The organism is Acinetobacter junii, from assembly GCF_018336855.1.
Taxonomy (GTDB): domain Bacteria; phylum Pseudomonadota; class Gammaproteobacteria; order Pseudomonadales; family Moraxellaceae; genus Acinetobacter; species Acinetobacter junii.
This window is the reverse complement of record NZ_CP059558.1, coordinates 115,344-173,014: the sequence shown is the minus strand read 5'-3', so window position 1 is coordinate 173,014 and position 57,671 is coordinate 115,344. Positions and strand designations below refer to the sequence as shown.

Annotated in this window: 56 protein-coding genes, 1 pseudogene and 1 riboswitch (2 of these 58 cut by a window edge); of the genes and pseudogenes, 16 read left to right on the top strand and 41 right to left on the bottom strand. The window is 40.1% G+C overall.

Annotated elements, in window-relative coordinates:
* From H2677_RS00805 to prfB, 4 genes are all read right to left on the bottom strand, one after another.
* A protein-coding gene (locus tag H2677_RS00805; protein ID WP_212638953.1) for a 3-deoxy-D-manno-octulosonic acid transferase crosses the window boundary here: on the bottom strand, positions 1 to 873 show its 5' portion. It extends 447 nt beyond the left edge of the window; only the first 873 of its 1,320 coding nucleotides appear in the window; it begins with the start codon at positions 871 to 873; the stop codon falls past the left edge of the window.
* A 101-nt stretch (positions 874 to 974) separates the two neighbouring features.
* Entirely contained in the window at positions 975 to 2,039 is a 1,065-nt protein-coding gene (locus tag H2677_RS00800; protein WP_005403395.1) for an alkene reductase, read from the bottom strand.
* Positions 2,040 to 2,065: 26 nt separating this feature from the next.
* On the bottom strand, positions 2,066 to 2,368 hold the full coding sequence (locus H2677_RS00795) for an ArsR/SmtB family transcription factor (protein WP_005403396.1): 303 nt from the start codon (positions 2,366 to 2,368) through the stop codon (positions 2,066 to 2,068).
* 161 nt (positions 2,369 to 2,529) lie between these two features.
* Positions 2,530 to 3,625 (bottom strand): peptide chain release factor 2 gene (gene prfB, locus H2677_RS00790; RefSeq protein WP_099947891.1). Its coding sequence is split into 2 segments (ribosomal slippage): positions 2,530 to 3,552 and positions 3,554 to 3,625, totalling 1,095 coding nucleotides; the frame shifts between segments, so codons are not numbered across the junction.
* Between the two features lie 406 nt (positions 3,626 to 4,031).
* Here prfB and H2677_RS00785 point away from each other — a divergent pair.
* The gene (locus H2677_RS00785) at positions 4,032 to 4,799 is read left to right on the top strand and encodes a putative porin (RefSeq protein WP_004951331.1); all 768 of its coding nucleotides are present in this window, start codon (positions 4,032 to 4,034) and stop codon (positions 4,797 to 4,799) included.
* Between the two features lie 253 nt (positions 4,800 to 5,052).
* Positions 5,053 to 5,976 carry a putative porin gene (locus H2677_RS00780; protein ID WP_212638952.1) on the top strand — a complete coding sequence of 308 codons (924 nt, stop codon included), beginning with the start codon at positions 5,053 to 5,055 and terminating at the stop codon, positions 5,974 to 5,976.
* 34 nt (positions 5,977 to 6,010) lie between these two features.
* Here H2677_RS00780 and recJ read toward each other — a convergent pair whose 3' ends face one another.
* The 6 genes from recJ to H2677_RS00750 all read right to left on the bottom strand — a co-directional run bounded on the left by recJ (position 6,011) and on the right by H2677_RS00750 (position 12,752).
* On the bottom strand, positions 6,011 to 7,711 hold the full coding sequence (gene recJ, locus H2677_RS00775; protein WP_212638951.1) for a single-stranded-DNA-specific exonuclease RecJ: 1,701 nt from the start codon (positions 7,709 to 7,711) through the stop codon (positions 6,011 to 6,013).
* Positions 7,712 to 8,368 carry a pyridoxamine 5'-phosphate oxidase gene (pdxH, locus tag H2677_RS00770; RefSeq protein WP_004909891.1) on the bottom strand — a complete coding sequence of 219 codons (657 nt, stop codon included), beginning with the start codon at positions 8,366 to 8,368 and terminating at the stop codon, positions 7,712 to 7,714.
* Positions 8,369 to 8,380: 12 nt separating this feature from the next.
* Complete coding sequence (glmM, locus tag H2677_RS00765; protein ID WP_004951321.1) at positions 8,381 to 9,718, bottom strand: phosphoglucosamine mutase; 1,338 nt, start codon at positions 9,716 to 9,718, stop codon at positions 8,381 to 8,383.
* 126 nt (positions 9,719 to 9,844) lie between these two features.
* Positions 9,845 to 11,311, bottom strand: coding sequence for an IMP dehydrogenase (gene guaB / locus H2677_RS00760; protein WP_212638950.1), 1,467 nt, complete (start codon positions 11,309 to 11,311; stop codon positions 9,845 to 9,847).
* 139 nt (positions 11,312 to 11,450) lie between these two features.
* Positions 11,451 to 11,816 carry a YkgJ family cysteine cluster protein gene (locus H2677_RS00755; RefSeq protein WP_004909895.1) on the bottom strand — a complete coding sequence of 122 codons (366 nt, stop codon included), beginning with the start codon at positions 11,814 to 11,816 and terminating at the stop codon, positions 11,451 to 11,453.
* A 135-nt stretch (positions 11,817 to 11,951) separates the two neighbouring features.
* Positions 11,952 to 12,752 carry an oxygen-binding di-iron domain-containing protein gene (locus H2677_RS00750; protein WP_212638949.1) on the bottom strand — a complete coding sequence of 267 codons (801 nt, stop codon included), beginning with the start codon at positions 12,750 to 12,752 and terminating at the stop codon, positions 11,952 to 11,954.
* Between the two features lie 214 nt (positions 12,753 to 12,966).
* Between H2677_RS00750 and H2677_RS00745 the strand changes: the two genes are divergently transcribed.
* Positions 12,967 to 15,096: a TonB-dependent siderophore receptor gene (locus H2677_RS00745; protein WP_212638948.1), complete on the top strand. Its 2,130-nt coding sequence runs from the start codon at positions 12,967 to 12,969 to the stop codon at positions 15,094 to 15,096.
* A gap of 57 nt (positions 15,097 to 15,153) precedes the next feature.
* Here the strand turns inward: H2677_RS00745 and H2677_RS00740 are convergent, their stop codons facing one another.
* From H2677_RS00740 to H2677_RS00720, 5 genes are all read right to left on the bottom strand, one after another.
* Entirely contained in the window at positions 15,154 to 15,732 is a 579-nt protein-coding gene (locus H2677_RS00740; protein WP_004951316.1) for a TMEM165/GDT1 family protein, read from the bottom strand.
* An 83-nt stretch (positions 15,733 to 15,815) separates the two neighbouring features.
* Positions 15,816 to 15,957, bottom strand: a riboswitch (yybP-ykoY riboswitch).
* A 34-nt stretch (positions 15,958 to 15,991) separates the two neighbouring features.
* Positions 15,992 to 16,279 (bottom strand): hypothetical protein, encoded by a 288-nt coding sequence (locus H2677_RS00735; protein ID WP_087539940.1) that lies wholly within the window; start codon positions 16,277 to 16,279, stop codon positions 15,992 to 15,994.
* Positions 16,280 to 16,412: 133 nt separating this feature from the next.
* Positions 16,413 to 18,377, bottom strand: coding sequence for a 2-oxo acid dehydrogenase subunit E2 (locus H2677_RS00730; RefSeq protein WP_125299042.1), 1,965 nt, complete (start codon positions 18,375 to 18,377; stop codon positions 16,413 to 16,415).
* Between the two features lie 2 nt (positions 18,378 to 18,379).
* On the bottom strand, positions 18,380 to 21,097 hold the full coding sequence (aceE, locus tag H2677_RS00725) for a pyruvate dehydrogenase (acetyl-transferring), homodimeric type (RefSeq protein WP_004964934.1): 2,718 nt from the start codon (positions 21,095 to 21,097) through the stop codon (positions 18,380 to 18,382).
* Between the two features lie 203 nt (positions 21,098 to 21,300).
* The gene (locus H2677_RS00720) at positions 21,301 to 22,008 is read right to left on the bottom strand and encodes a M23 family metallopeptidase (protein ID WP_004909910.1); all 708 of its coding nucleotides are present in this window, start codon (positions 22,006 to 22,008) and stop codon (positions 21,301 to 21,303) included.
* Positions 22,009 to 22,115: 107 nt separating this feature from the next.
* Here H2677_RS00720 and H2677_RS00715 point away from each other — a divergent pair, with 107 nt between their 5' ends.
* Entirely contained in the window at positions 22,116 to 22,556 is a 441-nt protein-coding gene (locus H2677_RS00715; RefSeq protein ID WP_004951302.1) for a DUF721 domain-containing protein, read from the top strand.
* 98 nt (positions 22,557 to 22,654) lie between these two features.
* On the opposite strand, the gene lpxC is transcribed toward H2677_RS00715, so the two are convergent.
* The 9 genes from lpxC to H2677_RS00670 form a co-directional block, all read right to left on the bottom strand.
* The gene (gene lpxC, locus H2677_RS00710) at positions 22,655 to 23,557 is read right to left on the bottom strand and encodes a UDP-3-O-acyl-N-acetylglucosamine deacetylase (protein ID WP_004909915.1); all 903 of its coding nucleotides are present in this window, start codon (positions 23,555 to 23,557) and stop codon (positions 22,655 to 22,657) included.
* A 111-nt stretch (positions 23,558 to 23,668) separates the two neighbouring features.
* Positions 23,669 to 24,850, bottom strand: coding sequence for a cell division protein FtsZ (ftsZ, locus tag H2677_RS00705; RefSeq protein WP_004909919.1), 1,182 nt, complete (start codon positions 24,848 to 24,850; stop codon positions 23,669 to 23,671).
* A 166-nt stretch (positions 24,851 to 25,016) separates the two neighbouring features.
* A complete protein-coding gene (gene ftsA, locus H2677_RS00700) occupies positions 25,017 to 26,279 on the bottom strand; it encodes a cell division protein FtsA (protein ID WP_004909921.1) in 1,263 nt (420 codons plus the stop codon).
* Between the two features lie 65 nt (positions 26,280 to 26,344).
* On the bottom strand, positions 26,345 to 27,202 hold the full coding sequence (locus tag H2677_RS00695) for a cell division protein FtsQ/DivIB (protein ID WP_212638947.1): 858 nt from the start codon (positions 27,200 to 27,202) through the stop codon (positions 26,345 to 26,347).
* A gap of 6 nt (positions 27,203 to 27,208) precedes the next feature.
* The gene (locus H2677_RS00690; RefSeq protein WP_004909930.1) at positions 27,209 to 28,135 is read right to left on the bottom strand and encodes a D-alanine--D-alanine ligase; all 927 of its coding nucleotides are present in this window, start codon (positions 28,133 to 28,135) and stop codon (positions 27,209 to 27,211) included.
* A gap of 110 nt (positions 28,136 to 28,245) precedes the next feature.
* The gene (murC, locus tag H2677_RS00685) at positions 28,246 to 29,691 is read right to left on the bottom strand and encodes a UDP-N-acetylmuramate--L-alanine ligase (protein WP_004951289.1); all 1,446 of its coding nucleotides are present in this window, start codon (positions 29,689 to 29,691) and stop codon (positions 28,246 to 28,248) included.
* Between the two features lie 13 nt (positions 29,692 to 29,704).
* Positions 29,705 to 30,802 (bottom strand): undecaprenyldiphospho-muramoylpentapeptide beta-N-acetylglucosaminyltransferase, encoded by a 1,098-nt coding sequence (gene murG, locus H2677_RS00680; protein ID WP_212638946.1) that lies wholly within the window; start codon positions 30,800 to 30,802, stop codon positions 29,705 to 29,707.
* A gap of 229 nt (positions 30,803 to 31,031) precedes the next feature.
* Complete coding sequence (gshB, locus tag H2677_RS00675; protein WP_099947880.1) at positions 31,032 to 31,976, bottom strand: glutathione synthase; 945 nt, start codon at positions 31,974 to 31,976, stop codon at positions 31,032 to 31,034.
* A 223-nt stretch (positions 31,977 to 32,199) separates the two neighbouring features.
* On the bottom strand, positions 32,200 to 32,682 hold the full coding sequence (locus tag H2677_RS00670; RefSeq protein ID WP_212638945.1) for a glutathione peroxidase: 483 nt from the start codon (positions 32,680 to 32,682) through the stop codon (positions 32,200 to 32,202).
* A gap of 179 nt (positions 32,683 to 32,861) precedes the next feature.
* Here H2677_RS00670 and H2677_RS00665 point away from each other — a divergent pair, with 179 nt between their 5' ends.
* The 5 genes from H2677_RS00665 to H2677_RS00645 all read left to right on the top strand — a co-directional run bounded on the left by H2677_RS00665 (position 32,862) and on the right by H2677_RS00645 (position 34,751).
* Complete coding sequence (locus tag H2677_RS00665) at positions 32,862 to 33,314, top strand: MarR family winged helix-turn-helix transcriptional regulator (protein WP_050041168.1); 453 nt, start codon at positions 32,862 to 32,864, stop codon at positions 33,312 to 33,314.
* A complete protein-coding gene (locus H2677_RS00660; RefSeq protein ID WP_168154617.1) occupies positions 33,315 to 33,512 on the top strand; it encodes a DUF3565 domain-containing protein in 198 nt (65 codons plus the stop codon).
* Between the two features lie 454 nt (positions 33,513 to 33,966).
* Complete coding sequence (locus H2677_RS00655; RefSeq protein WP_004951274.1) at positions 33,967 to 34,182, top strand: cold-shock protein; 216 nt, start codon at positions 33,967 to 33,969, stop codon at positions 34,180 to 34,182.
* An 87-nt stretch (positions 34,183 to 34,269) separates the two neighbouring features.
* Positions 34,270 to 34,497: a hypothetical protein gene (locus H2677_RS00650; RefSeq protein ID WP_004951266.1), complete on the top strand. Its 228-nt coding sequence runs from the start codon at positions 34,270 to 34,272 to the stop codon at positions 34,495 to 34,497.
* A gap of 56 nt (positions 34,498 to 34,553) precedes the next feature.
* On the top strand, positions 34,554 to 34,751 hold the full coding sequence (locus H2677_RS00645) for a hypothetical protein (protein WP_004951253.1): 198 nt from the start codon (positions 34,554 to 34,556) through the stop codon (positions 34,749 to 34,751).
* A gap of 125 nt (positions 34,752 to 34,876) precedes the next feature.
* Here H2677_RS00645 and pyrE read toward each other — a convergent pair whose 3' ends face one another.
* Positions 34,877 to 35,527, bottom strand: coding sequence for an orotate phosphoribosyltransferase (gene pyrE, locus H2677_RS00640; RefSeq protein ID WP_004951249.1), 651 nt, complete (start codon positions 35,525 to 35,527; stop codon positions 34,877 to 34,879).
* 39 nt (positions 35,528 to 35,566) lie between these two features.
* Here pyrE and H2677_RS00635 point away from each other — a divergent pair, with 39 nt between their 5' ends.
* Together H2677_RS00635 and H2677_RS00630 are read left to right on the top strand one after the other, a co-directional pair.
* Positions 35,567 to 36,391 carry an exodeoxyribonuclease III gene (locus H2677_RS00635; RefSeq protein WP_004909961.1) on the top strand — a complete coding sequence of 275 codons (825 nt, stop codon included), beginning with the start codon at positions 35,567 to 35,569 and terminating at the stop codon, positions 36,389 to 36,391.
* Between the two features lie 437 nt (positions 36,392 to 36,828).
* The gene (locus H2677_RS00630) at positions 36,829 to 37,179 is read left to right on the top strand and encodes an arsenate reductase (RefSeq protein ID WP_212638944.1); all 351 of its coding nucleotides are present in this window, start codon (positions 36,829 to 36,831) and stop codon (positions 37,177 to 37,179) included.
* A 61-nt stretch (positions 37,180 to 37,240) separates the two neighbouring features.
* Here H2677_RS00630 and H2677_RS00625 read toward each other — a convergent pair whose 3' ends face one another.
* Entirely contained in the window at positions 37,241 to 37,678 is a 438-nt protein-coding gene (locus H2677_RS00625; RefSeq protein ID WP_004909965.1) for a DUF2147 domain-containing protein, read from the bottom strand.
* 151 nt (positions 37,679 to 37,829) lie between these two features.
* On the opposite strand from H2677_RS00625, the gene H2677_RS00620 reads away from it, so the two are divergent.
* Positions 37,830 to 38,741 (top strand): alpha/beta hydrolase, encoded by a 912-nt coding sequence (locus H2677_RS00620; RefSeq protein ID WP_199955451.1) that lies wholly within the window; start codon positions 37,830 to 37,832, stop codon positions 38,739 to 38,741.
* A gap of 281 nt (positions 38,742 to 39,022) precedes the next feature.
* On the top strand, positions 39,023 to 40,207 hold the full coding sequence (locus H2677_RS00615) for a GGDEF domain-containing protein (RefSeq protein ID WP_004909968.1): 1,185 nt from the start codon (positions 39,023 to 39,025) through the stop codon (positions 40,205 to 40,207).
* A 37-nt stretch (positions 40,208 to 40,244) separates the two neighbouring features.
* Here the strand turns inward: H2677_RS00615 and H2677_RS00610 are convergent, their stop codons facing one another.
* From H2677_RS00610 to H2677_RS00590, 5 genes are all read right to left on the bottom strand, one after another.
* The gene (locus H2677_RS00610; RefSeq protein ID WP_212638943.1) at positions 40,245 to 40,943 is read right to left on the bottom strand and encodes a glutathione S-transferase family protein; all 699 of its coding nucleotides are present in this window, start codon (positions 40,941 to 40,943) and stop codon (positions 40,245 to 40,247) included.
* Positions 40,940 to 42,784 carry a protein-disulfide reductase DsbD gene (gene dsbD, locus H2677_RS00605; RefSeq protein WP_212638942.1) on the bottom strand — a complete coding sequence of 615 codons (1,845 nt, stop codon included), beginning with the start codon at positions 42,782 to 42,784 and terminating at the stop codon, positions 40,940 to 40,942. The genes H2677_RS00610 and dsbD overlap by 4 nt, the downstream gene beginning before the upstream one ends.
* Before the next feature lie 76 nt (positions 42,785 to 42,860).
* Entirely contained in the window at positions 42,861 to 43,628 is a 768-nt protein-coding gene (locus H2677_RS00600) for a transporter (RefSeq protein WP_212638941.1), read from the bottom strand.
* 31 nt (positions 43,629 to 43,659) lie between these two features.
* Entirely contained in the window at positions 43,660 to 44,205 is a 546-nt protein-coding gene (locus H2677_RS00595; protein ID WP_004951235.1) for an ankyrin repeat domain-containing protein, read from the bottom strand.
* A 140-nt stretch (positions 44,206 to 44,345) separates the two neighbouring features.
* Positions 44,346 to 44,720, bottom strand: coding sequence for an HPF/RaiA family ribosome-associated protein (locus tag H2677_RS00590; RefSeq protein ID WP_004951232.1), 375 nt, complete (start codon positions 44,718 to 44,720; stop codon positions 44,346 to 44,348).
* 373 nt (positions 44,721 to 45,093) lie between these two features.
* Between H2677_RS00590 and H2677_RS00585 the strand changes: the two genes are divergently transcribed.
* The 3 genes from H2677_RS00585 (at position 45,094) to H2677_RS00575 (ending at position 47,275) form a co-directional block, all read left to right on the top strand.
* The gene (locus H2677_RS00585; protein ID WP_004909979.1) at positions 45,094 to 45,819 is read left to right on the top strand and encodes an outer membrane protein OmpK; all 726 of its coding nucleotides are present in this window, start codon (positions 45,094 to 45,096) and stop codon (positions 45,817 to 45,819) included.
* A gap of 92 nt (positions 45,820 to 45,911) precedes the next feature.
* The gene (locus H2677_RS00580) at positions 45,912 to 46,460 is read left to right on the top strand and encodes a GNAT family N-acetyltransferase (RefSeq protein ID WP_212638940.1); all 549 of its coding nucleotides are present in this window, start codon (positions 45,912 to 45,914) and stop codon (positions 46,458 to 46,460) included.
* Positions 46,461 to 46,537: 77 nt separating this feature from the next.
* Positions 46,538 to 47,275 carry a hypothetical protein gene (locus H2677_RS00575; protein ID WP_004909982.1) on the top strand — a complete coding sequence of 246 codons (738 nt, stop codon included), beginning with the start codon at positions 46,538 to 46,540 and terminating at the stop codon, positions 47,273 to 47,275.
* 243 nt (positions 47,276 to 47,518) lie between these two features.
* On the opposite strand, the gene urtE is transcribed toward H2677_RS00575, so the two are convergent.
* The 10 genes and pseudogenes from urtE to H2677_RS00530 all read right to left on the bottom strand — a co-directional run.
* On the bottom strand, positions 47,519 to 48,217 hold the full coding sequence (gene urtE, locus H2677_RS00570) for an urea ABC transporter ATP-binding subunit UrtE (RefSeq protein ID WP_212638939.1): 699 nt from the start codon (positions 48,215 to 48,217) through the stop codon (positions 47,519 to 47,521).
* Positions 48,218 to 48,226: 9 nt separating this feature from the next.
* Positions 48,227 to 49,054: an urea ABC transporter ATP-binding protein UrtD gene (gene urtD, locus H2677_RS00565; RefSeq protein ID WP_004951221.1), complete on the bottom strand. Its 828-nt coding sequence runs from the start codon at positions 49,052 to 49,054 to the stop codon at positions 48,227 to 48,229.
* The gene (gene urtC / locus H2677_RS00560; RefSeq protein WP_212638938.1) at positions 49,055 to 50,125 is read right to left on the bottom strand and encodes an urea ABC transporter permease subunit UrtC; all 1,071 of its coding nucleotides are present in this window, start codon (positions 50,123 to 50,125) and stop codon (positions 49,055 to 49,057) included.
* A 4-nt stretch (positions 50,126 to 50,129) separates the two neighbouring features.
* The gene (gene urtB, locus H2677_RS00555; protein WP_212638937.1) at positions 50,130 to 51,752 is read right to left on the bottom strand and encodes an urea ABC transporter permease subunit UrtB; all 1,623 of its coding nucleotides are present in this window, start codon (positions 51,750 to 51,752) and stop codon (positions 50,130 to 50,132) included.
* 91 nt (positions 51,753 to 51,843) lie between these two features.
* Positions 51,844 to 53,124: an urea ABC transporter substrate-binding protein gene (gene urtA / locus H2677_RS00550; RefSeq protein ID WP_099947871.1), complete on the bottom strand. Its 1,281-nt coding sequence runs from the start codon at positions 53,122 to 53,124 to the stop codon at positions 51,844 to 51,846.
* 259 nt (positions 53,125 to 53,383) lie between these two features.
* The gene (locus H2677_RS00545) at positions 53,384 to 54,724 is read right to left on the bottom strand and encodes an MATE family efflux transporter (protein ID WP_212638936.1); all 1,341 of its coding nucleotides are present in this window, start codon (positions 54,722 to 54,724) and stop codon (positions 53,384 to 53,386) included.
* Positions 54,725 to 54,948: 224 nt separating this feature from the next.
* Positions 54,949 to 55,041, bottom strand: a pseudogene (locus H2677_RS16185) (hypothetical protein); the annotation flags it as partial.
* A 71-nt stretch (positions 55,042 to 55,112) separates the two neighbouring features.
* Positions 55,113 to 55,676, bottom strand: a complete 564-nt coding sequence (locus tag H2677_RS00540; protein ID WP_004951204.1) for a DUF6714 family protein — start codon at positions 55,674 to 55,676, stop codon at positions 55,113 to 55,115.
* Entirely contained in the window at positions 55,676 to 57,559 is a 1,884-nt protein-coding gene (parE, locus tag H2677_RS00535; protein ID WP_212638935.1) for a DNA topoisomerase IV subunit B, read from the bottom strand. The genes H2677_RS00540 and parE overlap by 1 nt, the downstream gene beginning before the upstream one ends.
* 17 nt (positions 57,560 to 57,576) lie before the next feature.
* A protein-coding gene (locus tag H2677_RS00530) for a YqiA/YcfP family alpha/beta fold hydrolase (protein ID WP_004951198.1) crosses the window boundary here: on the bottom strand, positions 57,577 to 57,671 show its final stretch. 493 nt of this gene lie beyond the right edge of the window; the window shows 95 of its 588 coding nt (coding positions 494–588); its start codon lies off the right edge, out of view; its stop codon occupies positions 57,577 to 57,579.

Below are 57,671 nucleotides of genomic sequence, written 5' to 3'. Positions count from 1 at the left end.
CTTATGTACCTCATCAAAACGCTCTGGATGACGTGGTACAACGATACACAACAAATGAGGGTTTGAATTTAAATGTGGCTGTAACTGTTTAAGTAACTGTTCTTCTTCAGGTGCATGTGTGCTGGCTAAAGTAATTATTTGGCGTTTCTCTAACTGCCATTCCTGTTTTAACTGTTCAGCTTGCTCAATAAAGGAGGTTGGAGCACTAATATCAAATTTAATATTTCCAACAACCTGACTTTTGGCTTTCTCTAATCCTAAATCCACATAGCGTTGCTGTGTCGCTTGATCTTGCGCCAACATCCAGGTTAATTGTTGCAACATGGCTTGGGTAAGTCGACTCACCTTGGCATAGCCTTTGGCGGATTTTTCGGAAAGACGTGCATTAAGCAAAATACATGGAATCTGTTGCTGTTTCGCTTGGGCAATTAAATTTGGCCAAATCTCAGTTTCAACTAAAGCGAGTAGCTTCGGCTGATACAAATCAAAAAATTGCTTGAGTAATGGTTTTTGATCAACAGGCAAATATACAGCTTGAAATAACGCTAAGTAGGGTGCTTTAAGAAAAAGTGATTTGGCACGGGCTTGTCCCGTTTTTGTGGTATTGGTCACTAAGACAGGATGACCTAATTTTAAATAATGCTCGATAAGAGGTTGTGCAGCATTGGTTTCACCTACAGAAACCACATGGAACCAGATCGTATGCAGGTTTTTTGGCGTTTGAAATGGTCCAAAACGCTCAAGGCATTCTTGTTGAAAGAGCTCTTCGCTTTCAGCACGTTGTTTTATTTTCCAGCGGTATAAAGGCTTGAGACAAGCCAATAAAATGTTATACCAAAATGGTGTTTGTTGTGCTGCGATTTCCTGCGCCATCCTAGACCATATATTTCGATTTGATTTCAGCACATTATGCGGAATTTCAAAAAAAAACTCATGCCATTTTGGTAAATGACATGAGTAATTCTAAAAACAACTTAAGCTTCGAGTTGTTCAAAAACAGGATAATCCGTATAACCTTCGGCACTCGGACCATACAAGGTATCGAATTGAACCTGATTAAGCGGTAGATCATTTTCCAAACGCTCGAATAAATCAGGATTTGCGATATATGCTAAACCAAATGCAACTGCATCCGCTTGTTCAGTCGCTAAAATACGTTTGGCTGAATCTGGCGTTAATTTTTCGTTGGCAATCCAAGCACCTTTGAATTTAGGACGCAACTTTGGTTGTAAACTATCTTCAGCTTCATACTCGCGAGTAAAGATAAACGCAACATTACGCTGATCCAATTGCTCAACGACATAACCAAAAGTTGCTAATGGATTATCATCACCCATATCATGAGAATCAGCACGTGGCGCTAAATGTACACCGACACGACCTGCACCCCATACTTCAATAAATGCATCAACGACTTGCAACAACAAACGTGCACGGTTCTCAATTGAACCACCGTATTCATCTTCACGAGTATTGGTTTTACTTTGCAAGAATTGATCGATTAGATATCCATTGGCAGCATGCAGCTCAACACCATCAAAACCTGCAGCCTTTGCAAGTTCAGCAGCGTGTTTATACTCAGCTACAATTTCTTGAATTTCTTCGTGCGATAAAGCTCTAGGTGTCACAAACGGGCGTTTCGGACGAAGTAAACTCACTTCCCCTGCTGGCTGGATTGCACTTGGTGCGACAGGTGTATCACCATCCAATAAGTCTGGATGTGAAATACGTCCTACATGCCATAACTGAACGACAATTTTTGAACCTTGCGCATGCACGGCTTTTACGATTTTATTCCAAGCTTGCGCTTGTTCTTGTGACCATAAACCTGGGGTATTGGCATAACCTACCGCTTTCGGGCTAATCACAGTCGCTTCAGTAATAATCAGACCTGCATTAGCACGTTGTTGGTAATATTCAACCATCAGATCATTTGGGATACGTTGTTCACCGCTACGTGCTCTTGTTAACGGTGCTAAAACCAAACGGTTCTTGATTGTAAAGTCACCGACTTGCAATGCAGAATTTAACTCAGCCATAATCGCCTCAACTTACACTTGTTACTTTAAAGTGTTTGTTTTAAATGTTCGATGTATTGCTGAATCAAAGCTTCATTACGCGTAAAATATGACCATTGCCCATATTTCTCAACCTTAATCAAACCTGCTTGCTGTAATACAGACAGATGATTTGACATGGTCGATTGAGCAACCTTTCCTAAACGTTCGATGTGTCCTGCACATACGCCGCGTTCAAAACTGCCACCACATTCTTGTACAGGTAAAAATTGCTCAGGCTCTTTTAGCCATTGCAAAATCTGTCGACGCAACGGATTGGCTAAGGCTTTGCTTATAACATCAATATCCATAGACTCACCACGTTTCTCAACAGGCAAAGCTTTGTTCAGCATCTCAACCCAGTATATCGAATTTTATAAATATTAATATCTATTTTTTTCGATATTAATATCATATTTTTTCGATTAAGGGTCGAGAGCTGAACGAGATTGCCGTTTTTATTGGATAAAACTTACAGACCTTGTTTTAAACTCGCTTCAATAAACTTGTCTAAATCCCCATCAAGCACTGCTTTTGTATTGGAGTTTTCGACACCTGTGCGCAAGTCTTTAATACGTGAGTCATCAAGTACATAAGAGCGAATCTGACTTCCCCAGCCAATATCCGATTTAGAATCTTCGAGCGCCTGAGCTGCTTCGTTGCGCTTGCTCATTTCTAACTCATAGAGTTTGGCACGTAGTTGTTTCCACGCATGGTCACGGTTGGCATGTTGTGAACGTTGGTTCTGACATGCAACCACAATACCTGTTGGCGCGTGAGTCAGACGAACAGCTGAGTCAGTTTTGTTAATATGCTGACCACCCGCGCCTGATGCACGATAGGTATCCGTACGGACATCTGATGGATTGATATCAATTTCGATATTGTCATCAATCTCTGGTGAAACGAATACGGCAGAGAATGAAGTGTGACGGTTATTATTACTATCGAATGGAGATTTACGAACTAAACGGTGTACACCACTTTCTGTACGTAACCAACCATAAGCAAATTCACCATCAACTCGAATCGTCGCTGATTTAATACCCGCCACGTCACCATCAGAAACTTCCATCAGTTCTGCTTTGAAACCATGACGCTCGATCCAACGCATATACATACGTAATAACATCGAAGCCCAGTCTTGTGCCTCTGTACCACCCGAACCAGATTGGATTTCAAGGAAGCATGGGTTTGGATCCATCGGATTACTAAACATACGACGGAATTCGAGGTTCCCAAGAGCTTGTTCAGCGCTATCCAATTCTGCTTGCACATCTTCAAGTAAGCTTTCATCATCGGCTTCAACAGCCAGATCAAGCATCGCTTTTGCATCATCTAGCTGTTCTGCAAGACGATCAAATACACCTAAAGTATTTTCTAAACTGCCCTTTTCTTTTGCAATTGCTTGCGCACGACTTTGGTCATTCCAAATCGCAGGGTCTTCTAATTCTCTTAAAACTTCTTCTAAACGCTCTGCTTTTAGATCGTAGTCAAAGATACCCCCGTAGTGTTTGGCTACGATCAGATAAATCTTTCAATTGGATTAAATACGGATTGATTTCCACGCGTCTGTTCTCACAAATTTTCACCTAACCTAATATTTTAACATAAGTGCTTTATGCGACACAGCCATAACCTTTTAAAGTGTTTTTCTTATAGATTTACTACTTTTTTATCAGAAATACTGAAACAAAATAATCGTACTTTGAAACATCTAGCGACAAGATTGTCGCTTAAATACACGAAAATTACCTAAACACACAATCTCTCCTAAGTTTTAATAAATCAAAACATTATTAAATATTAAATATAAATCAATATCTTATATTTTAAATTTTACACAAAAATTACATTCGTACAGTTTGATTACTTTCCTTTGATTGACCCGCTAAAGTTTTTAACTAGACTGAGAGTTGTAACAAAACATGTAATTAACATTCAATTGGTTCATTATCTCAAAGGGGAGTAGCCATGAAAAAATTAGCAATTGCATCAGCACTTTTATCTGCTTTGGCAGTAACAGGTACTGCACATGCGTATCAAGCTGAAGTCGGTGGTTCATATACTTATACAGATTGGGATCAGTTCGATAGTACACATAGTTTTGGTGTAGATGGGACTTATTACTTTAATCCAGTCCAAACACGTAATGCACCCCTTGCTGAAGCAGCGTTCTTGAACCGCTCTAGTAATGTAAATGCAAAAGTGAATTATGCCGACAATGACGGTGTGAAGAACTCACAATACGGTGTTGGTGTTGAATACTTCGTTCCGAACAGTGACTTTTACTTAAGCGGTAATTTAGGTCGTGACGAACTTGAAGTAGACAACCTGCCAATCGATCAAAAAGTAACAACTTATAGTGCTGAGGTAGGTTATTTACCAGCACCAGGTTTATTACTTGCACTTGGTGTTAAAGGATACGATGAGAAAGATGGTAAAGATGGCGCTGACCCAACAGTTCGTGCTAAATACGTCACTCAGGTTGGAGCGAATGACGTTAACCTAGAAGCTTATGGTGCATTTGGTGATTTAGACGAGTACGGTGTTAAAGGTGACTTCTATCTCGACAAAACCTTAAGTGTCGGTGCAGATTATTACAACAATGACCTCACAAAACGTGATGAATGGGGTATTTCTGCGAAGAAATTCCTAAATCAACAAGTAAGTTTAGAAGGTCGTGTTGGTTTTGGTGATGACTACAATACCTATGGTATCCGTGGTGCATATCGCTTCTAAATAAGAAAGTGACTAAACATCACTTCATACGAAAATACAAAAGCCCTGCTCTTTAAGATCAGGGCTTTTTTTAATTTCTTAGATAAAAGTACATAGAAAAAGAATTAAGTCTCAAACCAATGGGCCGAAAAAAATATCAATAAAATTTTACTGTTCATTTAAGCATTATTGACGTGTTTTCAAATATCACTACACTACATCGCGCAATAACTTATTAATAGCACGTATTATTTTAACAAGGGGTCAGGTTTTTATGAAAAAATTAAGTCTTATTACTGCACTATTAACATCTTGCATCGGTGTAAATGCAAATGCATACCAAACTCAGCTCATGGGTGCTTATGAATATACATATATTAAAGACAGCGAAATGGATAGCCATCGCGTTAACACCGCAAGTGTAAACGGTAAATATTATTTTAACCCAGTTCAAACACGTAATGCTCCACTAGCGGAAGCGGCATTCTTAGATAAAACATCAAACATTGGCTTAGGTTATACCTATGCAGAAGAATCAGGTATTTATTCTTTTGTGAATTTTGGCGGAATACCGCAAATAAACGTAGATTTCAAACAAGAGTTCAACTCTATCGGTCTTAATGGTGAATTTTATATTCCCAACACGCAATTCTATATCTCAGGAAGTCTGCATAGAACCGACATAGAAGCGATTGCAAAGAGCTATAACGAGTCTTACAAATTTGCGAGTGATGATGGCAATGGTTATTCGGCTGAACTAGGCTTTCTTCCAACACATGGGATGCTACTTGCCGTAGGTGTCGCAGATTTATCGAAAAGTTTTGATCCTATTCAAGCTGCTCAATATGGCTTTATCACAACTTATTCAAATGCAGTCGCTATCACAGGCGAAGAAGATGAAGACACCGCGATTACGCTTCGTGCTAAGTATGTTTCACCTATTGCAGGTTATTACACCAATTTTGAAGCTCAGAGCTATATAGGTGATGAGACAACATATCGTTTAGCTGCTGATCTCTATCTAGACCCAACACTCAGTGTCGGAATTGCATTTGCAGATTCAACCGCTGAAGATGCAGATACCATTTTCAGCATTCGTGCGCAAAAATTCTTTACCCCAACATTTGCTGTGGGTATTGGTTATACAGGGATCGACGGCGCGAACTCGTATGGAATTAACGGCACATTCCGCTACTAATCTTTCTAAAAACCGCTCAAGTTTGAGCGGTTTTTTATTGTTTTAAATGCACAACCTGTAATTGTAGACTGACATTTCCATTAAAAACATTACGCTCCAAGGTATAGACCAAATCAACAAAACCCTGCATTGGATTAAACTCAAAACGGTCAACCGCATTAAATGCAATTGCATCAATCGACTGTGTACCAAGTGAAAGTTTTAACTTGAGATGCTGATCTTTCAACCAGCGATAATCAATGACTTTGAATGTTCCTTGAAATTGTGGAAATGGAAATTTTTGTCCCCATGGCCCCATTTGTTCAATCCAATCCACTGTAGATAGATCTAAAGCGTTCTCAGGCAACTCACCATCTGTCCAAATCGTTGCATGAAACAATTCAGCATCCATTTCAGCAATTGTCTGAATAAATAGCTGTTTGAACTCATTAAAATGTGCTTTTTTGAGCGTCAAACCCGCTGCCGCTGCATGCCCACCAAAATGGGTCACAAGATGCGGATATTGCTCTGCGACATGTTCAATCATATCGCGGATATGAATCCCATCAATAGAACGTGCAGATCCCTTAATATGAATACCATCTTCATCGGGAGCAAAAACTAAACTCGGACGATGAAACTGCTCCTTTAAACGTCCAGCGACAATCCCAATTACACCTTGATGCCACTGTTCGTCATACATCACAATAGCGGGCGGAATTTGATCTGTTTCAAGTTGAACGTTTTGCAAAGCAATTAATGCTTGTTGCTTCATTTCAGTTTCAACTTGGCGTCGCTCAACATTTAACTGATTGAGTTGCTGTGCCAGTGGATAAGCTGTTGCCATATCCTCCGCGAGTAAGCATTCGATCCCAATTCTCATACTTTCCATACGACCAGCAGCATTGATTCTCGGTCCTAAGACGAAACCCAAATCTTGTGCTCGCAAAGTTGAAGCCTCTCGACCTGCGACGTCAAGTAGCGCGAGAATACCTGCCCGACATTGGTTTTGCTGAATACGTTTTAGACCTGCATCAATCAAAATACGATTGTTATAATCCAAACTTGCAACATCTGCATAAGTACCTAAAGCAACCAAATCTAAGTATTGAGCCACTTTGCTAGTACTTTTATTTTGCTGACTACGGTGACTTGCCAATTTTGCTAAGACATAGAAAGCAACACCAACTCCCGCCAGTGACTTACTCGAAAAGTCACAATTCAACTGATTAGGATTAACCACAGCTTCCGCACTAGGTGTTGGCTTAGTGGTCAGGTGATGATCTGTAATGATCACCTGCATCCCAAGTGCTTGAGCGACCTCAACACCTGCATGGCTTGAAATGCCATTATCAACGGTAATCAATAAATCTGGGCGATAAGTCTGGGCTGCTAACTCTGCAATCTTAGGTGTTAAACCATAACCATATTTAAATCGATCAGGAACAAGATACTCAACTTTTGCTCCCATCTCTCGAAGTACGAGAACCATCAAAGCCGTACTGGTTGCACCATCAGCATCATAATCTCCCACAATCACGATTTGTAATTGATGGTCAATTGCTTGATCAATGATTTCTACAGCTCGATCCAAATCTTTTAGATTGGGTGCAAGCAGATGTTTAAGCTTCAGTTCTAACTCTTGCTCTGAGGCAACACCACGTCGTGCCAAAATCTCGGCAATAAACGTTGGCACGCCCTGAAACTGTTCAGGGCGTGTGAGTAATGGTCTTTCTAAAATTTGAATTTTTGTCATTTATGGCATCAAACGTTGAACTACCCAAACCTGATCAGTTCTTTCATAACTCAAACGATCATGTAAACGATTTGGTCGACCTTGCCAAAACTCATAATAATCTGCTTCTAAACGATAACCGCCCCAAAATACAGGTTTAGCAAGCTCTTCTTGATCGCCCACTTGCTGCTGCAAGTCCTCAAAACGAGACTGTAATGCTTCACGATCAGCAATCACACCACTTTGAGGTGTACTGATATGTGCTGCAATCTGACTGTCACGTGGGCGTTTATGGTAATAGTCGGTTGACTCCTGTTCAGAAATCTTAGTCACCTTTCCACTAATCCGCACTTGTCGTTCCAAACTCGGCCAATAAAACAATAACTCAGCGTATGGATTTTCCGCGAGATCCAAACCTTTTTGACTATCGTAATTGGTGTAGAAATCGTATCCGTTTTCAGTCGCTCCACGGAGTAAAACCGTACGAACATGTGGTCGACCTAGTCGATTAGCTGTTGCTAACGACATTGCATACGGTTCATGCAAATTTGCAGCTAAGGCATGATTAAACCAGTTTAAAAATTGAAGATGAGGATCATGACTGATTTGAGACTCATGCAACTCACCTTGCTCATAGCTTAAACGTAGTTCACTCAAATCTTTAATAACATCGTTCATTCTTGTCACCTTTTAAGCAGCTTGTGCTTGAGCTCGGACCGCTTCTGCTAAGTGATTTGCCAAGGCTTCAACTTCTTCCAATTGATCACCTTCCACCATGACACGAATCACAGGCTCTGTACCTGATTTACGAATCAAAATACGTCCACGACCTTCAAGTTGTTTTTCGGCTTTATCAAATTCAGCGACTAAGGCTGGGATAGAATATGGGTCGAGCATTTGCTGCAAACGAACATTCACCAACACTTGAGGGAATAAAACAAAATCTTCAACCAATTCATGCAAAGCTTTACTTTGCTCTACCATGACAGTGAGCACTTGCAATGCAGCAATAATGGCATCGCCTGTCGTACTCTTATCAAGGGTCAAGATATGACCAGATGGCTCACCACCAATCACCCAATTATTTTCTTCAAGTGCCTGTAATACATAACGGTCACCGACTTTAGCTCGTACAAAATTGACATTTGCTTTTGCTAAAGCCAACTCAAGTGCCATATTACTCATCACTGTACCCACAATACCTGCAGGTTTATGACTTGCTTGAGTCGCCAGAATATACAGGATATGGTCACCATCAACCAATTGACCGTGTTTATCAACCATCACGACACGATCTGCATCACCATCAAAAGCAATACCTAGATCTGCTTGTTGCTCTACAACGGCTTTCTGCAATAGTTCAGGATGCGTTGAGCCACAGTTTTCATTGATGTTTAAACCATCTGGCTCATTAAATAATGGAATCACCTTCGCACCCAACTCACGGAATACAGAAGGTCCAACGCTGTAGGCTGCACCATTTGCACAATCGACAACAATTTTTAGATTTCGTAAGTCGAAATGATATGGGAAAGTTGATTTACAGAACTCGATATAACGACCATTGGCATCTTTGACACGAACGCTTTTACCTAAATTAGCCGTATCTTCAATGATCAAATCTTTTTCTAATTCTTGATTGATTTCTTCTTGCAAAGAATCTGGTAACTTTTTGCCCTCACTTGAAAAGAATTTAATTCCATTATCAAAATAAGGATTATGTGAAGCAGAGATCACAATACCCGCATGGGCATGGAGTGCACGTGTTAAATGCGCAATCGCAGGTGTAGGCAATGGACCTAGTAAGTGAACATACACTCCTGCTGCATTCAAACCTGCTTGCAAAGCGGCTTCCAAAATATAGCCCGATAATCGCGTATCTTTCCCCAATACAACAATCGGTTTATTTTTGGGACTGTTTCGTTTCAACACCTTGCCCGCAGCAAAACCTAATTTTAATGCAAACTCAGGAGTAATGGGCATTTGTCCAAACTTGCCACGAATTCCATCAGTTCCAAAATAGCTCATCTTCTACTCACTTTCTTATCTTTTATATGACCTTTGGTCATAGCTTTTTTACCCGTTTCACTTTACACCAAAACGAAAAAACCGTCAGCGAACTGACGGTTTTTCTATCGGTAAAATTACGAAAAATCAACCAACACGATAGTTCGGCGCTTCTTTTGTAATCGTAACGTCATGCACATGTGATTCAGACATACCTGCTGAAGTAATTTTCACAAATTTTGCATTTTGGCGAAGATCTTCAATTATAGATGAACCTGTATAACCCATAGAAGAACGTAAACCGCCCATCATTTGGTGTACGATGTTACCCATAGGACCTTTATAAGGAACACGACCTTCAATACCTTCTGGTACTAATTTTTCTGCACCCGCTTTAGAGTCTTGGAAATAACGGTCAGCAGAGCCAGTTGCTCCAGCCATTGCACCCAATGAACCCATACCGCGATAAGCTTTGTAGTAACGACCTTGGAAGAATTCAACCTCACCAGGTGCTTCTTCAGTACCCGCAAGTAGTGAACCAACCATAATTGTGCTTGCGCCTGCACCAATTGCTTTTGCCATATCGCCAGAGAAACGAATACCACCATCCGCAATTAATGGAATTTGGTCTTTCAATGCACTTGCAACACTGTCAATTGCAGAGATCTGCGGCATACCAATACCAGCAACGATACGTGTTGTACAGATCGAACCTGGACCAATACCAACTTTAACAGCATCAGCACCCGCATCAAGTAACGCCAATGCAGCATCACCTGTTGCAATATTTCCACCAATCACTTGAACTTGTGGATAGTTTGCTTTAACCCAACGTACACGCTCAATCACACCAGCTGAGTGACCATGTGCAGTATCAACGACGATCGCATCAACACCCGCATCAACTAAAGCTTCAACACGGCTAGGTGTTTCAGCACCTGTACCAACTGCTGCACCAACGCGTAAACGACCAAGGTCATCTTTACAACTGTTTGGATAGCTTTCCGCTTTACGGAAGTCAGTCACCGTAATTAAGCCTTTGAGTTCATTGTTTTCGCCAACAGCTAAGACTTTTTCAATACGGTGCTTTTGCAACAAAGCTTGGATATTTTCTTTCGACTCACCTTCACGAACAGTCACTAGACGGTCTTGACCCGTCATGATGTTGCTCACTGGTTGTTCAAGATTGGTTTCAAAACGAGTATCACGACCTGTGACGATACCCACAACTTTGCCATCTTTTACAACAGGTACACCGCTAATATTATTGGCTTGAGTAATTGCAATAAGTTCACGAACTGTCGTTTCAGGAGTTACTGTGATTGGGTCTTTCACCATTCCAGCTTCGAATTTTTTTACACGGCGTACTTCCGCAGCTTGTGCGGCAATATCCATGTTTTTATGCAAAATACCGATACCGCCATTTTGCGCCATCGCAATCGCCATACGTGATTCAGTCACGGTATCCATTGCAGCAGAAACAAGAGGGATATTAAGTTGAATTCCGCGAGTTAAACGTGTCTTTAAGGAGACATCTTTTGGGAGAACAGTTGAGTAGGCAGGAAGTAATAAGACATCATCGAAGGTTAACGCTTCTTGAACGATGGTCAGCATAACAATCTCACTGGTAAATTCCGTGAGCTATTATAAACAAATTTCAGGGTGATTTTCATTTTCTATGATGAAAATTATTTGAGAAAAGCAGTTGATCGATATATCAACTGCTTCAAAAACTCAATTTAAGCTATCGCAATCAACAGACTTGATCATAATCTTCATTATTTTCTGAGTCTTGTTGTTCAATATCTATCAATGGAATCAGATTGTATTTCAGCCGTGCTTTATTACATTGTTCATCCGCAATTTTCACTTCTTTACAAGTTGTGCTTCGAGCATGATATATCGAACAACTCACACGCGTTCCAACCTCACCTTCAAGAGCAATGCATTTAGGCTGTGATTGGTTGGTTCCCTTCATACAAGAATAAATAGCTGTGAGTGGCTCAACCATTGTTTCAGGGATATATTCAGCTTCAGCCCAATAAAATGAAACTCGGTAATTCGCGCAGCATGCACCACAAGTCATGCATGCATCTGGCGTTGCAATTTGAGACAACATTTTTTTAAAATTCTCGTTATCAAAACCAATTCCTTTGCAACGAGAATCCTAAAAAAAGTCATTCTGAAAAACAATATTGCCTATAATTTTTTTATGCAATCATGCGTCGATTTTGCTAAATCACCTACATCCAAATTAGGTTGTTGGGCAGCTAAATACGTATTCGTTCATCAGATCAACACCGCATTCAAGTGTTTCAATCCAATCAAGAAATTGATTGATCATTGCTTTACCGACAAATGCCGTACCATGCTGTGGAACGATCATATCAATATCCATTTGACGAACCATATTGACCCATAAACGTATCACTTTGTTGGAACACATATAGCGTTGGTGAAAGCCTTTCATTTTTTTAATATGCGCTTCAAAGTCAACAATCGGCAGACTGGCATCTTCAACAATTGATGCGCCCATATCACCTGAGAAAAGAATCTTTGCAGTTGGGTCATAAAACTGAAAATTCCCGACGGAATGTAAGAAATGCGCAGGAACTGCAATAATCGCCGACTTTCCTAAAGGAATAACTTGACCTGTATCAGGGAGTTCAATCAAACGCTCTTCCCAATTACCTTTCATTCGATCACTCATAAAAGCAGAATTGAGATGGGGTAAGAAACGTGCCCATAGCTTAGATGCAACGACTTTAGCATCGGTATAGACCAACCAACGTGGCATCGAAGTGATAATGTCAGGATCTTGATGCGAAGCCATCACATAATCTAGATTCTTCAATTTGGTATAGCGATTAAGCTCCATCGTGAGCGGGACATAAGTCAAATCACCACCTGGATCTAAGACGGCTGCACGATCATGATCAATAATTAAAAACTGGTTGGCTTGAATTCCCTCACCTTTTACCAAACTGGTAAAACTAATACATTTATGCTGACCATTATCGAATAATATCTGTGATGTTGTCCTTTCAAAGCTCATAGCAACCCCAAAAAAAAATCTTTAAATATGAATTATTTTAATTCCATAATAAAATAATGGGATTAAGTTCATGTTTCAATCGAATGTTGGATATTTATCGTAATTTTTAAAAAATTCTTTTTCGATTTATTTATTGGATTTAGCACGCCCAAGCTATAAAATATAATAATTCTCATTAGCATCTTTATTGATCTACCCTTTCTTGGAACTTTCTATGCTCTTTACGCGCCCCACTTTACTTGCAACCTTTATTTTGAGCCATATAACAAGCGCTGCTTATGCAACTGAAGATCAAAGCAATATCCTTCCAACAATTTCCATCAAAGCTCAACAAGATAAAAACAATGATTATGTGGCGACACAAGCAACATCCACTTTGAAATCAAATGCCCCATTATTTAAAACAGCACAGTCTGTTACGGTGATTACCCAAGAACAATTACAACAAAAACAAGCTCAAACTTTGGCTGAAGCCCTAAATGGTGTTGCAGGGGTCGTCTCAGGGCAACTCGGAAGACGGGGTTGGGATGATTTTATTATTCGTGGGCAAACTTCGTCTGATCAGGTCTTTATTGATGGGTTACGTCAAGGTCAAAGTACCTTTGTTGCTACTGAAGTTTCAGGTATGGATCAAGTTCAAATTTTAAAAGGACCTGCATCGGTTAACTTTGGTTTAGTTCAACCCGGTGGCATGGTGAACATGGTCACCAAACGCCCACAAGCCGAGAGCTTTTACCGCAGCGCTTTCACCTACGGCTCTCATCAACTCAAGCAAGCAACATTCGATATCAACTACAGTCCAAATGAAAGTGAGAAAGGTGCTTTTCGCTTAAATGGTCGCATCTCTGATCAAAATGATCCGACTGACTTTGTTTATTTTAAAAACTACTATATCTCACCTTCTTATAATTTTGATTTAGGCGATAAAACCGATTTATCAGTAATTGCCAGCTATCAACATCGTGAATATCTACGACAACAAGGTTTACCAGTCTTAGGTACATTATTAAATAATCCAAATGGCACATTGAATTCCAAACTATTGATTAGTGAACCATCACATGGCGCTTATGAGGCCGATGTCTATCGTGTAGGTTATAATTTCGTGCATCGTTTTGAAAATGACTGGCAATTTAAACAAAACTTTGCAGTACAAAAAACAGAAATGCTTGGACTCGCAGTATTTGCTGCAACAGGTAAAAACTTTTGGGCAAAAAATGAAGAAGGTAAAATTGATTACACCACGATCCAACGACAAGGGCGTTATCAAGATGTCGATAACTTAAATTTTTCTATCGATAATCAGCTGCAAAAAACATTAAATTTCGGCAATACCTCACACGAAATCACAGTGGGAGTTGATGCCATACAAGAAAAAAGTGATTACATCAATAATCGTTGTACAGTGGGTAATTTGAATCTCTATAAACCTGAATACAATACCAAGGTGACTTGCCCAGATATACCGACCAACCATGATATCAATCGCCTCCGATATACAGGATTATATCTTCGTGATCGAATCGAATTGAATGATCAGCTGGTTTTGAATCTCGCGGGGCGACATGACTGGACTGAAACAACCACTCAAAATTTAGTTAAAAATACCGAAACAACCCAATCTGAGAATGCATTTACAGGTAATGCCTCTTTGCTTTACAGCATCAATGAAATCGCTGCACCTTATGTGAGTTATGCAACCTCATTCTTACCTGTAAGTGGTACGGATTTCTATGACAATGCCTTTAAACCCGAGAAAGGCAAGCAAATTGAAGTAGGTCTAAAACTACAAAGTCCAGATCAACGCATTCAAGGCAGTATCGCTTGGTTTAATTTACGTCGCCAAAATGTTTCCGTGACTGATCCAATCAACACAGGTTTTAAAGTACAACGTGGCGAACAGCTGACACGTGGAATCGAAACGGAGCTTGCAGCTCATTTATTTGATCAACTCAAAATTACTGCTGCTTATACCTACACGCCGGATGCAGAAATAAGTAAAGATACTCAGGCTGAGAATATCGGATTGACGATAGATAATGTTCCAGAGCACAGTTATAGCTTGTCTACACGCTATCGTTTTGAACCTAGTTCAAATTTAGGTTGGTATGTAGGCGCTGGCGTTCGCGGTGAAAGTAAAAAAAGTGTCAATGGTTTAACGGTCGATCTTCCAAGCTATACCTTGTTTGATACTGAGGCAGGTTATGATGCCGAACACTGGGGTGCTCAACTGGCAATCCGCAATATGTTTGATAAAGATTATTATGCTGGTGCGCTCAACGAGAACTTGGTTACTTTAGGCAATCCACGCCAAATTAATTTTACAGTGAAGTTTAATTATTAATTTTCTCTCGACATAAAAAATGCACCTGCTCAACAACAGGTGCATGTTTGAATAAGATTAAGCAAAATAATAATGCTGAACTAAGGTTGAAATACCTACCACCAAGAAAATCGCTGCACCGATTTTATGGATTAAAGAGATTGGTAATTTATCAGCCAACTTATTACCAATAAATACTGCTGGGGCATTTGCAAGCATCATCCCAACAGTGGTACCACACATGACCCAAAATACGCTGTCAAAACGTGCAGCTAATGCAACAGTTGCAATTTGGGTTTTATCACCGATTTCGGCCAAGAAAAATAGAATAAAGGTCGCGCCAAATACTCCAAATCTCTGCCATTTATTGATGCTTTCTGTTTCATCACCAAGTTCATCAGGGATCAACATCCAGATCGCCATCCCGATAAAACCAAGTGCAAGTATCCAAATCAAAATTTCAGGACTGAGAACTGTAGTAATCCATTGACCAAAAACAGCAGAAATACCGTGGTTAATCGTGGTTGCTAATAAAATTGCGATGAGGATTGGAACAGGTTTTCGGAAACGTGCTGCTAACAATAAAGCGAGCAATTGTGTCTTATCACCCATTTCAGCAAGGGCAACGATCGAAGTAGAGATGAGAAATTCATACATAATTGAATGCTCTGGCTAGCAATATATACCGATGATCTACCCCTCCTGCTAGCCAAAATCAATTAGATTGATGCAGAGTGATAAATCAAAGGTCTTGCCAACAAAAGCACAGCTAAATAGCTGTTCTTGGTTCTTTGCTATGATGACCATGTTCTGTTGAACAATTATGTTGATCATCACCTCTTTACTTTGCGTAAAGAGCGGCTACTCCCCAATGAAGTGTATTTATTCTATCAAAGAACTTTATTGTTTTGAATCTTTAAGTCCAAAATTTTTGGTAACTCCACATTAACAATCGAACCAGACCTAATAGCAGAGCTAAATAAACACTTATACCAAGAAAACCAAAACCACCCCAGCCACTGCTCGTATTTAAATTTTGTGCCTGATATTCCATCGCCATCACAATGGTTGCGACTAATAATTCAATCCCCATCACAATATAAAGCACCCACTCTGATGGAAAATGCAGAAAGCTCACCCATAATCCCATAAGCACAGAAACTACCAGCAATAATGGCAACATGACTCTATAAATCGCAAACATTTCTCCACCTCAAATTCAGTGCTTGATTCCCTCATTGCTCATTTTCAAATTGATAGCAAATAAAGTAGCTTTTTTCTATATTCAATAAAAAGAAAACCCCGCCTGAGCGAGGTATTCTTAAATCAATTATTCGTTAGAGCAATAAACTACGAATATCTTTTAATAGCTTGGTCAATTTATTGGTAAAGCGTGCCGCATCAGCCCCATTAATAACTCGATGATCATATGACAACGATAATGGCAACATTAAACGTGGATCAAAATCTTTACCATTCCATACAGGTTGCATGGTTGCTGGAGAGATACCCAAAATTGCGACTTGAGGCCAATTCACTAAAGGCGTAAATGCAGTTCCACCGATACTACCTAAACTCGTAATGGTAAAGTTGGCACCTTGCAAATCTTTCGGTGATAACTTACGATCACGGGCTTTTTGACTGAGTTCAGCCAGTTCCATCGCGATTTGCTTAATGGATTTTTGGTCAGGATTACGTAGCACAGGAACTGTTAAACCATCAGGTGTAGCGACTGCGATACCCATATGAATTTCGTTACGCAACAACACTGACTTTTGATCATCTGCCAAATGACCCGCGAAATAAGGTTCTTCTTTTAACAAGTGAGCAACCGCTTTCGCGATGAACGCTAAAATAGTTAAACTAATTCCTTGTTTTTTGAACCCATCTTTCAGTTCGCCACGCCATGCTTCAAGCTCTGTAATATCAGCCAAGTCAAACTGCGTTACTTGTGGGATGAAGTTATTCAATGACAATTGCGGAACAGAGACCTGTTGCAAACGTGTCATTGCTTTTACTTCGCCACCACCGAAGGCAGTGAAATCAGGTAATGATGGCAAGCCTGAAGCGACAGGTGCAGCCTGTGTACTAGGAGCAGCTTGTGGTGCAGTTAAACGCGTTTTTACATAAGCAAAAACATCGTCTTTCATCACACGACCGTGTTCGCCAGAGGCTTTCACTTGACCAAGGACTACTCCGAGTTCACGCGCCAATTTACGTACCGCTGGACCCGCATAAACTTTGGCATTGTCAGCTTCTTGCTCTTTGGTCAGCTTCTCAGCTTGCGCTGGCGCACTCGTTGCTGCTGTCGCTACCGCCTGTGGTTTTGTTGGTGCAGCTTCAGTAGCAGTTGGTTGCTTTGCAGCTGGTTGAGTTTTTGGTGCTACTTGAGCAGCGGCCTGACCACTCACCTCTATCGTTGCCAAAGCCATGCCTTGACGAACTTCTTGATTGGCTGACACATGGATTGCTCTCACAATCCCCGCAACCGAGCTTGGAACTTCAACAGATGCCTTATCTGACTCAACCACGCATAAGCTTTGTTGAGCTTCAACGTGATCACCAACATTGACCAAAATTTCTGAAACAAGTGCTTTTTCTACACCTAGATCAGGTACTTCAATTTCAACATTACCTGTTGAGCTATTAGTTGCAGCTGAGGCTTCTGTAGTTGCTACTGTTTGAGCTGGAGCTACTTGCGGTTCAGATGGTACTACAGCACTCGCGGTCTTGACCTGAATCAATACCACTCCTTCCTTAATGCTGTCGCCTTCTTTGATTTGAATCGCTTCAACTACGCCTGCAACTGAACTCGGAACTTCGACCGTTGCCTTATCTGACTCAACAACGACAATACTTTGTTCAGCTTCAATTTCATCGCCAACTTTTACAAGAACTTCGGCAACCAAAGCTTTTTCAACACCAATATCTGGAACTTTTACATCCACAACTTGCGTCGAAGTTGCAGATTGGTTAACGACAGGTGCAGATGGAGTTTCAATCTGTTCAGATTGAGTTTCTACCTTCGGAGTTTCAACTTGAGCTGTTTCAACAACACGACTCTCAGTTGCTTGAGATTCCGCTTCCAGTTCAACTAAAGCAACACCTTCAGTAACTTCATCACCTTGCTTAACCAAAATACTTTTCACGATCCCTGCAGCAGTACTTGGAACTTCTACTGTCGCTTTATCAGACTCTAGAACTAGAAGGCTATCTTCTACAGCGACTCGATCACCTACTTTTACCAAAATTTCGGCGACCAAAGCTTTATCAACGCCAATATCAGGTGCTTGGATTTGCATGATTAGTTCCCCTCACCTGTTTGGTTTTCGTGATATTCAGCCACAGCTTGCACTTGCGGGTGCGCCTGTGGTGCCCATGCAACTGGACGATCTGTATCCAACTCAAATGATGAGATTGCGTCTTTTACTAAACGGTTTTCCACTTCACCTTCATCGGCTAATTTTTTCAAAGTCGCAACCACGATATGTGCCGCATCAACTCCGAAATAGCTACGCAAATTAGCACGAGTATCTGAGCGACCATAACCATCTGTCCCCAAAGTGACATATGGGCGATTGTCTGGTAAATATGCTCGGATTTGCTCACTATAAACGCGCATGTGATCCGTAGCTGAAACTACAATACCGTCAGTATCACGTAATTGCTGAGATACCCAAGATTCTTTTGCTGTCTCAGTCAATGGATGTAAACGATTATATTCGTCACATGCCATACCATCACGTGCTAGCTCGTTGAAACTCGTCACACTCCAGACATTTGAATGAATCTGATATTCATCACGAAGGATTTTTGCTGCTTTGATCACTTCACGTAAAATGACACCTGAGCCTAATAGTTGAACCGTTGCTTGCTCATCTTTCTGCAACAAATACATACCACGCTTAATGCCTTCTTCTGCACCTTCGGGCATTTCAGGATGCTCGTAGTTTTCGTTCATCACTGTTAAATAATAGAACACACGCTCTTGATCTTGATACATGCGTTTCAAGCCGTCATGCACAATCACCGCAAGTTCATAACCAAAACAAGGATCATAAGAAACACAGTTTGGAATCGTACCTGCCAAGATATGAGAATGACCATCTTGGTGTTGTAGACCTTCACCATTTAAGGTGGTACGTCCAGCAGTTGCACCCAACAAGAAGCCTTGCGCTTGTGCATCACCTGCCGCCCATGCAATATCCCCAATACGTTGGAAACCAAACATTGAGTAATACATGTACATCGGAATCATTGGTAAGTTATTGGTTGAATAACTAGTCCCTAACGCAGCCCAAGCACTCATCGCACCAGCTTCGTTAATCCCTTCTTGCAACATATGACCATCTTTCGCTTCACGATAATTCATGAGCTGCTCATTGTCTTCAGGGGTATATTTTTGTCCGTGTGCGGCATAAATCCCGAGTTGACGGAACATACCTTCCAAGCCGAATGTACGAGCTTCATCTGGAACGATTGGGACAACATGATCTTTGATAGCTTTTTCTTTTAACAAAGCTGAGATCAAACGTACCATCAACATCGTCGTTGATTGCTCTTTTCCACCGCTGCCTTTTAATACGGCATCAAAAACTGACAGTTCAGGTATTGGCAAAGAAGTACTTTCCTTACGACGTGCAGGTAGGTAACCACCTAACGCTTCACGACGTGCTTTCATGTACTTCATTTCTGGAGAGTTTTCACTTGGACGGTAGAATGGAAGCTCTTCTAACTTATCATCTGTAAATGGCAAGTTAAAACGGTCACGCACATATTTCAAAGAGTCGATCTGCATTTTTTTGATTTGGTGAGTTTTGTTCACCGCTTCAATTTCTTCAGACAAGCCATAACCTTTAACCGTTTTTGCAAGAATAACGGTTGGTTGACCTTTGGCTTTCATTGCTTCTGCGTAAGCAGCAAAAACTTTGTATGGGTCATGACCACCACGGTTCAGATTATCGATATCTTCATCGCTTAAGTCTTTTACCAGCTCTGCAGCTTCTGGGTACTTGCCAAAGAATTTCTCACGCGTATACGCACCACCTTTCACTTGATAGCGTTGGTACTCACCATCAACTGTTTCTTCCATGACCGCTTTTAAAGCGCCTGAAGTATCTTGAGCAAGTAGTGGATCCCAATGACGACCCCAAACTACTTTAATGACACGCCAGCCTGCACCACGGAATAAAGATTCTAATTCTTGAATAATTTTCCCGTTACCACGTACAGGACCATCGAGGCGCTGTAAATTACAATTCACGACCCAAATCAGGTTATCAAGCTTTTCACGCCCCGCAAGTGAAATTGCACCAGTACTTTCTGGCTCATCCATCTCACCATCGCCAAGATATGCCCAGACTTTACGATTCTCTTCTTTGATCAAACCACGATTCATCAAGTACTTTTGAATATGAGCTTGATAAATTGACATGATTGGACCAAGACCCATCGATACGGTAGGGAATTGCCAATAGTCAGGCATCAAATATGGATGAGGGTAACTTGGGAGACCATTACCACCCACTTCACGACGGAAATTATTAAGTTGCTCTTCATTCAAACGTCCTTCCAAGAAAGAACGCGCATAAATACCAGGTGCACAGTGACCTTGGTAGTAAATCATGTCGCCACCAAAATTATCAGAGGCAGCGCGGAAGAAATGGTTAAAACCAACATCATATAACGTCGCAGAAGATGCGAAACTTGCAAGGTGACCACCTAAGTCATCACCTGTTTTGTTTGCACGTAAAACCATTGCAAGTGCATTCCAACGAATCAAGGCACGAATACGTCGCTCCATGTCTTGATCGCCTGGCATTGCTGGTTGTTCTTCAACTGAGATCGTGTTGAGATAAGGTGTATTTAAGCGTTGGATCGGCACATGTTTTGCAATCGCACGTTGATATAGTTTTTCTAGTAAGAAAGCAGCACGTTCTGTGCCCATGTGTTGTAATACTGAATCAAATGCTTCTTGCCATTCCTGGGTTTCTTGCGCGTCAGAGTCGCCATAAAACGCCATACAATTCACCTTTTCCCTTAAGTTATTTTGACGTTCTATTTTTATCATGTTTTGGCTTCATAAAGGTATCGCCCCAAATGAATACAAAATGCCTTAATATTTTCTCACTAAATAGTCATTGACCTAAATAAAACAAAAGACATAAAAAATCGCCAATAATGGCGATTTTCTCAGAATTAATATACAAATGTTATACAAATGACTTAAGGCAGCATCGCTAAGTATGTTGATGGATTTTTACGCTGACCATCTTTAACAACTTCAAAATGTAAATGCGGACCAGTACAACGACCAGTACAACCTACATTTGCAATGTGTTCACCTGCACTCACTCGATCACCAGCATTTACGATTAAACGCGAAGCATGAGCGTAGCGTGTGATATATCCATTGCCATGATCAATTTCAACGTATTGACCATAACCTGAACCCCAACCAGATTTTGTTACAACGCCAGGACCGGTTGCATAAATCGGAGTTCCAGATGGTGCTGAAAGATCAATACCTGAATGGTGACGAGTAGAACCGAGTAAAGTACGAGTTCCCCAAGATGAACTTACACGCCCTTCTTCCAACGGATGGCTCACTAACCAAGAATAACCCGTATTTGATGAAAATGATGATGTAGATTTTTCTTTTGGAGTAGAAATTGCCGAACGGCCATATTTCTTTTCAATCATTGCGTTGTTTAGTTCAATCGTCTTTTCACGCAACTGAACAGATACATTTGAAACTGCTGGTAGATCTATATCATCTGGATGATTATAAGAACCTTGAGCAAGTGTTTTTGATAATTCTTCTAAACGGTCATCACCCGTAGTTTGAGTGATATTTTGATAATCTGCAAAGGCAACCGATGCTGCAGAAGCAGCTAATGAAAATGCGAGTAAAATACGACGCGTATGATGCATAAAAAACCTCTTGAAACCGTCCTTACTAAAGTTCCTTTATCATCTCTTCCTTGAAATCAGCTGAAGTGAACGCTTAAGATGAACATCTAACCTCGTGGGAAGTTAAAATGTCTGAACCTACAAACGTCTTTCAACAGAAAGGACAACACATAAAAACAGGAAACTTAACGTTTCTGACTACGCAAGTCACACAATGGAAACAACTTACGAAAATTATTCAACCATTATTGCCCCAACCAGAACAATGGCAGGTTGTTTGTTATCAACATGGCGTTTTGACCATAACAGGTGAAAATCAAGCAATGATTAGTCAGCTCAGTTATTTACAAAGTCACTATGTTGCGCAGTTAGCTCAGCTTGAAGGTCTCAGAGATTTAAGAAAAATCCAAGTCCGTTTAAGAAATAAGACCGTGGTTTCTCAACAAGTCTCTCCCCCGCCTCAAGCACTTTCTTCAGAGACAAAGGAGCTATTACGCAGTGCCGCTGAATATGTGAGCGACCCTAAGCTTAGCCAAGCTTTACTACGTTTGGCAAGCAATAAAAAGTAAAGTACCGATATTGACGATCGAAACACTCAATATAACAATGAGAATCACATCACAATTTTAATTGTTATAATATAACGTACACAATATAAGACAATGACTTAAGTCACACTTACATACGGAATAGGACATTCATTCTCGTTAATAAATGTTACAATTTCATAGCTGCTTGGATCGTTTTGAACATTGCGAAGAAGCTGATTATTCAGAGCGTGTCCTGACTTATAGCCATCAAATTTCGCAATAATTTGATGCCCTAATAGATATAAATCACCTACTGCGTCTAAAATCTTATGGCGAACAAACTCATCGGCGAAGCGCAGCCCTTCTTCATTGACCACACCTGTATCATCAACACCAATCGCATTTTCCAAACTTGCACCTAATGCAAGATTGTTGGCTTTTAAATAATCCAAATCTTTCATGAAACCAAAAGTTCGGGCTTCGCTAACTTCATAGACAAAGGTTTCTGTAGAGAAGTCGATACTGACAGATTGATATTCTTTTGCGAAGGCGGGATGGTCAAAATCGATCGTAAAATTAAGTTGAAAACCTGAATGAGGGGTGAAAATAGCACGCTTATCTTCAAGCAATGCTTCTACAGGTTTTAAAATTCGGATAAATTTCTTCGGTGCATTTTGCTCTGCGAGCTCACCTTGCATAAGAAGATAGATAAATGGACCAGCACTACCGTCCATGATTGGCACTTCGGATGCAGACACTTCAACGATGAGGTTATCAATCCCCAATCCTGCAATCGCACTCATCACATGCTCAATCGTTCCGACTTTAATGTCTTCTCGAACGAGATTGGAGCACATAAAGGCTTCTTGGATAAGTAAAGCATTTGCTGGAATATCAACTGGCGGATTTAAATCAATACGGCGAAAGACAATACCTCCATCAATATGGTGTGGAACAAAATTAATCAGCACCTTTTGACCACTGTGCAGACCAATACCGCTCGCTTTCACCACACGTTTCAAAGTACGTTGTTTCACCATGCCACGCCAACTTCATTTGCAAAAACCGATATAACTTAGCATATTTTGCCATTTTAAAAAAATAAAAAAGGGGACAATTACTGTCCCCCTTTAGCTAAACATATGATTTTGTTATTTACGCTGTTGATTTTTCAGATAGTCCTGAATGCTCATCGGCGAAGAACGCGGGGTTGAACTTGGTGCGTTCGCTACTGGTGATTCAGCATTTGTACGCTTACTAATTGCAGGTACATCATCTTCATCAACTGATTGTTGGGCTGTATGTGCTGTGGCATGATGCGTTGTCGTAACGCGCTTCTTCGCCTCAACTTCGCTCGCATTACGAGTCAGACCAGTTGCAATTACAGTCACACGAAGTTCATCACGTGCATCAGGATCAAATACCGTACCGTAGAAGATTTCACCTTCGTCCAAATCAACAATTTGATTGACCACATCGGTAATAATTTCTGTTTCACGTAACGTAATATCATCACCACCAGTAATATTGATCAATACACCTTTGGCGTTAATAATATTCACGTTATCGAGTAATGGGCTACGGATTGCTTGTTCAGCTGCTTGGCGAGCACGGTCTTCACCACGCCCCAAACCAGCACCCATCATTGCATAACCACGTGTGCTCATCGCAGTTTTTAAGTCAGCAAAGTCTAGGTTAATGTGACCACGATTTACCACTAAGTCAAAAATACTGCGAACAGCATTTAACAATACATCGTCTGCCTTTTTATAGGCATCTTTCATTGAGATGTCACCATACACGCTGAGTAAGCGTTGATTTGGGATAATAATCAACGAATCTACATGTGCTTCAAGTGCATCAATACCTTTTTCAGCTGATTTTTGACGACGACGACCTTCAAAATTAAAAGGGGTTGTCACAACACCAACGGTCAAAATACCCATTTCTTTAGCTACTTCGGCAACCACAGGTGCTGCACCTGTACCTGTACCACCGCCCATACCTGCGGTGACAAAAACCATGTCCGTGCCTTCGAGATGTTGACGAATCACTTCACGGCTTTCTTCAGCAGCAATCTGACCAACCTCTGGATTTGCACCTGCACCTAAACCACGAGTACTTTGCTCACCCAGCTGGATCTTGAATGGAGCATTCATGCTATCTAGGGCTTGTTTATCCGTGTTTGCACAAACAAACTTTACGCCTTTGATGTCTGACTGCACCATGTGTTGAACAGCGTTACCGCCACCACCACCCACGCCAAATACTGTGAAACGGGCTTGACCGTTGCCATCGTCTAGTTCATCTTCTATAAATTCAAATGAGGCCATGACCTTTAGATTTCCTAATATATAAATGGCAGTTACTTCAGCCCGTTACTGCCTTGATTTTTAAAACTACTGATGCCTAGGATGCTGTTCAATATTACTCAGCTTGTCAAGTCCAGTGACTTACTATTACAACTTCCTAACAATTTTTCCCCAAAATACCTACAAGTTAGAAAATCGCCTTAAGCTTGCTATTGAGTGCATTCCAACCATTTGCGACACGATCCATAAAACTCCGATCATTCGCTTCTTCAGGTTCTTCAACAGCATCTTGTAAGTCACTTTGGCTAAACATCAACAACCCTGCCGCTGTCGCATACATTGAACGACGCAATGCAGGTAAGTGCTGATCTTCAGCATAAACTTGCAAAGGCGGATTACCCAAGTGTGCAGATACACCAAGCATACGACGTGCCAAATTCACCATTCCTTCAATTTGACAAGCATCACCTGTGAGTACAACACCATGATATAAACCATGTATTGCACCACTATGCTCTAACTCTTCACGGATAGATGTAAAGATTTCTTCGTAACGTGCAATTACAATTTCTGCAAGCTCAATACGACTGATGGTTTGCGTACCATCAATACCTTGAACTTGAATCATATGGTCTGGTTTGACCACACTGATATCGACACAACCATGTAAAATTTTGATGCGTTCGGCTTCTTCAGTTGTAGTCTGTAAAACTGCTGCAATATCACGTGTCACATTTTCACCGCCACGCGGTAAAGTACGTGCTAATGCCAAACGTCCATCCAAATAAACTGCAATATTGGTAATACCTGCACCAATATCAACTAAACAAACACCATATTCTTTTTCATCTTTCAGCAAGCTCGATTCAGCTGTTGCAAGGCAAGATACCACCATTTTCTCAACACCAATGTTCGCACCTTTCATCGCGCGATCAAGGTTTTGCATGGTGCTGATCGGCATCATCATCAACTGATAGTGTCCTGTCATGCTATGTGCTGACATATTCACAGGATTTTGTACCCATTCAGCAGAGTCACCTAACTCAAAGCCTAAAGGCACAGCACTTGCCAAATAATAATCAGGGGTCACATGGCTCGCTTTAGCCAACTCTAACGCTCTAACTACTTCATTTGTCGTAATAATATGATCATGATTTGCGACAGGAGTGCGACCTGAAGCATAAAAACTTTGTAATTCAGTACTTGGTATCGACACCCACGCGCTATGAATACGACATTCCGCCATATCTTCTGCTTCGGATACTGCATTTTTAATGGCAGCAATCACCTTGTCTAAGCTGACAATCTTGCCTTTAACCATACCTCGGTTGCGAGCAGTTGCCATGCCAATCACTTGGATTTTATCCGGTGCATGGATCTTACCAATCAAAACTGAGACTTTATGAGTCCCAATATCAATCGCAACAACTGAGGGAACAGCTTCACTCATTACTTCAATACCATATCTTTTGTTGTTTATACGGGCAAAACTGCCTGTTATTTTCAAGCCACGTATTATGGCTTTGCCTGAATTGCACCCGCAAGGTTTGTGTCATCAATCGTTACAACTAATTGACCATTGACAATCTTTGGCGGCATTGCATTTTTCCACTGAATGGCCAAGCCATTTCGGTAACGTAAATCAATCGCCGAGATTTTTGACCATACAGGTTTTAAATCCGTTTGTGCCAATTGGCTCAAGCGTTGTAACTTATTCATGGTTTGATCTTGGTCAACAATAATACGTAAACCTGAATCAAACTGCATGAACCATGTCATACGCTCAGTTAAATAAAGCTCTTTTAACCGCAAATTTGCAGGATAAAACAACTGATTAATTTCATTATAGCGACGCATCATCATTTTGGATTGGCTGACTGGACCATGCAAAAGCGGCAAGTTTGGATGTACCTTTGGTACAGCTTCGCTAAAGACATCACCATTATCACTGAGCAAGCGCCCTGTTCCCCAACGTGCAATCGCATGTCGCGGCATCACCCGCACACGAATTGCATTTGGCCAAGCTCGTGATACTACCACCCGATCAACCCATGTGACTTGTAACGCCTGATCACGAATTAATTCTAAATCTGAAGTGAAATAATTATCTTTAATTATAGGATTGAGATGTTGAACCAACTGTTGGTTCTCAACTTCTGATTGAGTACCCACCACCTGCAATTGTGCAACAGTTGCATCTGTCATAACTTTATATAAGCCATAAAGACCAACTGCAAGCACGGCAAATGCAACAACAAGAAGCAGCCAACCACCCGCGTTCACCATTTTTTGTTTAGGCGAAGGCGGTTTCTCATGAATAGAGCTGATGGCAGGTCGTGTTTTACGACGCATTGATGCAGGAAGTTGAGCCATGAATAATTAAGCCGACTTTGCTAAAGTTTGCTCTAAAATTGCTAGGCAAAGCTCATCAAAACTATAACCGACCGCTTGTGCAGCTTTAGGTACAAGCGAGTGGCTGGTCATACCAGGTACAGTATTTACCTCTAACAACCAGAAATTACCTTGCTCATCTTGCATCGCATCAATACGTCCCCAACCTTCTGCACCTACTGCTTGAAATGCACGTAAGCATAGAGCTTGCAAAGACTTTTCTTCAGTTTCACTCAAACCACACGGAATGCCATATTGCACATCATTGCGTTGGTACTTCGCTTCGTAGTCATAAAATGCGACATCAGCTGGGGGTTGCAAACGAATAACTGGCAACGGTTGACCATTCAGGAAAGAAATCGTGAATTCACGACCCGTAATCCATTTTTCAGCCATGACCACTGCATCATGTTGAGTCGCTTTCTCGATTGCCGCAGCAAAATCTTCTGCTTTTTCAACTTTACTCATCCCGACACTCGAACCTTCATGTACAGGCTTGATGATCACAGGCAAACCTAGATCTGCTATAACTGAGTTCAAATCAGAATCTTTTGTGATAATGCGATATGGAGCTGTTGGCAAATCACTTCCTTGCCAAATTTGCTTAGTTTTTACTTTATCCATACCAATCGCAGAGCCTTGAACGCCCGTTCCTGTATATGGAATATTTAACCACTCAAGCACACCTTGAATTTGTCCGTCTTCACCACCACGACCGTGCAATACAATAAATGCACGATCATAGGCAACAAGCTCAGTTACGCTTTTTTCTTGTGGATCAAATGCTTCTGCTTGTACACCTGAACGCAATAAAGCCTCTAATACAGCTTGACCACTGTCTAATGACACAGCACGCTCAGCCGACTTCCCACCAAATAACACAGCAACTTTGCCGAATTTTGCAGCATTTGACACGTTTATATCCTTAAAACTTTTCTAAATTCTCTAAATCTTCCCGCCCTCTCTTTATGAAAGAGGGAAACTTCGCTCTTTGTTAAAAGAAGGTTGGGAGGAATTTTCTAAAACTATTGGGCATACAAGCGATGCTGAGCCAATTCTACCGAAATTGCACCGACGTTACCCGCACCTTGTGTTAATAACAGGTCATTCGCTTGTAACACTTTTTGCAAAACGTTTGGTAAATTTCCTTCAACAGGATCAACTAAAATCGGCTCAACCTGACCGCGCAAACGAATACTACGCGCAAGAGCACGGCTGTCTGCACCCACAATCGGCTTTTCACCCGCTGGATAAACTTCTAACAATAAAAGTTGATCAACTTGCGAAAGAACATCCACGAAGTCATCAAAGCAATCACGAGTACGACTAAAACGATGTGGTTGGAACATCATGACTAAACGGCGATCTGGATGACTGGCACGCGCTGCTTTAATCGTTGCTTCAACTTCTTTTGGATGATGACCATAATCATCAACGAGTTTAACAGTGCCTTCACCAACTTCAAATTCACCTTGAACTTGGAAACGACGACCAACACCGCTAAAGCCTTCTAAAGCTCGACAAATCGCACCATCAGAAACACCTTCATCTGTCGCAACACCAATCGCCGCAAGTGCATTTAGGACATTGTGTAAACCTGGTTGGTTAATCGTGACACGTAATGGCTCACGATCTTTACGCAATACAGTGAAATGTGAGCGCATACCATCTTGTTCAACGTCAACGGCACGTACATCATTATCTTCATTAAAACCATAGGTCAGTACTGGACGCCCAACACGCGGTAAAATTTCGCGAATATTGGCATCATCACCACATACCACAGCCAAGCCATAGAACGGCAAGTTATGTAGGAATTGAATAAAGGTATCTTTTAATTTATCGAAACTACCTTCATAAGTGTCCATATGATCGGCATCGATGTTGGTCACAATCGCGGCCATTGGCTGCAAATATAAGAATGAAGCATCTGACTCATCCGCTTCTGCCACGATAAAACGGCTTTCACCCAGTGCCGCATTTACCCCTGTACTATTCAGCAATCCACCAATCACATATGTCGGGTCAAGATTTTCTTCCGCCAACATCGTTGTTAATAAACTAGTCGTTGTGGTTTTACCATGAGTACCTGCAACTGCAATACCATGACGATAACGCATCAACTCACCAAGCATTTCAGCACGACGTACAATCGGTGTACGTTGTTCAATCGCGGCTTTAATCTCTGGATTTTCAGGATCAATCGCTGTTGAAACAACAAGAACGTTGGCATTTTTAATATTGTCAGCGCTATGTCCAATAAAGACTTTAACGCCATTCGCTTCGAGTTGCGCTGTAGTTTTTGAGGCTTTAATGTCTGAACCCGAAATTTTATAACCTTGGTTGGCTAATACCTCTGCGATACCGCACATCCCCGCACCACCAATACCAACAAAGTGGATGTTTTTAATACGGCGCATTTCAGGCACTTTGATTAGCTTTTTGGCTTGGTTTGGATTTGTAGGTGACATAGATGGACTCGAATTACAATTTTTTAATCAGATCAACCACATGCTGTGTAGCATTTGGTTGTGCTTGTTGACGTGCTTTAACTGCCATTTCAGAAAGTAACTGACGATTGATCAAGCTACTTAGCAGTTTATCCAACACATCAGGTGTCATTTCTGCTTGCTGACAAATCTTAGCCGCACCAACATTTGCTAAAAACTTCGCATTTGCAGTTTGGTGATCATCTACAGCGATCGGTAGTGGAACAAAAACAGCAGCAACTCCTGCTGTCGCAACCTCTGTGACGGTTAACGCACCCGCACGACAGATAATCAAATCTGCTTCACTATACGCCTTTGCCATATCATGAATGAATGGCTGAACATCAACTTTTAGTTTCGCTGGCGCATCTTGATAACGCTCAAGCGTGACATCCTGTTGGTTCTGACCACATTGATGGAATACATTGAGAGGCGCATTTATTTTTTTCAATGCTGCGGGTAAGCGCTCATTCAACGCTTGTGCCCCCAATGACCCTCCCACAATCAAGATGCTAATCGGTTGATGCTCCTGCTCTCGGGTTTGATAACGCCAAGAAGGATTCAAAATCGAACTAATTTCCGCACGTACAGGATTGCCTGTGGTGACGACTTTATCACTGTTTGGGAAAGTATTTGGAAATGCCTGACACACGGTTTTGGCAATACGAGCCAATTGGGTGTTGGTAAATCCTGCAATCGCATTTTGCTCATGAATTAATACAGGAATACCAAGTAAACGTGCAGCTAAACCACCTGGCCCTGCGACATAACCACCAAAGCCTGCAACTGCATCAACTTTCAACTGTTTCATGTAGCGCATAGCGCTTAAGGTCGCTTTTAAGATTTTAAAAGGTGCGCTGAGTTTACGGACTAAACCATTACCGCGTACACCTTGAATATCAATTTGATAGATTGGAATATTTTGATCTTTGAGTAAGCGATTTTCCATACCCGATGGTGTGGCTAACCAAGAGACTTGGCAACCTTCTTGTTGAAGTTGTTTCGCAACTGCAAGTGCTGGAAAGACATGTCCACCTGTACCAGCGGCCATCATCATGACATGTTTGGGTTTGTTCTGTGGCGAATTGGTCACGGTCTAATTCTTCAACTCAAAAAAGAAGGTTATCGTCTATTGTTTTCGGGAGTTATTTTAATCCTAAAGCTTCATTCACGAAAAGCGAATTTCACCTGTTTACAACAGAAAGCGTAGCTTTTTTCAATTGTTTGCTAAAAACATGGTTCTGTCGACATCTAAATGCCCATTCGTATGTTAATTTTCGCAAAAAACAAATGGGCATTTGGGTCAAAATATAACAGCTCGATTAATTTGAACGACCTGCTTCTAAGACATTAAATAGATCGTCTGCAATCGATGTTCCAAATTGTGCATCAATCTCGCGGATACAGGTTGGGCTCGTGACATTAATCTCTGTCACATAATTACCAATCACATCAAGACCGACAAAAACTAAGCCTTTTTCACGCAGGAAAGGACCCACTTTTGCTGCGATCATTTTATCATTTTCAGTGAGTGGACGCGCCTGACCTAGACCACCCGCAGCCAAGTTACCACGCACTTCGCCATTTTGTGGAATACGTGCCAAACAATACGGTACAGGTTCACCGTTCACCATCAAAATACGCTTATCTCCTTCGACGATTTCAGGAATATAACGTTGCGCCATGATTGGACGTGTTCCCATTTCGGTGAGCATTTCTAGAGTTGAACCGATATTTACGCCGTCTTGATATAAACGGAAAATCCCCATTCCACCCATTCCATCGAGTGGTTTTACGATCACATCGCCATGTTCTTTAATAAATTCACGAATCAGGCTTTGTTGCGAAGTCACTAAAGTGGGCACTTGAAGTTCTGGGAATTGAGTTGCAAACAATTTTTCATTGCAGTCGCGTAGGGATTGAGGTTTGTTAATAATCCAAGCGCCTTCACGTTCTGCTTGTTCCAAAATATAAGTGGTATAGACAAAATTCATGTCAAATGGTGGGTCTTTGCGCATCAACACCACATCGTAGTCAGCCAATGACTCTTTGCGCTTGTCACCCAACTCATAATAATGATCATAATCTTCAAAGACTTTAAGCGGTGCAATCAGACCAAATGCTTTACCTTGATCAATATATAAATCGTGTTGTAATGCATAACCCAATTCATGCCCGCGACGACTTGCCGCCCATAACATTGCCATCGTGGAATCTTTCTTAAGATTTACCGTTTCGATTGGGTCCATCACTACAAGTACACGCATAATTTGACGCTCGTATTTTTAATCTTGGCAAAAAGTATAGCGAAGTTTAGTGATGATGTTTAAACAAGTTATGTAATTCTTAAATCTAAAAAATTCTAATTTATTCAGATCACTAGATTCGATTTATTTAAATAGACGATTTTCTGAGTGATAAAAATTATAAAATTACTGGCAAATGATTTCATTGCCAGTAATTCGTGCAGCATTCGCTTTCAGCATCAAATTAAGCCAAAAGTTTCTGAATATCTTTGCCAATTTTTTCAGGTTTGGTCGTTGGAGAATAACGTTTAATCACTTCGCCATTTTGATTAATCAAAAACTTGGTGAAATTCCATTTGATGCTTTCACTACCTAAAATACCTTTGGCTTCTGAGGTGAGGTATTTATAAATCGGATGTGCATTTGAACCATTCACATCGACTTTGGCAAACATAGGAAATGACACACCATAGTTGCGCTGACAGAAGTTGCCAATTTCTTCATTGCTTGATGGGTCTTGGTTTGCAAACTGATTACATGGAAAACCTAAAATCACCAAACCTTGTTGTTGATAGTCTTGATATAGCTTCTCAAGCCCTTCAAATTGTGGGGTTAAGCCACATTGACTTGCAGTGTTCACTACCAATAAAACTTTGCCTTGATAGTCTGCAAGGTTCTTTTGCTCACCTTCTAAAAGTTCAGCCTGAAAATCATAAATTGTGGTCATACAACATCTCGCTCTGATTCAATCCATCTTATTTGCTTAATAGCTTTGTCTATTTGTTCAGCTATGCGAATTAATATTGCACACAATTATCTTGTATGCAAGTCAATTATGCGCAATATACTTTTCCTGCTAACCAAACTATACTGTGAGCTAGCAAAGGTGACCTTGAGGAGTAAAGCATGACTGAATTTTCTTACTTGGATAATCAAGTGTGTTTTGCTATGTATTCCGCGACCAACGCAATGATTCGTCAATATCGTCCCTTACTTCAGGAATACGACCTAACCTATCCTCAATTTATCGTACTGTTGGCTTTGTATGAAAAGGACAATGTGACGTTGTCTGAAATTGGACAAAAGACCTTTTTTGATTCAGGCACGCTGACGCCAATTATTAAAAAACTTGAAGAAAAGCAATTTTTAAAGCGCATTGCGGTAAAAGAAGATGAGCGTATGAAGAAGGTAATCTTGCTGGAAAAAGCACTTGCTGCAAAAGATGAAATTACCTTAATTCCTTTTAAACTTGCCTGCTCTTTGGGTGTTGATCCGAATGATTTGGTGGCAATTCATAATCTATGCCATCGTTTTTTAAAGGGTTTAGAGGATTCTAAACTCGAAAGTTTGAGTGAATAAATGCAGCAAGCTATTGTTGGATTTCATCTCGATGACGAAGGATATTTTGTAGCTGATCTCGCTTGTGGTCATACGCAGCATGTGCGCCATGACCCACCGTGGCAAAATCGCCCTTGGGTGTTGACGGAGCAAGGGCGTAAGGAAAAGTTAGGGGTGATGTTGGAATGTAAGAAGTGTGATGAACTGAGATTTGTGTAACGCCGACTACGTTAAATGTCGAGATATGAACCACATTAAGCTTTACAACAAATATTTTTCTTATTCAGAATTAATCACAGCCAAACTCTATCATTACTTTAAGACCAACTTTGTATAACCCTATGGTTTTTATATATTTAAAACAGCACTCAATAAATTAAAACACAATTCTATGATTATGAACCTAAATAACCCATTCACAGATAATCAATATTATTATAATAAATTCAATTATTTATACATATCAATAAGAATAATAAATATATATATAAGTTAATCTTATTTTTTAGTGTATACTCGGCTTAACTAGAAAAAAGTTTTGTCTCGGTAAATCTTCTTGCAGTATCGTAGTTTTAGTAATAATCCTTCGTTTTTTAGATTTTAAGTTTCATTATTTATTATTTTCAAAGTTACAATATTTTAAATAAACCATTAAAAATCAATAGGATATACTATGTCAAACTCAAATACTGTTAAAGGTACTGTAAAGTGGTTCAATGAGACTAAAGGCTTTGGTTTTATTCAACAAGAATCAGGTCCCGATGTTTTTGCTCATTTCAGCGAGATATCGAATTCAGGATTTAAAACCTTATTTGAAGGTCAAATGGTTGAATTCAGTATAGCTCAAGGTCAAAAAGGACCAAATGCTGTAAATATTACAGCCCTCTAATAAATAAAAGATTATAAAAAGTACCGACACGTACTTTTTATAATTTAAAACTTGTTTTTTTAGATCAAAATTAAAAAAGGATATCAATTGTTAGAAACACATGATTTGATTGCAAAATCTCCAAATGGTACTGAAATTATAGTTTCATTAATTCCTATAAATAAAATGCAAAGTACGCGTCAAGGTTTTAAAAAAATTGAAGTTGGCAAAAAAGTCCTTTTACAATCAGGTATTGAAGTTGATTTAAACTTAGATGGTCGTACCTTTTACACATCTTTAAATCAATTATTTAAATTTAATCAAAAGGTTATTTGAATAAAATTAAAAAATTGTTTTTTAATTATTTCTAAGAATTTTATAAAGGTGAATAGATGTTAAAGCAAAGTATCAGCGTAAAAGATCAATTTGGTGTTAAGCACTTTATTCAAGCGACCGTAAATAATAACTTCGAAAACACCCAGTTATTTTCTGATATAAAACACATTACAGTTGAAGGTGAAAACATAAGACCCAGTCTTGAAATGTTTTTTCAAAGTAACCTAAGCGGAAAAATTTTCGAGATAGTATAAATATTTAGAATTATTGAAAATTATCTTATTTAAATGAAATACTGAGTAAGTAGAAACCCGATATAAAGTCGGTTTTCAAAACTAAAAAAGGAAGCTTTTGCTTCCTTTTCTCTTTTACTTAAAACTTAGATACCATACTTCTCACGATAAGCCTGCATATTGGCTAAAGCTTCTTTCTCGCCTTTTGCATCTAAATAATCCATCAAATCTTTCATGGTAATCAATGCATGTACTGGAATTTCTAGTTCTTTTTGTACTTCCTGAATCGCAGAAAGCTCACCTTGACCACGTTCCTGACGATCTAAGGCAACCAATACCCCTGCAATCGTTGCACCAGCATTTTTTAAGATAGTCACAACTTCACGAATCGCAGTCCCCGCAGTGATCACATCATCAATGATCCAAACTTTTTGACCTGCAACCGATGCACCAACCAACACCCCTCCTTCACCATGATCTTTGGCTTCTTTACGGTTAAAACCCCAAGGAACGCTCTTTCCATGTACTTGAGACAACGCAACCGCAGTTGCTGCTACAAAAGGAATGCCTTTGTACGCAGGACCAAAAATCACACCGACATTGTCACACTGAACCAATTTATCTGCATAGCCTTGTGCTAAAAGAGAGAGTGCTTCACCATCATTTAACAAACCTGCGTTAAAGAAATAAGGACTGACACGACCTGATTTTAAGGTAAACTCACCAAATTTAAGCACACCACGTGATAATGCGAGTTCAATAAAAGCTTGCGGATTAAATGACACAGGCGTTGTCATAAGGTGCTCCAAATTCATCAATTGAGGTTAAACATACGCATGATACCAAAGGATAGCTATCCAAGTGATGTAAAAATTCTTCGAGTCGTCTCAATTAACGTAAATGGGCTACGTTCATCAGTGACCAAAGGTCTACTTGAATGGTTAGAACAGTCCGATGCGGATGTCGTATGTATGCAAGAAAGCCGCATCACCCATGAACAATGGACTGATAAATTCAAACCTGAGGGTTGGTATACGCACTTATTTCCTGCTGAACGTGCAGGCTATGCAGGTACAGCAATTTATAGCCGTTTGCCATTTATTACGGTGAAAAATGGACTTGGCTTTGAACTTGCTGACTCTCAAGGGCGTTTTATCACGGCGGAGTTTGATTTAGGACTGTCACATCCTGTTCATATTGCTTCTCTATACTTACCATCAGGTTCAAGTGGTGAAGATGCACAAGCACGTAAAGATTTATTTTTACTAGAATACGCCAAGATTTTAAAACAATGGCGAGATGAAAATAAATCGATCATCGTGTGTGGTGACTACAATATCGTGCATAAACGTATTGATATTAAAAACTGGTCAGGCAATCAAAAATCATCAGGCTGCTTACCACATGAACGAGCATGGCTTGATCACATTTATGATGATTTGGGCTATGTGGATACTTTCCGTGAAGTCCGCCAAGAAGCAGAATTATATTCATGGTGGTCAAATCGCGGTCAAGCTCGTGCGAAAAATGTCGGTTGGCGCATCGACTATCAAGCTTGCTCTCCAGACTGGAAAGCACGTACAGCGAATGCATGGGTCTATAAAGAACAATGGTTTAGCGACCATGCTCCTGTGATTATCGACTACAAAATAAACGAATAAGTGAACAAGTGTTCACTTTGACCGCTTCTTTAGCTTACATATCGTGTCGTTTTTTGTGTATTTTTATTTATCCCCTGTAACGGCATTATAGCACCACGGCACAGGGAAGCGGTCAGGATGACCAGAAGGGATAGGACGCCGTAGGAAGATAAAATAAACTTAATTTAAGTTTATTTGCAAGGATGAGACATTGGACGTTGAAATGAGACCCGCATGATCAGGATGATTAGATGCGGGTTTTCTCTTTTTTAGATATTCGATTTTTTCTTGACGCTGTCTTTAGCTTTTATGCTCAATATATAAGAACAATTTAATCAATCACCCATCTTTTAGAAATCTCTCAATCAACTTTATAAACAATATCGATTGGCAACTGAGTCAGTTTTTACGTTAGGCTTTCGAATAAATCTTTTAATCACTCAATACGGTTTTTCAGTATGTTTAAAATTTACGGTATTAAAAATTGCAATTCGATGAAAAAAGCTTTCGATGCTTTAACTGCCAAAGGAATTGCTTACGAATTTCATGATTATAAAAAACTAGGCATTGATGCTGAAACTTTAACAGTTTGGCTGAAAGAGATTGGCGCAGACAAAGTATTAAATAAAAAAGGCACCACATGGCGCAAACTCAGCGAAGCGGAACAAAATCATGCGACTAGTAACGAATCAAATCTGATTGAAACATTGATCGCACAACCGAGCTTGATTAAACGCCCAGTTTTACAAACTCCTCAAGGTTATATGATCGGTTTTGATGAAGCGGCTTATGCAAATTTATCGGCTTAAAATAAGCAAACAATAAAAAACCGAGTGGATTTACACTCGGTTTTTTTATATCGAATTCGGTTTAGTTGGTACGAATCCAAGTTTGGTTACGACCTAATGCTGCAACGCCGATGTAGCCACGTAATTTAAGCTTTTTACCACCATCGATGATTTCAGCTTTCAATTTATAAGTTTTACCATTTTTAGGATCAATGATAGAACCGCCATCATAATTTGTACCGCCTGCATTTTTAAGACCGTGAACAATTGTCACGCCTTTAAGCGGTTTATTTTTAAAAGTACCTTCACATTTAGTGCAGGCATTTTCCTGACCAGCAACTAAATATTTTTGAATTGATGCATTGAGCGTACCGTCTTTTTGCTCTGTAAACTTCACAATCGCTTTCGGTTGTTTAGTTTCATCATCAATCGTTTGCCAAACACTACCGTTAAGCGCATCTGCCGCATTGGCAAAAGTTGTTAAACCGAGCAATCCAAATGCTAAAGCAATTTTCTTCATTTTTGTAATATCCTTAAGGGGGTCTTTTCAAGACCAAGAGTATTGAGAACTTCAATCGATATTGCAATTCTTGATTATGACTATTTGGTATAACCTCAGGAGTTCAAGAACTCTACTTATTATTATACTGACCTAACAATATGGAAAAATTATGAAATTTGGTACTGTTTGGAAATATTATTTTACTGAATCGTTACTAAAAGCGACTATTCGCACGCCGAGTCAGTTTAATTTAGCACCGAATGCGTTACGACCTGTTTTAGATCAACTTTGTCGCTTGTTTCCTCAGAATCCAACAGTACAAATTCGACCACTACGTTTGGCTGGTGTTCGCGGTGAAGAAATCAAAGCTCAAGCTTCTGCAACCCAACTGATCTTTCATATTCATGGGGGTGCCTTTTTCTTAGGTAGCCTAAACACACATCGTGCGTTAATGACTGACATCTCAGCTCGTACTCAAATGCAGGTGATCCATGTAGATTATCCACTCGCACCTGAACATCCATTCCCAGAGGCGATTGATGCAATTTTTGATGTATACCAAGCACTACTGGTACAAGGAATTAAACCCAAAGATATTATTGTCTCTGGCGACTCGTGTGGGGCTAACCTTGCATTGGCGCTTTGCTTACGCTTGAAGCAACAGCCTGAACTGATGCCAAGTGGTATGATTTTAATGTCACCATATTTAGATCTGACACTCACCAGTGAATCATTACGTTTCAATCAGAAGCATGATGCTTTACTTTCGATTGAAGCATTACAAGCAGGAATCAATCATTATTTGAAGGATGGGATTCAAGCGGATGATCCTCGCGTATCTCCTTTATTTGATGATCTAAAAGGTTTACCACCAACGTTGGTTCAAGTCGGCTCTAAGGAAATCCTATTGGATGATTCAAAACGCTTTAGAGAAAAGGCGGAAAAAGCCAATGTCAAAGTGAACTTCAAACTTTACACAGGCATGTGGCATAACTTCCAAATGTTTAATGCATGGTTCCCTGAAGCGAAACAAGCACTAGCGGATATTGCTGAGTTTGCTCATTCCTTAGATCAAAATTAACTCATTTCCTCCAAATGAAAAAAATGGTCAGCAATGGCTGACCATTGTCACTCTTAATTTATTTTTGTCATAATAATTAAAATTTGATCGATTATTTAGATAATCAAACCTTTTTCCAAAAAATTTTCCCTTGCGATTTAACATTAAAAACCGAGAGCTAGACTTTTTTCTCAATCTAAAGATGCTATTGTAATTTCAATAATCGTTTTTCAATTTTTTTGATGACAAATTTACACTTATAACCGTTCTTAGGAATCTCATTGCATAAAGGATGCATGTCAATGATGAAGGTTCATTTTAAGAGTTTAGCAAAACGAGAAAAATGGAATTTCTCACAACTTTGGGAGCATGAACCGCTTATCAATTGGGACATGCTGAAAAAAAGTATTTTGTTGCTAATACTCGCTGCACTGATGAGCTTGTTTGGAATTTTGTGGGACAGTTTTGTCTTGCTGAATCCTAGTACATGGCAATGGGTGAATTTACCACTTGTTCGCTCAAAACTACTCACCAACTTGATCATGCTGATCGTTTTTCTCAGCTTGATTATTCCTTGTTATTTTTACAAAGATCGAGTGTGGGTTCAGGAAATTATTCCTATTTTGAGTGTACAGATTTTTACGGTATTGCTTTGCCATACAGGCTATCTGATCGGCAGTTTTAGCCCTGCGACCATGGTGACATACGCCAGTGTAGTCGGTGTCGGTCTCATCTTGTTTGATCGTCGTATGATCTACTGCGCATTGATTCCCGCGACTATTGCTCTGCTCTTTTGTAATTTCCTCAGTATGTATGGCATCCTTCAGTATGCGCCAATCTTTAATCCTGAGATCTTAAATCAAGCGGAAATGCACCCTTTCTGGGTTGGCAGTATGTTCTTCTTCCTGCTCCCAATTCTATTGGCTTGTTTGTATTTATTTGAAATTTTACTGCAACAGTGGCGTACTCGTGAAACTGCCATTCAAGCTCTGAGCCGACTCGATCCTTTAACCAATGTCATGAATCGTAGAAGCATTAGTAATCAGCTAGAGAAGCTCAATCAACAAGCCGATCAGTTGTATTCTGTGATTTTGCTCGACCTTGATCATTTCAAAAATATTAATGATCATTTTGGACATAGTTTAGGGGACGAAGTATTAGTAAATGTCGCGAAATGCTTAACTGAAAATCTACGTGATCAAGACATGATTGGTCGCTTTGGGGGCGAGGAATTTATTATTTTGCTTCCCAACACCAGTACAACACAAGCAAAAAGCATTGCTGAACGTTGTCGAATTGCGATTTCACAATTAAGTTTTATTTCTGAAGATCATCAAGAATTTTCGGTTAGTGCTAGTTTTGGAATTAGCAGCTCACAAAATGCCAGTGAGTCACACTTAATTATTAGTCAAGCTGACCAAGCATTGTATGCAGTCAAAGCAAATGGGCGTAACCAAGTCAAAGTATTTAGTGAGCTGGTGGGTTGATTAATAAAAGAGGGAAATTCCCTCTTTTACTTTTTGTCTATTTCTTTAAATATTCATCTCGAGTCTGACGATATGGCTCATCAAATGGTACAAACATTTGCTCTTGTTTTGCTTCCGCAATCCACTGTTGAACCGATGGTAAAGACAAAATCTTGTCTATATAGCTTTTGCCTGATGCTGAAATAGGTAAGTCAAAACATTCAAAACGCATCACCACTGGTGCATAAAATGCATCGGCAATACTAAACTCACCACACAAAAACTGATCTTCGCGTGGTCGCTCTGACCAAATTTGATCAATACGTGCGACTTCATTACGCAGTTGCTCATGCTCAGCCCAAAGCTGTTTTCCAATATGGGATAAATCCGCTTCAACATTCATCGGACAAAGATTGCGTAAATTCTGATAACCACTATGCATTTCTGCACTTATACAACGTGCGCGGGCACGTAACTTTTTATCTTGAGGTAATAAATTTTTATCAGGATGTTGTTCAGCAATATATTCTGCAATCGCCAGACTATCCCAAACAATAATATCCCCATCAACTAAAGCAGGTACTTTTCCTGTTGGATTAAGTTTTAGAATTTCAGTTTTGAACTGGCTATCAGGCTCAAAACTATCAAACTGAATCCAATGTTCTTGGAACGCAATACCCGCCTGTTTTAACAAAATCCACGGACGCATCGACCATGTGGAGTAATTTTTATTTCCGATGAACAGTTGATAACTCATAATGATTTCTCTTTTAATGCAGCGAGTTGTTGTATTAGTTCAGATTTCTGGAATGCACCCGTCAAACGTAAAGCACGTATTTCTTTCTTTTGTTGATCTAAGAATAAATAAGTTGGCGGACCTAATATGTCCCATTGATTGAGTAAGTTCTGATGCGATAGATCATACTGACTGAGGTCAAGTTTGATCAAATAATAAGGAGCCAAAGCATGTTGAACCTCTGCATCTTTTAAAATCCGATGCTCAATCGGTTGGCATGCCACACACCAGTCTGCATACACATCAACCACGATCATTTGATCTTTCGGCGCAGTTGCAAGAAGCTGTTCAAACTCATCTGCTGTTCGTGCAATATGCCAAGTAGCAAGTTGATCAGCTTGTTGCGTTGTCAAATTCTGTACATGCTGATATTGATTAAATGCCAAAAAAGGAACAACAACCAACAACAATAATGCGTATAGCCATTTTAATTGGCTCGTCTTCACAAAGAGTCGATACGCTGCAAAAACAATAAATCCAAGACCTAATAATAGACTGAGAATCTGCATCGCCAATTCAGGTAGAAGTGGTCGAATAAAATACAAGCTTAGCGCCAACATCAAAAAAGCAAAAATCACCTTGATTTGATGCATCCATTCTCCCGCTTTAGGAAGTGCTTTTGCACCAAGTACACTCGCCAAAAGCAAAGGTATACCCATCCCAAATCCGAGCGTAAACAAGAGTAATGCACCTTGCCATTGATTTTGGGTCTGTGAAATAAACAGTAGCGTTCCAGCAAGTGGAGCAGTCATACATGGACCAACCAGCAAAGCTGAAATCATCCCCATCACACTTGCGCCAATCAAGGTGCCACCTTGTTGAACCGATTGCATTCGATCAAGATGATTGACCCATTTTTGTGGCAGTTTAATTTCAAATAAACCAAATAAATTGAGTGCAAAAACCACAAACAATAAACTAAAGGCAATTAATGTCGCTGGCTGTTGAAGCCACCGTTGAAAGTTCAACCCTGCAGCTGATGCGATTAATCCCAGTACCGCATATACCATCGCCATGCTGATCACAAAGGTCAATGCAATCATCCATGCTTTAACACCTTTATGTTCACGCACGATCAATGATGTCAAAATAGGCAACATCGGCAATGAACATGGCGTGAATGCCAGTAAAATCCCTAATCCTAAGAATAAAGCCAAACTATAAGCTAAAGAATGTTGTTCTAATGTGCTCGACCATTTCTGATCTTGGGCCATAACAGTATTGTTGCTGTCTACCGTTGATTGGTCTTGTGGAGTTTCACTTAATACCGCGTTATTTGTATTCGCTGCCTGAGCAGATCGAGCAACATCTAAAAAACGCTTTTGAGAGTTTGCAGTGGTATTTTGCATACTCACCAAACCATCAATATCGGTTTGAAAGTCAATCGTTTGAGGTGGGTAACAAATTCGATCTTTGGCACAACCCTGCCATGTGACACGGTAGTGCTGCGATGCTAGTGTCGGAATATTGAATTCAACTTGCTGATAATAAACTTGGCTATGACCATAGTTTTCATCATATTGCTCAACGGCTTTGGGCAAATCCAACGCAACAGCTTGATTGCCTTGCTGAACTTCAAATTTATGTTGATATAAATAATAGTTTGGCTGAATTTCCCAACGTAGTCGTGCTTGATCGGTTTGCGTCGATTCAACTGAAAATGTAAATGCCTCTTCAGGGCTTAATAATTGTGCTGCTGAATTTTCTTGGGCGTAGGTTAAAGACCCACATAACAGCAATAATGTACCCAAAAAGTATTGGATCAGCGAGACACTAGCCTCACCCCGAACATTCATTTTCATATCATCTCTCTATGTTCTCTCAAATGCCCGATTTCTTGAATGGCAGTTCAACATAGAGCATTTGAGAGATCATCTATCAGAATAAAACGGATACGCCTAAACCACCGTTATAACTTCTCACATCACCATCTAAATCAACACCCACACTTGCATCAAGCTGTGCACGATCATTGATGGCATAAACCAGACCAGTCCCTAAACCATATTGATAATCTTGGCTCTCTGCTTTGCGATAAATAAACTCAGAATATCCTGATAATTTACCTGCAATTTTATAATCAATGGTTGGAATCGCTGTCACTGCCCAATTACTATTTTGTGCTTCATAACGCATGGTAATTGAAGTACCGATTAAATCACTGAAGTCATAGGCAACAGCTGAAGTTAAGCTATAAATATCATCATGTGCTGTGAATTCATCGTTACCCGTTGCAATAATCGCTTCAGCTAACACCGCCATCGATAAACGATCATCTTTCAGATCAATCGCTTTCTTTAAACCAATACTGACATCGCCTAAACCATCAGTTTCAGTTTTAAATCCAGCTCGCTTATGTTGTTGCCATACTGGACCTTGCCAACCCAATTGCAGTTCTAGACCATTAGCTAAACCTGTACGCAACAACATATCGCCATTTAGGGTTAAAGTTTTATCTTTTACACCTTCAATATTTTGTTCTTGGTAACTTACTGTTGGTAAGCCCTGTTCCCAAGCAAGTTGACCAACAGGTGTAATCCCTGTTCCTATCCCTGCACCAGGACGATCAAATGAAAATTCTGCCGCAAAAGTCGTGCTTGCTAGCATTGACGCAGCCACAAAAGTTAAAGCATTAAGCTTCTTCATGATGAACCCCTTTTCCTTGTTTTCGCTAAACTTATGCTGTTAGCTCTTTTGACATTTTGGCGCCATGCTGACGCAATAATTCGAGTGTCTCGCGCTCTTCTTTCAGCGATTCTGACCAATCAATTTCATCAAAATCACAATCAAAGAATAATTGGCTAATCGAAGATAAAATCGTTAGTCCTTCTTCATCACGTGTATTTGGATCAACTTTTTCATCTAGTAAACGCTGTACCACAGGGACACATGCCGAGCTTGCAGCGTCCCAAAGCGGACCATAAAATTCTTCAGCATCCCACAAATGTAGATTTGCTTTGGCTTGAATTAATGCGTCTAAAATAGCAAGATAAACGTGAAGTTCTTGTTGTTTTTCATCTTCACTTAATGGCTTGCCAGCTTCATAAGCCTCACAAATTTTTTCCCACCACGCAAACAAACCATCACAAAGAACTGAAACAGGTGGCCCTTTTTCTGGATCAATAAAGTTTGGGTCAAGTCCTTCAGCAAGTAATGCTTGCACTTGGTCTAAATCGAGTTGTTGTATGGCTTGCACCAAGGCCTGTTGCTGATTGCTTAACATGACCAATTCTCACAAAGTATTTAATTCGCCTATTATGCCGAATATCCCGTCGGGATTTTATAAAACGATCTAAAAATCATGTATAAATTTGATACAGGCATAAAAAAAGCCCAATACTGGGCTTTTTTCAAACGCGCTCACTACGCCTCATCATCTACTTTTATATCATCATCGACATCAACATATTCTGGTAAAGCTCCACGATGGTGGTCTTTTTTCTCATATAAATGTTCCAAACTACGTTGTAATTTATCAATCGCACCATGAATAGATGCATCGATATTTGCAGCTTTGTGTGTCACAGCTACAGGTTTCATACCTGCTGGACGGGCTTCGATCATACAGCGTTTGTCATGATCTCCCGTTTTTTCCCCATTTTCATCACTAATATGAACCGAAAAATGTGTAATACGTTCGCTATAACGTTGAAATTCTTGTGTAAGCTCTGCACGGATATAACTAATTAAACGTTCGCTACCATGGATGTTTTTATCTGTACGGATTTCAATATTCATAAATATCTTCCTCTCTTCTATATTGAGACGGTTCTACGAAGCTTTTTATTCAGCACACTTTGAGCATGCATTCATTCAGTGCAGTTGTATATTCTGATTATGTAAATGCTTGTCGTCTCCTTGCTTCACATCAGTTGTGTTTCAGTTATTTAGAAGATCTTCTATAATTCCAATATCTGTCTTTCATCAGAAATATGCAAGCTGATTTTTGACATTTTTATTAAAACTTGATCAAAAAGATTCTCTTACCGAATCTTATCTTTAGCAGACCTTTTACCGTATACAATTCTTTTGAGCATTTGGTCAAATTTGGCTTTATTTTTGCTTCATAACTTGTATGCTTTACACGCCTTTTGTGGGGGAGATTTTTTAAATGCAATTGAAGCAACTTGCGGCTACATCTTTATTGTTATCTACAGCAGTTTTCGCTCAAGCGAAACCAATTTGGCAGGATTTCAGCCTAACGGGTTTATACGGCGAAAACTATGAAGTGGTTGATGAAAAACAAACAACTTTAACAGTTGAATATGCGGCAAAAGTAAAATATGCCGATGTGTTCTTCTTTATGGATCGTATGCGTGGTAGCGACGATCATAAAAGCACTTATTTCGAGCTTTCTCCACGCTTGAGCTTGGGTGAGGTTTCAGGTCAGAAACTTGCTTTTGGTCCGATTAAAGATGTGTTGATCTCAACGACTTGGGAAAGTAACAATGATGACTTTTCTAGTTTTGATAACTTCTTATACGGCGTAGGTTTCGATCTTGCAATTCCTTATTTCCAATATGCAAATGTCAATTTCTACCGTGCAAACAATGAAAATACAGCAGATGATTATCAAATGACTATCGCTTATGCGGTTCCATTTAAAGTATCTAGCGAAGATTTCTTAGTTGATGGTTTCCTTGACTGGTCTACAGCAGAAAAAGACCATGCGAGTGAACTTAACTGGACAACCCAATATAAATGGAATGTAGGTAAACACATTTCACCTGAAACACGTTTATATTTGGGCGTAGAACATTCTGTTTGGAATAACAAGTTTGGTATCAAAGGCAGCGACGAAAATAATGTCAGTGCTTTAGTGAAATACCATTTCTAAACGGTTTTGACTGATCAAAACAGCAAGGAATTCCTTGCTGTTTTTTTTTAGATCGCGCATATTGAAATAGATGAATTTTCTTTTATTTTGTTATGTCTCACGATCTTATACTTGCAACGCACACACTACAAAACTCTTATCAAATTCGTTTTGCAACTACTGATGATCTTGAGCAGATTCTCACCATTTATAATCATGAAATCATCACGGGCACAGCCAACTGGAATGATCAAGCCGTTACTTTAGTGCAATATCAACAGCGCTTTCTGGAGATGCAACAACAGCAATTTCCTATGATTGTCGTTGAAGATCAATCATTGAGAAAAATTGCGGGTTATGCCTATTACTCTGCCTTTCGTAGTATTACAGGCTATCGGCACAGTATTGAACATTCTGTTTTTATTGATCCGAATTATGCTCGTCAGGGTTTAGGTAAAGCCCTCATGCAACAACTGATTCATCTTGCGACTCAACAGCATATGCATGTCATGGTGGCAGCGATTGATAGCGAAAATACGGGTTCAATCGTATTACATCAACAACTGGGTTTTATTCAAACTGGTTATATGCCACAAGTGGGACAAAAGTTTGGCAAATGGCGTGATTTAGTTTTAATGCAGCTACAATTGAGTCGTTCATAAACAGAACAATTTCATCTCTACTATGCATATGTAGTTGGTTAGAATAAAAACATCTCATTTACAAAATAATTTAAAACATGAAAATTTCACAACTCGCTTTAATCATTACATGTGCTTCAGCAACAACCGTTAGTTTTGCAGAAACGTCTTTTGAGCAAGAATTACAGCAAGGCTGTGCCAAAGTAAAACAATACGCTCTAAATGGGAAAAAGCTCTACGACCAAAAGCAATATGCCAAAGCAGTGAAACAATTTGAAGATCAAGCCGCATGGGCACATTTCTGCCAAATGAATGCTGAAGAAAGCGGTATTAAAGTGACTGATCGAGAGATTGAAATAGCCAATAATAATGTCGGGTTGAGTTATGCAAAATTAGGTAAACCACAATGGGCAAGAGTATGGTTTTTAAGAGATGAAGATTCAAAAATCAGTCTATACAATTTAAAACAGCTTCCTAAACCACAGATCACGAAAGACCTACAAGGCACTTATGTAAGAGCCAACGGTTTCGGACAATGGGATTACATCACGGTCAAGAAACAACAAAATAAATATCTAATTAATTTTGAAGGTTATTATTTTGGCATTCGTGGTCTTATTTATGGTCCCAATTTAGGTGAATTTGATACCACAATGCCGATCACTGCAAAGCAAGCCAACTATCATTATGAGGACTGCCAGATTAAGCTTCAATTTACGAATGATACAAATAATGGTCAAAAAATTGAGGTGAAACAAAATAGTGGCGAGTCTGGATGTGGTTTTGGGCATAACGTCTATGCGGGCGGCACGTTCTATAAGGTTGAAGGTAAATAAATCTAGTACCAACCATTTAATTTACTAAATTATATTTACCCACCATTCACTATTGTGACAGGCGACATGGATGTCGCCATGTTCGACTGCCTTGCGCTGCTTCCAAAGCCATGCTTTAGAATTGCTCAGGATGTACCGTCAGTCGAACAAAAGATTTTTGTTACTTTTGATCTTTCAAAAGTAAGATATATCACTAAGGTAGATTACTTAGAAAACAGCTAAAAAATCGTTAGTTGAAGAATATTAAATCGCCACCAACTCCCTTATCCCTTTTGCTGGCATTTCAGCACCTTGCCCATGTGCGATCACTTGACCACGCGCCATCACCGTATAGTTATCTGCCAATTCTTCAGCGAAGTCATAAAACTGTTCCACCAAAACGATCGCCATTTCCCCTTGACCTGCTAATTTACGAATCACCCGACCAATGTCTTTGATGATCGAGGGCTGAATTCCCTCAGTCGGTTCATCCAAAATCAAGACTCTTGGCTCCGAAGCCAACGCTCTCGCAATCGCGAGCTGTTGCTGTTGACCACCTGACAAATCTCCACCACGGCGATGCTTCATTTCATCCAAGACAGGAAAAATTTCGTAGAGATGACTCGGTACTTTTCGAGTTTTCGCACCTGAAAATTTCGCCATACCAATTAAGATATTTTCCTCTACGGTTAAAGTTGAAAAAATATCTCGTCCTTGCGGCACGTAAGCCAATCCTGCACGTACTCGTTGCTCAGGGGACATTTTGGCAATATCTTTGCCATCTAGCAAAATCTGTCCTGATTTAATCGGGAGAATCCCCATCAAGCATTTCAGCAACGTGGTTTTACCAACGCCATTCCGTCCTAAAACAACACTGCATTCCCCTACAGGCGCTTGAAAAGACACGTCACGCAGAATATGACTACCACCATAAAACTGGTTAATTTCTTTCACTTCTAACATGGCAGTCTCCTAGCGTCCCAAATACTTTTCAATCACATCTTCATTGGCTTGTACCTCTGCCAATGTGCCCTCTGCCAAAATTGCGCCTTGCGCCAATACCGTAACTTTCTCGCTGATGGTGTCAATAAAGCTCATGTCGTGCTCCACGACCACCAGCGTATGATTTTTTTTCAATTCCAAACACAATTCAGCAGTGCGTTCTGTTTCCGCATCGGTCATACCCGCCACAGGCTCATCCAATAAAATCAGCTTTGGACGTTGCATCAATAACATACCGATTTCTAACCACTGCTTTTGACCATGAGATAATAATCCTGCGGGCTTTTTTACAAATTCCTTTAAGCGAATTTGCTCTAAACTTTCCTCCAGTGCTAACTGTGCTTCTGGATCAAGCCGGCTAAACAAACTTTTTTTCACTCGCTTATCTCGTGGTGCAGCGAGCAGTAAATTTTCCATCACAGTGAAATTTTCAAATACCGTTGGTTTTTGAAATTTGCGCCCAATCCCTGCTTCCGCAATTTCCTCGGTACTCATTTTGGCAAGATCATAGTTTTGACCAAAAAAAGCAGTGCCCGTGGTTGGACGCGTTTTCCCTGTAATCACATCCATTAGTGTGGTTTTCCCCGCACCATTTGGTCCAATGATGCAGCGTAATTCACCTTCAGCGATATACAGTGATAAATCATTTAACGCACGAAACGAATCAAACCACACACTAACTTTTTCTAAATACAAGGCAATCCCATGACTAAAGTCTGCGCCCTCAGTTTTGGCGCGTCCATAACCCTCGCCGAGTTGACCGCCATGTTGAGCAGAGTCTACGAATAAATCACTCATTTAATTGCTCTCCTTTTTAAAACGGTCAAATAAACCAATCACACCTTTCGGTAAGAAAATCGTCACCACGATAAATAAAGCACCTAAGATCAATAACCATGCTTCTGGTGCTGCTACTGTGAAATAAGTCTTCACAGAATTGATTAAAACTGCACCAAGAATCGGTCCAATCAATGTGCCACGACCACCTGCGGCAACCCACACTGCCATTTCAATCGAGTTGACTGGATTCATTTCACTTGGGTTAATAATGCCAACCTGTGGCACATACAACGCCCCTGCGATACCTGCAATCACTGCCGATAGCACCCATGCTGAAAGCTTGTACCACAGTGTGCGATAGCCCAAATATTGCAAACGGTTTTCACTGTCACGAATCGCGCCAAGCACTCGACCATAAGGACGATTCATCAGTTGACGTAAGCCGATAAAACATAGCATTAACACCAAAGCAGTGACAAAACATAAAGTGGCACGCATCGGCGCTGAAGTGATATCAAAACCGAGTAAGGTTTTAAAACCCGTGAAGCCATTATTTCCCCCAAAACCTGTCTCATTGCGGAAGAATAATAAGGCTGCGGCAAAAGTCATAGCTTGGGTAATAATTGAGAAATACACACCCTTGATTTTTGAGCGGAAAGCAAAGAAACCAAAAATAAACGCAACTAAGGCAGGCACAGATAAAACCAAGATCATCGCCCAAGCAAAATGCTCAGTCCCCACCCAATACCAAGGGAGTTCTGTCCAACTGAGGAAGCGCATGAAATCAGGTAAGCCATCACCTGCGGATTCGCGCATCAAGTACATGCCAAAGGCATAACCACCCAAGGCGAAATACAAACCATGCCCCAAGCTTAAAATCCCTGCATAGCCCCACACTAAATCCAGTGCCAACGCGACCAAAGCCAAGCACATGATTTTGCCAATTAACGTAATCCAATACGCTGACAGATAAAATGCCGAATCAGGGGATAACAGATGTAACCAAGGTAAGCTCAATAACACGGCAAAACAAATGGCAATCGCAATTGCGCTATACGGTTTATCTGCAAATAAAGAAGTGATTTTCATTGGCTTACTCCACGAAACGACCTTTGATGGCAAACAAACCTTGTGGACGCTTTTGGATAAACAAAATCACAAGAACCAAGAGAATAATTTTTGCTAAAACCGCACCTAAACCAATCTCTAAAACTGTACCGCTAATCCCTAAACCTAAGGCTGCAAGTACTGCACCCCACACTTGCCCCACGCCGCCAACCACAACGACAAGGAAGGCATCAATGATGTAGTTTTGTCCGAGGTCAGGTCCCACGTTACCCACTTGTGCTAGCGCACAACCCGCCAATCCAGCTAAGCCAGAACCTAAGCCAAATGCCATCATGTCAATACGTGCAGATCGAATGCCCACGGCACGCGCCATTTGACGGTTTTGTGTCACAGCACGAACAAATAATCCGAAACGGGTTTTGTTCAATAAGAAAACTAGAAGCAGTAAGACCGCCACAGTAAAACCAATAATCGCAATACGGTTATATGGCAACATCAGGCTTGGCGTCAGGGCAATACCACCACTGAGCCATGCGACATTCGACACTTCAACGTTCTGTGCGCCAAAGATCATCCGAACCGATTGCATCAAGATTAAACTCACACCAAAGGTTGCCAATAATGTTTCCAATTGGCGACCATAGAGCGGGCGAATCACAGTACGTTCAATCAACATGCCAATCAGCGCACTCACCAAAAATGCAGCAGGAATCGCAGCCAATAAATACCAATCGACTAAGCCTGCAAAGTGCGTTTTAAAAAAACTCTGAATGACGTAAGTGGTATAAGCACCGATCATAATGAGTTCACCATGTGCCATATTGATGACACCAAGCAAACCATATGTGATCGCAAGACCAAGCGCTGCTAAAAGTAAAATACTAGCGGTACTGAGACCCGAAAATACATGCCCTGACCATTCACTGATTTGAATACGCGTTTTAATTTTATTTTGTGCTTCAACTAAAGCTGCTTTCAATGCGGGATTATTTTGTGGTTGTTCTAAACTTTGATTGATTAATGCCAATACATCTGGACGATTTGAATCCGCCAAAACTTTTACTGCTTCGATCTTGGTGAATTCATCTGAACTATTAAAATCTAAACGAGCTTTCAGTTGCGCTAAACGGGCTTTAACACCTTCACTTTTTTCGTTGAGATAGAGTTGTTTGATCGTTGCGACATCAAGCTCATCCAAGTTATTTTCTAAAATATCAACAGCGGCTAAACGTTGTGATGCATCATCAGAATTCAATTTAACTTTGGCTTGTCCAAAGTTCAGTGCCTTACGCAAGGTATTGACCAAAGTCACTTGAGACAAGTCTGAAGGCCAAGTTTCGATCACTTGTAGTTGTGGGTAACTTAATAATTTTTCATCGTTTTTTAGAATATAAGTATGACCTGAACTATCGGTATATAACTCATTTTGATCAATATATGCCACCAACTGATCGAGTTGCTCAATACTGGCTGGCCATTGATTCAACATGGTACGGCGAGTAGCAAAGTCAGATTTAACAAAAGTTTGGATGGCATCCTGAGAAGTTGTAGACGTCACAGTTGTTGGTGAAGTAACTTCTGCCCATGCAGGATTAAACATGATCTGTGCCATGATGCAGAGCATTGCCAAAACATAGTGTTTCGCCATAAGACTCCCCTTATATTTTCTATTTAAACCAATCAATCAGAAATAAAACTAAGAAAAACCTGCTGCCGAAACAGCAGGTTGCATAGGAAAATTATTTAGGAATGTATGGGCTCCAAGGCTCAGCTTTGATGGTTTGAGGCGTTTTATAAACCACATCAAATTGCCCATCACCACGAATTTGCCCAATCATCACAGGCTTATGTAAATGGTGATTGGTTTCATCCATTTTGAGGGTATAACCCGATGGTGCTGCAAAAGTTTGACCTGCCATTGCATCACGAACTTTATCAACCTCTGTAGAACCTGCTTTTTCGACCGCTTGTTTCCACATATTGATACCAACATAAGTCGCTTCCATCGGATCGTTGGTCACAACTTTATCGGCATTTGGAAGTTTGTACTCCACGGCATATTGCTTGAATTTATTCACAAACTCGGTGTTTTTCGGATTTTTAACTGACATGAAATAGTTCCATGCCGCTAAATGACCCACCAATGGTTTGGTATCAATACCACGTAACTCTTCTTCACCAACGGAGAATGCCATGACTGGAATATCAGCCGCTTTAATACCTTGGTTACCAAGCTCACGATAGAAAGGTACGTTAGAGTCACCATTGATGGTCGAAATCACCGCAGTCTTTTTGCCTGCAGAGAATTTCTTAATATTGGAAACAATCGTTTGATAATTACTATGACCAAACGGTGTGTATTCTTCCATGATGTCTGCATCGGCAATGCCTTTAGACTTCAAGAATGCCCGTAAGATTTTATTGGTCGTACGTGGGTAGACGTAATCTGTACCAAGTAAAACGAAACGTTGTGCTTTACCGCCCTCTTCTCCCATCAAATACTCAACTGCAGGAATCGCTTGTTGATTCGGCGCTGCACCTGTATAGAAAATATTTTTTGATTGTTCCTGACCTTCATATTGCACTGGATAGAACAGTAAACCATTCAACTCTTCAACCACAGGAAGAACCGACTTACGTGATACTGATGTCCAGCAACCGAAAATAACAGCGACTTTGTCCTGAGTAATTAACTGGCGAGCTTTCTCAGCAAATAACGGCCAATCTGATGCTGGATCAACGATAACAGGTTCTAATTTTTTACCGAGTACACCACCATTGGCATTGATTTCATTAATAGTCATCAATGCTGTATCTTTCAAGGAAGTTTCAGAAATCGCCATAGTGCCTGAAAGGGAATGCAGAATCCCCACTTTAATGGTGTCGCCACTTTCTGCTGGTGCTGTTTTTGCTTCAGTTTTTGTTTGTTCTGCTTTCTCTGCTGGTTTTGAGCAACCGACCAGTCCTACCCCCATCATCGCTGCCATAAGTACAGACATCGACATCAATTTATTTTGCATCTTTGTTCTCCACAGGTTGATCTTCTGATTTTTACTGAATGGAGTTATTCAATATCTGTGCCAACACAACAAGATATTGTTTTATAATAAAATTAATTCAAACCAGTAGAAAAAAATCCAATCTTGTATACAACATTGCATACAAAAAATACATGCTGAACTAAAATGAAGCACAATTAGGCAAAATAGAAAACTGATACCTTGCTCAGATAAAGAATATTTAACTTTTTGATCCAGAAGATTCAAAAATCAGATTGTTTTAACGAATCCAAGTAGCATTTCGGTATTTAAAACATAAAGCACACATGGTGACAGCTAAGCTATACGACCCAATTAAAGCAATCCAAAAACCATCAATACCCAATGGAGTAATTTCAAAGAGCCACCAATCCATTCCCCAATATGCCAATAGCTGTCCACCACTTAAACCAAAGATCAACAATGAAGTGCTATAAATCATGCTTGGCACAATCGTTATGCCCCAACAGCGTAATACCGTTGCAAAAATACATAACATTGCATCTGCTAAATGAAACAAGATTCCGAGGATAAAGAGGGAGGTCGTGATTTGAATAACTGCTAAGTCTTGGGTAAATAGAGAAATGAACTCATCTCGAATAAGCAGTAATACACTGCATAAAGTGACGGCAAAAATAAAGATAAGCAGAAAGGCCTTTTTTGACCAAAGCAAAGCAACTTGTTTCTGTTGAGCGCCAATTTTTTCAGATAACATCAAACTGAATGCAACAGAAAATGCGGCAGGTAAAATATATAGCATGGAACAAATACTAGCGACCACCTGATGCGAGGCAATCACAATACTACCAAGTGGTAATGCTAGAATCGAAATTGCCATAAAAGCAATCACATCAATCACGATCATCAATGCGGTAGGTATTCCAATTCGAAGAAAACGGCACAACAATTCATAACTAAAGGAAAAGCGACTCAGATCAAGTTTAAAAACAGCTTTGCCACGTATATAACCGTATAACAATATCAACATCACACTATCCCCAAGCAATGTCGAAAATACGGCGCCATAGACACCCCAAGGTGCAATATCAAAGTACGCTACACCGTTGATCAAAGCATAGGACAGAGGCAACTTAATCAATAAAAAAATTACGCCTATATAAGTTGCGATAATTGGACGATCAAGAACCTGTATTTGTATGGTTAAGATACGGCAACATAGCCGAACCACTAGATCGACTGAAAAAATCATCAAACAATTTTTAACCAATAACAGGACGGTATCTGATGCTTGAAAAAAGGTTAATAAATGCTCGGTATTATTGATCAAAACAATCGCAACAATACTAAACACAGCTGCGATTAATACCGCCAAGCTTACGATATTGGTTAATTTCTGCTGATTAATTTCCCTCCCTTTTTCTTCTGCGAGGATTTGAAACATTCCTTGTAGTAATCCGTAGCCCACCACAAAAACAATCATATAAACTGAGAGAGAAACCGATAAAGCCGTTAAATGCACATGGCTATAGTGAGATAAAAATGCGGTATCAATGACACCATTCATAATAAAAATCGTATTACTAAACAGAATTGGGAAAAAAATACTTAAAAAACGCTTCATTCTATTTTCACTATTATCATTTAAGAATTTGATATATTTGAATTTTAAAATCTTAGAAACAAACAAGCTATTTTGATCAATACGCTTCAGATGCTAAATAAAATTTTACCAAGAGATAAAAAGCAAATAGCATTCCATGTTTGTTTTTCTGCTTATGAATTTACATTTTTTAAAAAGATATAAAAAAGCCCAGATCAACTGGGCTATGCAAAAATCGATTCAAATCAAACCACAATATCCGCCAAATTACCTTTCTGCTCTAACCAATGCTTACGATCACTCGAACGTTTTTTTGCAAGCAATTTATCCAATAACCCACCCTGCGGTAAAAAGCGCATTATTCAAATTCAAATGTGCGGCTTCTTTAAATGTTTTCCAACACGTTATATTAGATTGTATTAGACCAATAACCAGTAATTAATGCGCTCATAATTTCCTGATGATTGTAACTATAATCAGGCTCATCCAACAAAAATTGTAAATAATCTGCAACAACTGCACGCTGTTCAGCATTAAATAAGCAAAATTTTCTTTCTCTGTCATCACCTAGATGTATCAATGTAAAAGTGAGATCATGTAAATAATCACCATTTAAACTTGCCAATAAAAATGCAGGTAAATGAAACAGCATACCCTGAGCATCGAAGAAAGTTGGACTGCTGTTACAGCGATTCAAGTCATTAATGGAGATATTCTGCCAATTTAATTTTTCATCTTTGGCACGATAAGCCTGACATTGTGCATGACTTGCGTAATCATCTATTCCTTGCGCTTCATATAAACCAATACCCTCTTGCAAGGTGACCCCGGCAAAAGCACTCTCGATCTTTTGTCTAAGCTGATTCAACTGCTGCCAGCGTGGTAATAATCCCTCAGCTTCTGCGACAGTAATGGGATCATAGCCTCTGCGACGCATTTCCTGAATATCATCAGGCGAGAGATATTGTTTCATCAAACCACAATATCCGCCAAATTACCTTTTTGCTCTAACCAGTGTTTACGATCAGCCGCTCGTTTTTTCGCGAGTAACTTGTCTAACAAACCTGCAGTTAAATGTGCATCATCTAAATCTAGTTGCACCAAACGACGTGTATTTGGATCCATGGTGGTTTCACGTAATTGACTGGCATTCATTTCACCCAGACCTTTAAATCGAGTGATTTGAGGATTTTTATTACCTTTTACTTTTTTCAGAATTGCCTCTAGCTCATCATCATCTAGGGCATAGTGCACATCTTTGCCAATATCAATACGATAAAGCGGTGGCATCGCGACAAATAAATGACCGTCCTCAACTAATGCTGGAAAATGTTTCACAAACAATGCACAGAGTAAAGTTGCGATATGTAGACCATCTGAGTCCGCATCGGCAAGGATACAGATTTTGCCATAACGTAGTTCAGACAAATCATCACTACCTGGATCAACACCAATCGCAATCGCAATGTCATGGACTTCCTGAGATGCTAAGACCTCATCCGAAGATACTTCCCATGTATTTAGGATTTTTCCACGAATCGGCATAATCGCTTGGAAGTTTTTGTCACGCGCTTGTTTTGCACTTCCACCTGCCGAATCCCCTTCGACAATAAACAGCTCACTGTCTTCACGTGTTAAACCAACACAATCTGCTAATTTACCAGGTAATGCTGGACCAGCCACGATCTTCTTTCGTTCAACTTTCTTAGCTGCTTTTAAACGACGACCTGCTTTGGCAATTGCCATTTCAGCTAATTGTGTCGCGATCTCGGCATGTTGGTTTAACCATAATGCAAACGCATCTTTAGCAATATTGAGCACAATATTTGATGCTTCACGGCTCGATAGTCGTTCTTTAGTTTGTCCTGAAAATTGAGGCTCTTGAAATTTTAAAGATAGGATGAAATTCACACCATCCCAAACATCTTCTGCGGAAAGTTTCATATTACGCGGTAATAAATTACGTAATTCACAGAATTCACGTAATGCCTCAGTCACTCCTGAACGTAATCCATTGACATGCGTACCGCCTTGCGCGGTTGGAATCAAATTGACGTAACTTTCCTGAATCTGTTCACCACCTTCAACATTCCAGCAAATCGCAAATTCACACGCTGCGCGGTCGGCTTGTCCACTACTGACAAAGGCAGGATCAGGTAAAATTTCACGCTCTTCAAGCTCATCCATCAAATAGTCAACCAGACCATTTTCAAATTGCCATTCGATTTTTTCATTATTGATTTTATCGTCATAAATAATTTTTAAGCCTGCGGCTAACACGGCTTTGGCTTTTAAATTATGTTTCAGTGCTTTTAATGCGAACTTAGGACTATCAAAATATTTTGCTTCTGGCCAGAAACGAACGGTTGTTCCTGTCGCACGTTTCGCCACCTTACCTTCTAATACAGATAAAGGTGCTACAGGCTCACCTTGCTCAAATGCCATCTGATACAAGTTACCCTGACGCTGTACTACCACTTCAACCCGTGTAGATAAAGCATTAACCACAGAAATACCAACACCGTGCAAACCACCTGAAAACTGATAGTTATCAGTACTGAACTTACCACCTGCATGTAGCTTGGTCAGAATGATTTCGATACCACTTTGACCGTACTCTGGATGGATATCGACAGGCATACCTCGACCATTGTCTTCAACTGACAACGAACCATCCTCATAGACCGTCACACAAATTTGGTCAGCATGTCCTGCCAGCGCCTCATCGACAGCATTATCAATCACCTCTTGCGCCAAATGGTTTGGGCGTGAGGTATCTGTATACATCCCTGGACGACGACGAACAGGATCTAAACCAGAAAGAACTTCGAGGGATTGTGCCGTGTATTGTGTCACTTGATCTGACTTCCTTTTTATATGCCTGCCGACAAAAATTCGAGTACTAAGGGTAATTTGTCTTTGAAATCATCCATTGCATGATTACCACCCACATCCGTTAATATCAATG

Bases quoted from the DNA above. Each gene is read 5' to 3' on its own strand.
- H2677_RS00800 (WP_005403395.1), bottom strand. From the start codon at position 2,039: ATGGCTGAGTTAAATTCTGCATTGCAAGTCGGTGACTTTACAATCAAG.
- H2677_RS00795 (WP_005403396.1), bottom strand. From the start codon at position 2,368: ATGGATATTGATGTTATAAGCAAAGCCTTAGCCAATCCGTTGCGTCGA.
- H2677_RS00785 (WP_004951331.1), top strand. From the start codon at position 4,032: ATGAAAAAATTAGCAATTGCATCAGCACTTTTATCTGCTTTGGCAGTA.
- H2677_RS00780 (WP_212638952.1), top strand. From the start codon at position 5,053: ATGAAAAAATTAAGTCTTATTACTGCACTATTAACATCTTGCATCGGT.
- recJ (WP_212638951.1), bottom strand. From the start codon at position 7,711: ATGACAAAAATTCAAATTTTAGAAAGACCATTACTCACACGCCCTGAA.
- pdxH (WP_004909891.1), bottom strand. From the start codon at position 8,368: ATGAACGATGTTATTAAAGATTTGAGTGAACTACGTTTAAGCTATGAG.
- glmM (WP_004951321.1), bottom strand. From the start codon at position 9,718: ATGAGCTATTTTGGAACTGATGGAATTCGTGGCAAGTTTGGACAAATG.
- guaB (WP_212638950.1), bottom strand. From the start codon at position 11,311: ATGCTGACCATCGTTCAAGAAGCGTTAACCTTCGATGATGTCTTATTA.
- H2677_RS00755 (WP_004909895.1), bottom strand. From the start codon at position 11,816: ATGTTGTCTCAAATTGCAACGCCAGATGCATGCATGACTTGTGGTGCA.
- H2677_RS00750 (WP_212638949.1), bottom strand. From the start codon at position 12,752: ATGAGCTTTGAAAGGACAACATCACAGATATTATTCGATAATGGTCAG.
- H2677_RS00745 (WP_212638948.1), top strand. From the start codon at position 12,967: ATGCTCTTTACGCGCCCCACTTTACTTGCAACCTTTATTTTGAGCCAT.
- H2677_RS00740 (WP_004951316.1), bottom strand. From the start codon at position 15,732: ATGTATGAATTTCTCATCTCTACTTCGATCGTTGCCCTTGCTGAAATG.
- H2677_RS00735 (WP_087539940.1), bottom strand. From the start codon at position 16,279: ATGTTTGCGATTTATAGAGTCATGTTGCCATTATTGCTGGTAGTTTCT.
- H2677_RS00730 (WP_125299042.1), bottom strand. From the start codon at position 18,377: ATGCAAATCCAAGCACCTGATATTGGCGTTGATAAAGCTTTGGTCGCC.
- aceE (WP_004964934.1), bottom strand. From the start codon at position 21,097: ATGGCGTTTTATGGCGACTCTGACGCGCAAGAAACCCAGGAATGGCAA.
- H2677_RS00720 (WP_004909910.1), bottom strand. From the start codon at position 22,008: ATGCATCATACGCGTCGTATTTTACTCGCATTTTCATTAGCTGCTTCT.
- H2677_RS00715 (WP_004951302.1), top strand. From the start codon at position 22,116: ATGTCTGAACCTACAAACGTCTTTCAACAGAAAGGACAACACATAAAA.
- lpxC (WP_004909915.1), bottom strand. From the start codon at position 23,557: ATGGTGAAACAACGTACTTTGAAACGTGTGGTGAAAGCGAGCGGTATT.
- ftsZ (WP_004909919.1), bottom strand. From the start codon at position 24,850: ATGGCCTCATTTGAATTTATAGAAGATGAACTAGACGATGGCAACGGT.
- ftsA (WP_004909921.1), bottom strand. From the start codon at position 26,279: ATGAGTGAAGCTGTTCCCTCAGTTGTTGCGATTGATATTGGGACTCAT.
- H2677_RS00695 (WP_212638947.1), bottom strand. From the start codon at position 27,202: ATGGCTCAACTTCCTGCATCAATGCGTCGTAAAACACGACCTGCCATC.
- murC (WP_004951289.1), bottom strand. From the start codon at position 29,691: ATGTCACCTACAAATCCAAACCAAGCCAAAAAGCTAATCAAAGTGCCT.
- gshB (WP_099947880.1), bottom strand. From the start codon at position 31,976: ATGCGTGTACTTGTAGTGATGGACCCAATCGAAACGGTAAATCTTAAG.
- H2677_RS00670 (WP_212638945.1), bottom strand. From the start codon at position 32,682: ATGACCACAATTTATGATTTTCAGGCTGAACTTTTAGAAGGTGAGCAA.
- H2677_RS00665 (WP_050041168.1), top strand. From the start codon at position 32,862: ATGACTGAATTTTCTTACTTGGATAATCAAGTGTGTTTTGCTATGTAT.
- H2677_RS00660 (WP_168154617.1), top strand. From the start codon at position 33,315: ATGCAGCAAGCTATTGTTGGATTTCATCTCGATGACGAAGGATATTTT.
- H2677_RS00655 (WP_004951274.1), top strand. From the start codon at position 33,967: ATGTCAAACTCAAATACTGTTAAAGGTACTGTAAAGTGGTTCAATGAG.
- H2677_RS00645 (WP_004951253.1), top strand. From the start codon at position 34,554: ATGTTAAAGCAAAGTATCAGCGTAAAAGATCAATTTGGTGTTAAGCAC.
- pyrE (WP_004951249.1), bottom strand. From the start codon at position 35,527: ATGACAACGCCTGTGTCATTTAATCCGCAAGCTTTTATTGAACTCGCA.
- H2677_RS00635 (WP_004909961.1), top strand. From the start codon at position 35,567: ATGATACCAAAGGATAGCTATCCAAGTGATGTAAAAATTCTTCGAGTC.
- H2677_RS00630 (WP_212638944.1), top strand. From the start codon at position 36,829: ATGTTTAAAATTTACGGTATTAAAAATTGCAATTCGATGAAAAAAGCT.
- H2677_RS00625 (WP_004909965.1), bottom strand. From the start codon at position 37,678: ATGAAGAAAATTGCTTTAGCATTTGGATTGCTCGGTTTAACAACTTTT.
- H2677_RS00620 (WP_199955451.1), top strand. From the start codon at position 37,830: ATGAAATTTGGTACTGTTTGGAAATATTATTTTACTGAATCGTTACTA.
- H2677_RS00615 (WP_004909968.1), top strand. From the start codon at position 39,023: ATGATGAAGGTTCATTTTAAGAGTTTAGCAAAACGAGAAAAATGGAAT.
- H2677_RS00610 (WP_212638943.1), bottom strand. From the start codon at position 40,943: ATGAGTTATCAACTGTTCATCGGAAATAAAAATTACTCCACATGGTCG.
- dsbD (WP_212638942.1), bottom strand. From the start codon at position 42,784: ATGAAAATGAATGTTCGGGGTGAGGCTAGTGTCTCGCTGATCCAATAC.
- H2677_RS00600 (WP_212638941.1), bottom strand. From the start codon at position 43,628: ATGAAGAAGCTTAATGCTTTAACTTTTGTGGCTGCGTCAATGCTAGCA.
- H2677_RS00595 (WP_004951235.1), bottom strand. From the start codon at position 44,205: ATGTTAAGCAATCAGCAACAGGCCTTGGTGCAAGCCATACAACAACTC.
- H2677_RS00590 (WP_004951232.1), bottom strand. From the start codon at position 44,720: ATGAATATTGAAATCCGTACAGATAAAAACATCCATGGTAGCGAACGT.
- H2677_RS00585 (WP_004909979.1), top strand. From the start codon at position 45,094: ATGCAATTGAAGCAACTTGCGGCTACATCTTTATTGTTATCTACAGCA.
- H2677_RS00580 (WP_212638940.1), top strand. From the start codon at position 45,912: ATGTCTCACGATCTTATACTTGCAACGCACACACTACAAAACTCTTAT.
- H2677_RS00575 (WP_004909982.1), top strand. From the start codon at position 46,538: ATGAAAATTTCACAACTCGCTTTAATCATTACATGTGCTTCAGCAACA.
- urtE (WP_212638939.1), bottom strand. From the start codon at position 48,217: ATGTTAGAAGTGAAAGAAATTAACCAGTTTTATGGTGGTAGTCATATT.
- urtD (WP_004951221.1), bottom strand. From the start codon at position 49,054: ATGAGTGATTTATTCGTAGACTCTGCTCAACATGGCGGTCAACTCGGC.
- urtC (WP_212638938.1), bottom strand. From the start codon at position 50,125: ATGAAAATCACTTCTTTATTTGCAGATAAACCGTATAGCGCAATTGCG.
- urtB (WP_212638937.1), bottom strand. From the start codon at position 51,752: ATGGCGAAACACTATGTTTTGGCAATGCTCTGCATCATGGCACAGATC.
- urtA (WP_099947871.1), bottom strand. From the start codon at position 53,124: ATGCAAAATAAATTGATGTCGATGTCTGTACTTATGGCAGCGATGATG.
- H2677_RS00545 (WP_212638936.1), bottom strand. From the start codon at position 54,724: ATGAAGCGTTTTTTAAGTATTTTTTTCCCAATTCTGTTTAGTAATACG.
- H2677_RS00540 (WP_004951204.1), bottom strand. From the start codon at position 55,676: ATGAAACAATATCTCTCGCCTGATGATATTCAGGAAATGCGTCGCAGA.